Source organism: Nocardia aurantiaca (genome assembly GCF_009708175.1).
Lineage (GTDB): Bacteria > Actinomycetota > Actinomycetes > Mycobacteriales > Mycobacteriaceae > Nocardia > Nocardia aurantiaca.
On the sequence record NZ_WMBB01000005.1, the window covers coordinates 228,654 to 286,324 of the forward strand.

At 69.4% G+C, this 57,671-nt stretch carries 32 protein-coding genes and 6 pseudogenes (2 of these 38 cut by a window edge); 20 read left to right on the forward strand and 18 right to left on the reverse strand.

Annotated elements, in window-relative coordinates; all coding sequences use genetic code 11:
- Positions 1–957 carry the 3' portion of a GlxA family transcriptional regulator gene (locus GLP40_RS12220; RefSeq protein WP_154787987.1) on the forward strand. The gene continues 51 nt to the left of window position 1, outside the view, so only the last 957 of its 1,008 coding nucleotides appear in the window; its start codon lies beyond the left edge, outside the window; it ends in the stop codon at positions 955–957.
- Positions 958–1,250: 293 nt separating this feature from the next.
- Here GLP40_RS12220 and GLP40_RS12225 read toward each other — a convergent pair whose 3' ends face one another.
- Positions 1,251–2,624, reverse strand: coding sequence for a DUF349 domain-containing protein (locus GLP40_RS12225; RefSeq protein ID WP_154788230.1), 1,374 nt, complete (start codon positions 2,622–2,624; stop codon positions 1,251–1,253).
- A 246-nt stretch (positions 2,625–2,870) separates the two neighbouring features.
- Between GLP40_RS12225 and GLP40_RS12230 the strand changes: the two genes are divergently transcribed.
- From GLP40_RS12230 to dapF, 4 genes are read left to right on the forward strand one after another with little or no spacing between them, the layout of a single operon-like run.
- On the forward strand, positions 2,871–3,659 hold the full coding sequence (locus tag GLP40_RS12230; protein WP_328290046.1) for a class III extradiol ring-cleavage dioxygenase family protein: 789 nt from the start codon (positions 2,871–2,873) through the stop codon (positions 3,657–3,659).
- Positions 3,656–4,588: a tRNA (adenosine(37)-N6)-dimethylallyltransferase MiaA gene (miaA, locus tag GLP40_RS12235; protein WP_328290047.1), complete on the forward strand. Its 933-nt coding sequence runs from the start codon at positions 3,656–3,658 to the stop codon at positions 4,586–4,588. The genes GLP40_RS12230 and miaA overlap by 4 nt, the downstream gene beginning before the upstream one ends.
- Entirely contained in the window at positions 4,585–5,400 is an 816-nt protein-coding gene (locus tag GLP40_RS12240; protein WP_328290048.1) for a TrmH family RNA methyltransferase, read from the forward strand. Before miaA ends, GLP40_RS12240 begins: the two co-directional genes overlap by 4 nt.
- A gap of 32 nt (positions 5,401–5,432) precedes the next feature.
- Positions 5,433–6,326, forward strand: coding sequence for a diaminopimelate epimerase (gene dapF, locus GLP40_RS12245; RefSeq protein WP_328290103.1), 894 nt, complete (start codon positions 5,433–5,435; stop codon positions 6,324–6,326).
- An 8-nt stretch (positions 6,327–6,334) separates the two neighbouring features.
- Here the strand turns inward: dapF and GLP40_RS34440 are convergent, their stop codons facing one another.
- On the reverse strand, positions 6,335–6,457 hold the full coding sequence (locus GLP40_RS34440) for a hypothetical protein (RefSeq protein WP_268867105.1): 123 nt from the start codon (positions 6,455–6,457) through the stop codon (positions 6,335–6,337).
- A 268-nt stretch (positions 6,458–6,725) separates the two neighbouring features.
- On the opposite strand from GLP40_RS34440, the pseudogene hflX reads away from it, so the two are divergent.
- A pseudogene (hflX, locus tag GLP40_RS12250) lies at positions 6,726–8,144 on the forward strand (GTPase HflX); the annotation flags it as partial.
- Positions 8,145–8,329: 185 nt separating this feature from the next.
- Here hflX and GLP40_RS12255 read toward each other — a convergent pair.
- Positions 8,330–9,178 carry a helix-turn-helix transcriptional regulator gene (locus GLP40_RS12255; RefSeq protein WP_230329534.1) on the reverse strand — a complete coding sequence of 283 codons (849 nt, stop codon included), beginning with the start codon at positions 9,176–9,178 and terminating at the stop codon, positions 8,330–8,332.
- A gap of 127 nt (positions 9,179–9,305) precedes the next feature.
- Here GLP40_RS12255 and GLP40_RS12260 point away from each other — a divergent pair, with 127 nt between their 5' ends.
- Positions 9,306–10,094, forward strand: coding sequence for an alpha/beta fold hydrolase (locus GLP40_RS12260; RefSeq protein ID WP_230329489.1), 789 nt, complete (start codon positions 9,306–9,308; stop codon positions 10,092–10,094).
- Positions 10,095–10,124: 30 nt separating this feature from the next.
- On the opposite strand, the gene GLP40_RS12265 is transcribed toward GLP40_RS12260, so the two are convergent.
- Positions 10,125–11,330: an erythromycin esterase family protein gene (locus GLP40_RS12265; RefSeq protein ID WP_154787989.1), complete on the reverse strand. Its 1,206-nt coding sequence runs from the start codon at positions 11,328–11,330 to the stop codon at positions 10,125–10,127.
- A gap of 111 nt (positions 11,331–11,441) precedes the next feature.
- Here GLP40_RS12265 and GLP40_RS12270 point away from each other — a divergent pair, with 111 nt between their 5' ends.
- Positions 11,442–12,137: a TioE family transcriptional regulator gene (locus GLP40_RS12270; protein ID WP_154787990.1), complete on the forward strand. Its 696-nt coding sequence runs from the start codon at positions 11,442–11,444 to the stop codon at positions 12,135–12,137.
- Positions 12,138–12,312: 175 nt separating this feature from the next.
- The gene (locus GLP40_RS12275) at positions 12,313–12,726 is read left to right on the forward strand and encodes a hypothetical protein (protein ID WP_154787991.1); all 414 of its coding nucleotides are present in this window, start codon (positions 12,313–12,315) and stop codon (positions 12,724–12,726) included.
- Between the two features lie 81 nt (positions 12,727–12,807).
- Here the strand turns inward: GLP40_RS12275 and GLP40_RS12280 are convergent, their stop codons facing one another.
- A complete protein-coding gene (locus GLP40_RS12280; RefSeq protein WP_154787992.1) occupies positions 12,808–13,665 on the reverse strand; it encodes an aldo/keto reductase in 858 nt (285 codons plus the stop codon).
- Between the two features lie 325 nt (positions 13,666–13,990).
- Between GLP40_RS12280 and GLP40_RS12285 the strand changes: the two genes are divergently transcribed.
- The 3 genes from GLP40_RS12285 to GLP40_RS12295 all read left to right on the forward strand — a co-directional run bounded on the left by GLP40_RS12285 (position 13,991) and on the right by GLP40_RS12295 (position 17,926).
- On the forward strand, positions 13,991–15,652 hold the full coding sequence (locus GLP40_RS12285; RefSeq protein ID WP_407671583.1) for an AMP-binding protein: 1,662 nt from the start codon (positions 13,991–13,993) through the stop codon (positions 15,650–15,652).
- Between the two features lie 71 nt (positions 15,653–15,723).
- Positions 15,724–16,602 carry a lysophospholipid acyltransferase family protein gene (locus GLP40_RS12290; protein WP_230329490.1) on the forward strand — a complete coding sequence of 293 codons (879 nt, stop codon included), beginning with the start codon at positions 15,724–15,726 and terminating at the stop codon, positions 16,600–16,602.
- Positions 16,603–16,780: 178 nt separating this feature from the next.
- Entirely contained in the window at positions 16,781–17,926 is a 1,146-nt protein-coding gene (locus GLP40_RS12295) for an acyl-CoA dehydrogenase family protein (protein ID WP_328290049.1), read from the forward strand.
- A gap of 19 nt (positions 17,927–17,945) precedes the next feature.
- Here the strand turns inward: GLP40_RS12295 and GLP40_RS33750 are convergent, their stop codons facing one another.
- The 3 genes and pseudogenes from GLP40_RS33750 to GLP40_RS12305 all read right to left on the reverse strand — a co-directional run bounded on the left by GLP40_RS33750 (position 17,946) and on the right by GLP40_RS12305 (position 20,286).
- Positions 17,946–18,383, reverse strand: coding sequence for a tyrosine-type recombinase/integrase (locus GLP40_RS33750; protein ID WP_328290104.1), 438 nt, complete (start codon positions 18,381–18,383; stop codon positions 17,946–17,948).
- Positions 18,384–18,716: pseudogene (locus GLP40_RS33755) on the reverse strand (transposase); the annotation flags it as partial. It abuts the gene before it with no gap.
- Between the two features lie 100 nt (positions 18,717–18,816).
- Positions 18,817–20,286, reverse strand: coding sequence for an ISL3 family transposase (locus GLP40_RS12305; RefSeq protein WP_230329536.1), 1,470 nt, complete (start codon positions 20,284–20,286; stop codon positions 18,817–18,819).
- A gap of 338 nt (positions 20,287–20,624) precedes the next feature.
- On the opposite strand from GLP40_RS12305, the pseudogene GLP40_RS33760 reads away from it, so the two are divergent.
- A pseudogene (locus GLP40_RS33760) lies at positions 20,625–20,943 on the forward strand (DUF3349 domain-containing protein).
- A 733-nt stretch (positions 20,944–21,676) separates the two neighbouring features.
- Here the strand turns inward: GLP40_RS33760 and GLP40_RS12315 are convergent.
- The 3 genes from GLP40_RS12315 to GLP40_RS12325 all read right to left on the reverse strand — a co-directional run bounded on the left by GLP40_RS12315 (position 21,677) and on the right by GLP40_RS12325 (position 24,973).
- Entirely contained in the window at positions 21,677–22,213 is a 537-nt protein-coding gene (locus GLP40_RS12315) for a CYTH domain-containing protein (RefSeq protein ID WP_154787996.1), read from the reverse strand.
- A gap of 168 nt (positions 22,214–22,381) precedes the next feature.
- Positions 22,382–23,761 carry an NtaA/DmoA family FMN-dependent monooxygenase gene (locus GLP40_RS12320; protein ID WP_154787997.1) on the reverse strand — a complete coding sequence of 460 codons (1,380 nt, stop codon included), beginning with the start codon at positions 23,759–23,761 and terminating at the stop codon, positions 22,382–22,384.
- Positions 23,762–23,773: 12 nt separating this feature from the next.
- The gene (locus tag GLP40_RS12325) at positions 23,774–24,973 is read right to left on the reverse strand and encodes an LLM class flavin-dependent oxidoreductase (protein WP_154787998.1); all 1,200 of its coding nucleotides are present in this window, start codon (positions 24,971–24,973) and stop codon (positions 23,774–23,776) included.
- Positions 24,974–25,388: 415 nt separating this feature from the next.
- Here GLP40_RS12325 and GLP40_RS12330 point away from each other — a divergent pair.
- Both GLP40_RS12330 and GLP40_RS12335 read left to right on the forward strand, forming a co-directional pair.
- Positions 25,389–26,050 (forward strand): annotated as a pseudogene (locus GLP40_RS12330) (nitroreductase family protein).
- A gap of 73 nt (positions 26,051–26,123) precedes the next feature.
- On the forward strand, positions 26,124–26,921 hold the full coding sequence (locus tag GLP40_RS12335) for an SDR family NAD(P)-dependent oxidoreductase (RefSeq protein ID WP_328290050.1): 798 nt from the start codon (positions 26,124–26,126) through the stop codon (positions 26,919–26,921).
- Positions 26,922–27,051: 130 nt separating this feature from the next.
- Here GLP40_RS12335 and GLP40_RS12340 read toward each other — a convergent pair.
- A pseudogene (locus GLP40_RS12340) lies at positions 27,052–27,237 on the reverse strand (aminotransferase class V-fold PLP-dependent enzyme); the annotation flags it as partial.
- A gap of 40 nt (positions 27,238–27,277) precedes the next feature.
- Between GLP40_RS12340 and GLP40_RS12345 the strand changes: the two are divergent.
- On the forward strand, positions 27,278–27,859 hold the full coding sequence (locus GLP40_RS12345; RefSeq protein WP_196054638.1) for an ABC transporter transmembrane domain-containing protein: 582 nt from the start codon (positions 27,278–27,280) through the stop codon (positions 27,857–27,859).
- Positions 27,860–27,943: 84 nt separating this feature from the next.
- Here GLP40_RS12345 and GLP40_RS12350 read toward each other — a convergent pair whose 3' ends face one another.
- Positions 27,944–28,909 carry a TauD/TfdA dioxygenase family protein gene (locus GLP40_RS12350; protein WP_154788001.1) on the reverse strand — a complete coding sequence of 322 codons (966 nt, stop codon included), beginning with the start codon at positions 28,907–28,909 and terminating at the stop codon, positions 27,944–27,946.
- A gap of 22 nt (positions 28,910–28,931) precedes the next feature.
- Complete coding sequence (locus tag GLP40_RS12355) at positions 28,932–30,122, reverse strand: acyl-CoA dehydrogenase family protein (protein ID WP_154788002.1); 1,191 nt, start codon at positions 30,120–30,122, stop codon at positions 28,932–28,934.
- A 186-nt stretch (positions 30,123–30,308) separates the two neighbouring features.
- On the opposite strand from GLP40_RS12355, the gene GLP40_RS12360 reads away from it, so the two are divergent.
- On the forward strand, positions 30,309–31,154 hold the full coding sequence (locus GLP40_RS12360; RefSeq protein WP_407671577.1) for a hypothetical protein: 846 nt from the start codon (positions 30,309–30,311) through the stop codon (positions 31,152–31,154).
- A 75-nt stretch (positions 31,155–31,229) separates the two neighbouring features.
- On the opposite strand, the gene GLP40_RS12365 is transcribed toward GLP40_RS12360, so the two are convergent.
- Positions 31,230–32,111, reverse strand: coding sequence for a LysR family transcriptional regulator (locus tag GLP40_RS12365; protein WP_154788003.1), 882 nt, complete (start codon positions 32,109–32,111; stop codon positions 31,230–31,232).
- 357 nt (positions 32,112–32,468) lie between these two features.
- Between GLP40_RS12365 and GLP40_RS12370 the strand changes: the two genes are divergently transcribed.
- The 3 genes and pseudogenes from GLP40_RS12370 (at position 32,469) to GLP40_RS12380 (ending at position 54,771) form a co-directional block, all read left to right on the forward strand.
- Positions 32,469–40,115, forward strand: coding sequence for a type I polyketide synthase (locus tag GLP40_RS12370; RefSeq protein WP_154788004.1), 7,647 nt, complete (start codon positions 32,469–32,471; stop codon positions 40,113–40,115).
- Positions 40,116–40,165: 50 nt separating this feature from the next.
- Positions 40,166–48,319, forward strand: a pseudogene (locus tag GLP40_RS12375) (SDR family NAD(P)-dependent oxidoreductase); the annotation flags it as partial.
- A gap of 242 nt (positions 48,320–48,561) precedes the next feature.
- Entirely contained in the window at positions 48,562–54,771 is a 6,210-nt protein-coding gene (locus tag GLP40_RS12380; protein WP_196054639.1) for a type I polyketide synthase, read from the forward strand.
- A gap of 69 nt (positions 54,772–54,840) precedes the next feature.
- Here the strand turns inward: GLP40_RS12380 and GLP40_RS12385 are convergent, their stop codons facing one another.
- The 3 genes in view from GLP40_RS12385 to GLP40_RS12395 are tightly spaced (at most 50 nt apart) and all read right to left on the reverse strand, a layout consistent with a single transcriptional unit that may run on beyond the window.
- Positions 54,841–55,266 carry an ester cyclase gene (locus tag GLP40_RS12385; RefSeq protein ID WP_154788006.1) on the reverse strand — a complete coding sequence of 142 codons (426 nt, stop codon included), beginning with the start codon at positions 55,264–55,266 and terminating at the stop codon, positions 54,841–54,843.
- A gap of 50 nt (positions 55,267–55,316) precedes the next feature.
- The gene (locus GLP40_RS12390; protein WP_154788007.1) at positions 55,317–56,084 is read right to left on the reverse strand and encodes an SDR family NAD(P)-dependent oxidoreductase; all 768 of its coding nucleotides are present in this window, start codon (positions 56,082–56,084) and stop codon (positions 55,317–55,319) included.
- Positions 56,081–57,671, reverse strand: the 3' portion of a protein-coding gene (locus GLP40_RS12395; protein WP_154788008.1) for a dipeptide ABC transporter ATP-binding protein. 233 nt of this gene lie beyond the right edge of the window; the window shows 1,591 of its 1,824 coding nt (coding positions 234–1,824); the start codon falls outside the window, past its right edge; the stop codon is at positions 56,081–56,083. Before GLP40_RS12395 ends, GLP40_RS12390 begins: the two co-directional genes overlap by 4 nt.

Genomic DNA, 57,671 nt, shown 5'->3' on the forward strand with positions numbered 1-57,671 from the left:
CCCATCTTCGAGGTGGCCATCCCCTATCAGGTCTTCTACGAGCCGCCCCTCGGAGTCGACCCCGCCACCTGGTACGACTTCCGGCTCTGCGGCCCCCGCGCCACCCGGCACGCCACCCTGCGAGATCCGTTCGTGGCCTTGACCGATCACGACTACGACGACCTCATTCGAGCCGACACCGTGATCGTCCCCTCCACCCCGAACGTCCGCGAGGATCCGCCCGCCGACCTGGTCGACGCCGTCCACGCCGCCTACGAGCGCGGCGCCCGCATCGCCTCCCTGTGCACCGGCGCCTTCGTCCTGGCCGCCGCGGGTCTGCTCGACGGCCGCCGCATGACCACCCACTGGCGTCACATCGCCGCCCTCCGCGACCGCCACCCCCACCTCGACATCGACCCCGGCGTCCTCTACATCGACGACGGCCGCATCCTCACCAGCGCCGGCACCATGGCCGGCATGGACCTGTGCATCCACCTGATCCGCAAGGACCTCGGCGCCCAGGCCGCCAATGCCGCCGCCCGCTACCTGGTCGTCTCACCCCACCGCGCCGGCGGCCAGGCCCAATACCTGCAATCCCCGGTCCCCGCCCACCCCGCCGACTCCGGCCTGGCCGCCACCCTCGAATGGGCCCTCACCAATCTCGAATGCGCCCTGACAGTTTCGGACCTGGCCGCCCACGCCAACCTCAGCGAACGCACCCTCGCCCGTCGCTTCCACGCCGAACTCGGCGGTACCCCCCTGCGATGGCTCCTCACCCAACGCCTCATCCGCGCCCGAGAACTCCTGGAACGCACCGACCTCCCCGTCGACGTCGTAGCCGCCCGCTGCGGGCTCGGCACCGCAGCCAACCTTCGCATCCACTTCAACCGCGAGGTAGGCCTCTCCCCGAGCGAATACCGCCGCTCCCACCGCCCCACCCGCCACGAGGTCATCACCGACCCGGCCCGACTCTCCTGACAGGTAGCGGTCCGGCAGCCTCGATCGAGACCTGTTTCCTGAAGGGCGGAAATTGGATTCGGACGCCACGGAATTCGGCGTTCTGGCCGATGCCGTGGGAGGCTGCAACGCCCTGTCCGCCAATGACTCTCCAGCCAAGGCGGGGGCGAGATCGTTCTCCGGGGGCGCGACCTGACCGGCCACGCCGGTCGCGATCGGCTCTTCTCGATTCGGCGCCATACACCGAGCCGGATCACCGACCGCACACCCGAGACGGTAATCGCCTGGGCCGCAGGGGAACCCAGGCGATCGGCTCAGCGCTGGCTGACGGCGCCCTCGGCGGCCTCGGCCCATTCGCGCCACTGTTTGGCCTGTTCCAGGGCTTTCTCGGCGTCGCGGGTCTTGCCCGCGGCCTGGGCCTTGGCGGCCTGCTCCTCGAATTGGGCGACGCGCTCGCGGAATTGGGCGGCGCGCGCCATGGCCTCCGGATCGGTGCGGCGCCACTGGGCGTCGGCGGCCTCGCGGACCCTCTTCTCGATGGCGCGCAGGCGCGATTCCAGGTCGTGCATGCGCTCGCGCGGGACCTTGCCGATGGCGTCCCATTTCTCCTGCAGTTCACGCAGGGCGGAGCGGGCGGCGTCGAGGCCGGCGTCGGGGTTGATGTGCTCGTAGGCGTGCAGCAGTTCTTCCTTGGCCGTCGCGTTCTGCTCGAACTCCTGGTCCCGTTCGTTGGCGGCGGCATTGCGCGCGGCGAAGAAGACGTCCTGGGCGGCCTTGAAGCGGCGCCACAACTGCTCGTCGGCCTCGCGCGGCGCGCGGCCGGCGGCCTTCCATTCGGCCAGCAGGTCTCGGAAGGTGGCGGCGGTGCCGGACCAGTCGGTCGAGCCGGACAGCTCTTCGGCGCGCAGGCAGAGTTCTTCCTTACGGCCCTTGGCGGCGGCCCGCTCCCGGTCGAGTTCGGCGAAGTGGGCGCCGCGGCGGCGGTTGAAGGCCTCGCGGGCCTTGGAGAAGCGCCGCCACAGCGCGTCGTCGACCTTGCGGTCCACACCGCGAATGGTCTTCCACTCGTCCAGGATCTCTCGCAGCCGGTCGCCGGCGGCCTTCCACTGGGTGGAATCGGCGGCGATCTGCTCGGCCTCGGCGGCCAGGGCCTCTTTGCGCTCGGTTTGCTCGTGCCGGGTGCGCTCCTTCTCCTCCTTGGCGTGCAGGGCCGCCTCGTCGGAGTGTTCGATGATGGCCTGCAGCCGGGCCGCCAAACCGTCGATATCGCCGATGACCGAGGCGGTCGGCAACGTTTCGGCAAGCGCGGTGGCGGCGGCTTTGGTCTTGCGCGCGTCGGTTCCGGCGGCGAGCCGGGCTTCCAGCAGCGCGACCTCGGTGGCCAGATCGTCGTAGCGGCGGCCGAAGTGGGCCAGGCCCTCGGCGGCGTCGCCGGCCTGCCAGGAACCGATGACGCGTTCGCCCTCGGCGGTCTTGACCCAGGCGGTGCCGTCGTCGTCGACCCGTCCCCACTGGCTGGGGTCGCTCACGCTCGGCACGACCACCGGATGCGGATGCTGAGCCGCCGGGCCGGGCGTGGGCTTGACGGCATGGGGTTTGGGCGATTCGGGTTTGCGGCGCGGGCCCCCAGGACGGGGTGCGGCGGCGGCCGCGGGTGATGGCGTGGCGCTCTCGCTCGGGGTGGGCATCGGCGCGCCGGGCTTGGGCGTCGGGGTCGACTCCGGGTGGGTAGCCTTCTCGTTTCCTTTGTTGTCGGTCATTGCTCCTCGTCCCTGCCGCGCGTCACGGCTGCCTGGTTACGCCCTAGCTCATCGGTCTAGCTCATCCCATTCAACCAGGCTGAGATGGGAAATGCTGTCTTTGAGCCCGCTTCGGCGGCGCGGCGATCGGCCGGGGTGGGGCTGGTGAGGTGCGTTAGCGCTACGGTTGTCGGCGTGTTCTGTGTTGCGTCACTGATCCCCTCCCCGCCCGTGCTGGTGCCCGAACTCGAGGGTGCTGCCGGTACGGCCACCGAGGGGGCGGTCGCGGCGTTGCGAGCTGCGATGTTGCGGGCCGCGGGGGAATTGGCCGCTCGCGCGTCGCGGTGGATCGTCGTCGGCGTGGCGGAGTCGGCGGAGGTCGTCGGCGGGGGCGTTTCCGCCGGCGTGATCGGTTCGGATGCGGTGGGCACGTTCCGGGGATACGGCGTGGATGTTCGCGTCGGCTTGTCTGGGGTGGTTGCCGAGCGTGTCGCGGATCCGATGCTGCCGCTGCCGGCCTTGATCGCGGGCTGGCTGCGCGAGCGGGTCGCGCCGGAGATCACCGCCGAATGCCGCCTGATCTCGGCCGACGCGTCGGCCGACGAGAGCCTGGTCTTCGGGCGGTATCTGCGGGCCGAACTCGACGCCGAGACCGAATCGGTCGCTGTTCTGGTCGTGGGCGACGGTGCGGCAACCCTTTCGCTGAAGGCGCCGCGCTATCTCGACGAGCGCGCCGAGGGCGTGCAGGGGGCCATCGACCGCGCGCTGAGCGCGGGGGACCGGCAGGCCATCGCGGCCCTGGACACGGGGCTGTGCGCCGAGGTCGAGGTGGAGGGCCGCCCCGCCTACCAGGTGCTGGCCGGCCTCTTCGCCGTCGATCCGGCCGACCCGGATGTCGAAACCCTTTACGCCGCAGCCCCTTTCGGTGTGTCCTACCATGTGAGCGTATGGCGTCCGCGTGAGCTCGGTGGAGCCGCCACGTGACCCGGCCCATCGCCGTCATCGGCCCCACCGCCACCGGAAAATCCGAACTGGCCCTGGATCTGGCGCAGCGTCTGAACGGCGAAATCGTCAATGTCGACGCCATGCAGCTCTACCGCGGCATGGACATCGGCACCGCCAAACTGCCGGTGGCCGAACGCCGTGGCATCCCGCACCACCAGCTCGACGTCCTCGACATCACCGAGACCGCCACCGTCGCCTCGTATCAGGCCGCCGCCCGCGCCGATGTCGAGGCCATCATGGCGCGCGGGCACACGCCGATCATCGTCGGCGGCTCCATGATGTACGTCCAAGCGCTGCTGGACGATTGGGATTTCCCCGCCACCGATCCGGCGATCCGCGCCAAATGGGAAACGGTGCTGGCCGATCGCGGCACCGTCGCCGTGCACGAGGCGCTCAAACAGGCCGATCCCGTGGCCGCGCAGACGATTCTGCCCACCGACGGCCGCCGCATGGTGCGCGCGCTGGAGGTGGTGGAGCTGACCGGCAAGCCGTTCGCCGCCTCGGCGCCCCGGATCGGTGAACCACGTTGGGGGACGGTCATCGTCGGTGTCGATCGGGACACCTCCGCATTGGATGCCCGCATCGAGCTGCGCACGGCGACCATGTTCGAGTCCGGTCTCGTCGAGGAGGTCGAGGGCCTCATCGCGCAGGGGCTGCGCCATGGCCAAACCGCCCGGCGCGCCATCGGCTACGCCCAAGTCCTCGATTTCCTGGACAACGAATACGACCTGAACGAAGCTCAGGAGCGCACCTTCATCGGCACCCGGCGCTACGTCCGGCGCCAACGTTCGTGGTTCCGCCGAGACCAGCGGGTGCGATGGGTGGACGGCGCGGATCCCGCCTTGGCGGACGCCGTGCTGGCCCTCGTCAACTCCTCACCGATGAGGGATGAACAGGAACCCCAGTGACGCGTCGCGCGAATACTCGCACCGCCGCGGTCCAGGTGTGGCAGGCCTACCTGACCACCCGGGCCGCCCGTATCCGGGACAGCCGATTCCTGGTGCAGGGCGTGCGGCCCATCAGCCGTGCACTCGAATGCCGTTGGCCGCTGGAGACTCTCGTCTATCGGCTGCCCGAGCCCTCGCCGTGGGCGCGGCAGGTACTCGATTACAGCGGCGTGCCCAGCGTCGGACTGGTGCCGGAGGTGATGGCCGGGTTGGCCGAACCGGGTGAGGCGGTGCCGGAACTGGTGGCGGTGGCCGTGACGCGGCGGTCCGAGCTCGAGGATTTCGCGCCGGGCACGCCGGCGGACCCGGCCACCGTGGTGGTCATCGACCGGCCGGCCTCGGCGATCCGGCTGGGTGCGCTGATCCGCTCGGCGGTGGCGTTCGGGGCGGGCGGGGTGATCGTGACCGGTTCCGGCGTCGACCATTACGACCCGCAGAGCGTGCGCGCCTCCGACGGCGCGCTCTTCGCCGTCCCCGTGCTGCGCGCGTCGGGTTCGGCTCAGGTCGCCGCGTTCCGCGACCGGCAGCGGGCACGCGGCGTCCCTACCCGCATCGTCGGCAGCGACGACCGCGGTGGCCTCGCCCTCGACGACGCGGCGTTCGACGGCGGCACGGTCCTGGTGCTCGGCGACGAGAACGCGTCCCTCGCCCCCGGCTGGCGGCAGGTGTGCGACGAACTGATCCGCATTCCGACCGACGGCACCCTCGGCGCGCCGGCGGCGGCCGCGGTGGCCCTCTATGAAATATCCCGGCAGCGCCGGGCGCTACGGTGAGGACCATGACGAGCGACAACATCGCCGCTGACATCGAATTCAGCAAGGGCCACGGCACCGAGAACGATTTCGTGGTGCTGCCCGACCCCGACGTGTGGCTGGAGCTCACCGAATCCCGGATCTCCGCGCTGTGCGACCGGCAGCGCGGGCTCGGCGCGGACGGGGTGCTGCGGGTGGCCCGCGCGGGCGCGCTCATCTCGTCCGGCGTGCTGGCGCAGCTGCCCGAGGGCGTCAGCGCGGAGGACTGGTTCATGGACTACCGCAATGCGGACGGGTCCATCGCCGAGATGTGCGGCAATGGGGTGCGGGTGTTCGCGCACTATCTGGTCGCGACCGGGATGGAGACGCGCGAGGAATTCGTCGTCGGCTCCCGCGCGGGCGCGCGCCCGGTGGTGGTGCATCACGCCGATCCCGTCCATGGCGAGGTGACCGTCGCGATGGGCACGGTGAAGACGCTGGGCACCTCGACGGCGACGCTGGGCGGCCGCGAATTCACCGGTGTCGGAATCGATGTGGGCAATCCGCACCTGGCCTGCGTGGATCCGGAGCTGACCCCGGCATCACTTTCCGAGCTCGACTTGGAACACCTGCCGGGCTTCGACCACACCATGTTCCCGCACGGTGTGAATGTCGAGATCCTCACCGCGCTGAGCGTCGGCTCGGACGGCGAGAAGGGTGTGGACATGCGCGTGTACGAGCGCGGTGTCGGCGAAACCCGCTCCTGCGGAACGGGAACCGTCGCGGCGGCGGCCGCCGCCCTGGTCCGTGACGGCTTCGACCTGACCTCGGATGTCGGGCACGTGAAGGTCCGCATTCCCGGCGGCGTGGTGACGGTCGGCATGGAGAACGGGGCGGCCTGGCTGCGCGGTCCGTCAGTGCTGGTGGCGACGGGCCGCATTGCGGCCAAGTGGTGGCAGGACGCCTGACCCGCTGATCACGCCGCCGCAGTGGTGCTCCGCGCCGCGTCGGCAACGCCGATGAACGCGCCACTCCCGACCTCGTCGACGAAGTGCGCGCCGAACGCGACCGCACCACCACCGACCTTCTGCGCTCCCACGGGTCCTCGACGAGGTCGTCTCCCGGGCGGGTGAGCGCTCAGCGGCGCACTGATCGCGTCGGTCTCCTAGTCTCGGTCCTTCGGGTCCCGGGGGCCTGATCGCCGGTTTCCTCCGGTGGGGTAGGGGGTGCTTGTCCCGACCCGGCCGCGGTAGGGCTTCGCCGCGAAATAACCGAATGCGTCCATACGTTGAGAGATGGGATTATGGAGGTGTATGAGTAAGTCAGAAACATATGAGTTCACTCCCGCCGAAGACCTCGACGAGGAGATGAACGACGCTACCGAGACCGGCCGCAACGGCTGGTCGGCGGCCGCGCCGACGGTCGGCGAGCTTCAGCTCGAGGATCGCAGCGCACTGCGCCGCGTCGCGGGTCTGTCCACCGAACTCACCGACGTCACCGAGGTCGAGTACCGGCAGCTGCGCTTGGAGCGTGTGGTGCTCGTCGGCGTGTGGACCGAGGGCACGGCCACCCAGGCCGAGGCCAGCATGTCCGAGCTGGCCGCACTCGCCGAGACCGCGGGTTCGGAGGTGCTCGACGCGTTGATCCAGCGCCGCGACCGCCCCGACAAGTCCACCTACATCGGCTCCGGCAAGGCCGAGGAGCTGCGCGCCATCGTCCTCGAGACCGGCGCCGACACCGTCATCTGCGACGGTGAACTGACCCCCGCGCAGCTGACCGCGCTGGAGAAGGTCGTCAAGGTGAAGGTCATCGACCGCACCGCGCTGATCCTGGACATCTTCGCTCAGCACGCCACCTCGCGGGAGGGCAAGGCGCAGGTCTCGCTCGCGCAGATGGAGTACATGCTCCCGCGTCTGCGCGGTTGGGGTGAGTCCATGTCCCGGCAGGCCGGTGGCCGCGCCGGCAGCAATGGCGGTGTGGGTCTGCGTGGTCCCGGTGAGACCAAGATCGAGACCGATCGTCGCCGCATTCGTGAGCGAATGGCCAAGCTGCGCCGCGAGATTCGCGAGATGAAGACCGCCCGTGACACCAAGCGCGCCAAGCGCTCGGCCAGCGGCATCCCGCAGGTGGCCATTGTCGGCTACACCAACGCGGGCAAGTCCTCGCTGATGAACGCGCTGACCGACGCCGGAATCCTGGTGCAGGACGCCCTGTTCGCCACCCTGGATCCGACGACGCGTCGCGCCGCCCTCGAGGACGGCCGCGAGGTCGTGTTCACCGACACCGTCGGTTTCGTCCGCCACCTGCCCACCCAGCTGGTCGAGGCGTTCCGCTCCACCCTGGAAGAGGTGACGGGCGCGGACCTGCTGTTGCATGTGGTCGACGGTTCGGACCCGCTACCGGATCAGCAGATCAAGGCCGTCCGCGAGGTCATCAGCGACGTCCTGCGGGAATCGAACACTCCGGCCCCGCCGGAGTTCCTGGTGGTCAACAAGATCGACGCCCTCGACCCCCTGGAGTTGACCCAGCTCCGCGGCTGGCTTCCCGACGCGGCCTTCGTGTCGGCCCGCACCGGCGAGGGCCTCGATCAACTCCGCGACCGCCTCGGCCAGATCCTCGGCGGCCTGGATGTCGAGGTCAGCGTCCTGCTGCCCTACACCCGTGGTGATCTTCTCGCCCGCATCCATGCCGACGGCAAGATCATCAGCTCCGAGCATGAGGAATCCGGCACCCGGGTCCGCGCCAGAGTCCCCAACGCCCTCGCCGGCCAGCTGACCGAGTTCGCTTACGCGGGCGGTTCGAACGGCAAGGCCGACCCGAACGGCATCACCTTGTCCACCGGCGCCGTCTCGACGAACGGCGTCGCGTCGGACGTCGGCGCGTCTCTGGACGCTTCGCAGGTCTGAGCCGCCCGGTCGGAGGCATCCGAACGTCCCTGTCGCACGGGGTATTCCGTCCGCGCGGGCATTCCTCAGCGGTGACTGCGGTGGGCGGTCTCGGGGCCGATGAGGCGGAGGCGGTCGAGGGCCTCGATGCTCGTGGATCCGGGCGGCGGCGTGAAGAGGCGGAGGCGCTGATCCGCCGCCTGGGTCTGGAGCATTTCGAAGTCGAATTCGATGAGGCCGATGGCGGGATGCATGACGCGCAGCCGGCTGTCTCGGCGAATGGCGACCTCATGCCGCTGCCAGAGCGCGGCGAATTCCGGACTGGCCGCCTCGAGCCGGTCGATGAGGGCGGTCGAGGGGAGGTCATAGCCGCGACGTGTCGCGGCGGCCCGCAGGTCCGCGACGTGCAGGCGGCCGAGATGATCGTGTGCCTCGACAGGGTAGGGCTCGCGCACCAGCGGGTCGGTGAACCAGCGCCACAGGATGTTCCGGTCCGGCTCCTCGATCGTGCACACGCACCCGAACAGGGCCTCGGCCATGGCGTTCTGGGCGAGGAGGTCGCCGAGATCGGTGAGGAGCTGGGCCGGTGTGTCGCCGAGCCGGTCGAGCAGGTAGAGCAGGCTGGGGCGGACGTGGTTTCCGGCGCGGGCCCCCTCGGGCGGGCGATGACCCGCCAGCAGATGCAGGTGGTCCCGTTCGTCCTCGGTCAGCCGCAACGCCTGAGCGAGCGCGGCGAGCAGTTGGGTCGACGGCTGCGAGCTGCGGGCCTGTTCGAGCCGCATCACGTAATCGGCCGACACCCCGGCCAGTTGGGCCAGTTCCTCGCGGCGCAGTCCGGGCGTGCGGCGACGCGGTCCGGCGGCGAGCCCGACCTCCTCCGGCCGGAGCCGCTCACGTGAACGGCGAAGGAAGTCCGCCAGTTTGGCGCGGTCCATCTTCATGTCATCCATCCTCGCGTCCTCGGCCCAGCCCCTGCCACGCACGCTAGGAGAGCCGATCCTAGGGAAACCGCTCCCCTCCTCTTCGCCATCCGCCGCTGGCAATGTCGCTGGCATGCAGCCGATGAAGACAGAGACAGACATGCGAGAGCTCACCGTGGGCGCCGCGACCGTGCCGTATCGGGTGATGGGTGCGGGCCGCCCACTCGTCCTGGTGCACGGGGGCGGTCCGGGCGCGAAGGCCTGGGACGGCGTGGCCGGGGCGTTCGCGGACGCCAATACGATTGCGCTTCCGAATCTTTCGGGAAGCGATTTGGCGCGTGACGATGACCGTGAGCTCACGGTCGAACTGCTCGCCGAACAGGTAGCCGCCGTGATCACCGATCTCGGGGCGGGACCCGCCGACGTGGTGGGTCACTCGCTCGGCGCGGTGGTGGTCGCCGCGCTCGCCGCCCTCCGGCCCGATCTGGTCCGCCGTGCTGTCCTGGTCGCGGGCTTCGCCGGGCCCGGCGACGATTACACCCGGCACGCCATGACCGCCTGGCGTGATCTGCTCGATGACGCGGACACTTTCGCGCGATTCTCGATGCTGCTCGCCTTCAGTCGCGCCCATCTGGGGTCGATCGGGCGCGCGGCCGTGGACGAGCTCGCCAGGGCCTTCCGGTCGACTCCGGGCCGCCGCCGGCAGATCGAACTCGCCCTGCGCCTGGACATCCGCGACCTGCTGCCCCGCATCCAAGCGCCGACGCTGGTGATCGGAGGCACCTACGATGGGCTGGCCGCCGTCGAGAATTCCCGCGAGGTGGCCGCCCTCGTTCCGAGAGCGGCGTACCGAGAACTGGACAGCGGTCACGTCGTGATGGCCGAGCGCCCACAGGAATTCGTGCGACTCGTCCGCGACTTCATTCAGTGATCCCTCGGGGTGGACGGCGGCGCGGCGGGCTCAGGAAGTCCAGTACTGCACTTGCTTTCCGTCGGTGTCGGCGATGAACACGACCGCGTCGGCGTCGTTCACATCCGCCGGGGTGAGCGGGATGTGGCCGCGCACGATCGGTGCGCTCGTGCCGATGGACGGCGGCAGGGCGGCGCGCAGGGCCGGTGCCGGGAACAGGGTGCGGCGGGTGGTGGATTCGGCCAGCAGCCGCTGGAGAGTGTCCGGATCACTGTCAGGGGCGGCATCGGCGGCCAGGACCAGATAGCGGTCGCCGAGGGCGAGGCCGACGAGCGCACCGGCGTTCGGCCACGCGTCGCCATTCGGTCTGTGGCGCAACAGATGCGCGTTGTGCGCGAACACCAGGCTCGGCCCTCGGTGCTGCTCCTGAGCGACGATCGCGAGCAGGTTCTCGGCCATCATCTCGGCGCGCAGGCTGAGCAGGGTCGCGATGCGATCGCGGGCGGGACGGGCCATGGCGGCGTGATACCGCAGCAGGCCCTGGGCGGTGCGCGCGTGGGCGAGGGCGAGGTCGCACCCGGCCGGATCGATGGGACGCAGGCCGGGAGCCGCGCGGTGCAGCGCGCTGGCGAGGTCGTCGGCGACGAGGCGCAGGGCGCGAGCGCGGTCGGAGTCGCCGACGGATGCGGCCGGATCGTACATGGCCACCGGGTTCGACCAGTCCGCGTCCTCACCGACCAGCGCGTCGAGGTCACGGACCGATTCGGGCCGCAGCGCGGTGGGCAGATAGTCGCTGACCCGGGTCAGCGCGCGTCGGGGACTCGGTGCGCCGGAATACTCCACCGGCGCGTCGAATCCGTGGATACGCACCCGATCCCGCGGCGCGCGCCCCGCATTGTGCGCGCGCAACCATTCGACGAGTTCGCGGTTGCCCGGCACCGCCCCGAACTCGTGGCTCAACCCGGTCGCGAGCACCGTGTCGATATCGGCCGTTGCCCCGGCCACGTAGTCGTCGACGATGGATGCGGCGAAGAAGTCGGTCTCCAGCACGATCGACCGGTACCCCCGGCCGACCAAGTGCGCGAGAAACTCGTTGCGCAGCAACGGGAAAGCCTCGATGCCGTGCGTCGGTTCGCCGAGGCCGAACAGGGCCGGCGGTTCGATCCGCGCGGCCAGCAGTTCGTCGAGGGCTCGGCCCAGACTCGCCGGGTCGTCGAGTCGGCGGCCGATTTCACGCAGTGCGGTGGCTATGGACATGAGTACCCCTTTCGGAAGAAACTCCCTTCGAGACTATCGTTGAAGATTCGGTTGAAACTTCTTCGAGGAATGCCTCGGTATGCCGCGTAAAGCCTCAACGGGAGGTACGAGCTGCGACCCATCGACCTCGCCCGGGAGCACGGATTGTCCGCCCAGGCGATCCGCAACTACGACGATGCGGGCATCCTCCCGCCCGCCGAGCGCAGCGCGACCGGCTACCGGATCTACACACCTCTGCACGCGCAGGCCCTGCGCGCCTTTCTGGCATTGCGCGGCGGCCACGGACATCGGCGCGCCGTGGAGATCATGCGCGCGACCAACAGCGGCGACACCGAGTCCGCCTACCGGCTCATCGATGCCACGCATGCCGCGTTGCGGACCGAACGCGACACCCGCGCCGAGGTCGCGACGGCCCTGGGGGCGCTGTCCACCACGCTGCCGATCCCAGCGCACGGCAGACCTGTCACCGTGGGCGAGCTCGCGCATCGGCTCGGTGTGCACCCGGCGACGCTGCGCACCTGGGAGACCGAGGGAATCCTGCACCCCGACCGTGACCGGGCGACGGGATACCGCCTCTACGGCCCGGATTGCGTCCGCGACGCCGAGATCGCCCGGCAGCTCCGCCGCGGCGGCTACCTGCTGTCCCAGATCGCGCAGTTCCTCGAGGCTCTGCGTGAGGCGGGCGGCGCGGAAGCGTTGCGCACTTTCCTCGGCTCCTGGCAGGACCGGCTGACCATGCGCAGCCGCCACCTGCTCGCCGGTGCCGCCCAGCTCGACGCCTACCTCACCCTGCGCGACCAGACCTAGCGCGTGTCAGCGGACGTGTCGGGCCGGTGTCAGGTCGGCATCAGCGATGTCCGCGAGAGTAATTCGCATGAACAGCACGGCGATCGCAGCCTCCGTGGAGCGAAAGCTACACGCGGACAACGGTATCCAGCTGTTCGAACGAATGAATTCCGCAACGGATCGCAAGGAGTGCACCATGACCATCACCCTGACCGACCAGGACACGCTCACCCTGCGCACCGCCGCCTACGGCGCGGTCTCGCTGATCTCCGCCGCTGACGCCGCGGGTGGCTCGCCGCACAAGGCCGCCACCCAGGGCAGCATCGCTCTCGGCTCGGCGACCGGACTGGTCGGGCACGTCCTCGCCGAGAAGGCGACCGGGGTCAGCCTGAAGAGCAAGTCCGTCGCCGAGCTGGCGGACCAGGTGCTGCCCGCTCTGACCGCGGCCATGGGCCTGCTCGGCAAGCAGGATCCGGCCGAGGCCGACAACTTCCGTAGCACCGTCCTCGTCGCTGTCGAGGCGGCCGCTCGGAGCCACGAAGGCCGGCCGGGCCCCACCGTGGCCGACATGACGAGCAAGATCATCGCGGCTCTCGACGCCGCGTGCTGAGTGGCGCAGGCGCGTCACGGCGTCCGCCTTCCGGATGCCGTGACGCGTGCGGTGCGCCGAACCAACCGGCGCGGGGGAATGTCAGACGTCCAGCCCCGCGGTGAAGACGGCCGGGTCAGGGCCGATTCGATTGCCCTGATCGAGGCCGTCGATGCGCTGCATCTGGTCCGCGGTCAGCTCGAAGGAGAACACGTCGAAGTTCTCCCGAATGCGGGACGGCGTGACCGACTTCGGGATCACCACATTGCCGAGCTGGAGATGCCAGCGAATGATCACCTGGGCCGGGGTCCGGCCGGTCTCGCCGGCGATATCGACGACGACCGGGTCCTTCAGACCCGCACCCTGGCCGAGCGGACTCCAGGCCTCGGTCGCGATGCCGTGCTCGGCGTGGAAGGCCCGGAGCTCGGCCTGAGCCAGGTGCGGATGCAGTTCGATCTGGTTCACCACCGGGGTTTCGCCGGTCTCGGCGATCACGCGCTCGAGGTGGTCGCGGTTGAAGTTCGAGACGCCGATCGACCTGATCCGGCCCTGGGATTTCAGTTCCTGGAAGGCGCGGAAGGTGTCGACGAAACGACCGGCCCGCGCCACCGGCCAGTGAATGAGGTACAGGTCCAGATAGTCCATGCCCAGCCGTTTCATGCTGGCGTCGAAGGCGCGCAGGGTGGAGTCGTAGCCCTGCTCGGAGTTCCACAGCTTGGTGGTCAGGTAGACCTCCTCGCGCGGCAGGCCGAATTCGCGGATGGCGCGGCCCACTTCGACCTCGTTGCCGTAGATCGCGGCGGTATCGATGCTGCGGTAACCGGTTTCCAGTGCGGTGGTGACGGCGTCGAACGCTTCCGCGTCGGCGATCTGGAACACTCCGAAACCAAGCGTCGGAATCGCGTTTCCGTCGTTCAGGACGTGCGATGGCACTGCGCTGGTCTCACTTCGAAAGGTCATGCCAATCGACTATAGAAGCCGAGTCCGCACCAAGATCGAGCGGTTGGCTGGGGTCGGACGGTGAGGCTCTGCTGGGCATAGTCGACGGGGCCGCGGACGTCGGTCTTCTGTCGGCTGTCGCCATGGCCGGTCGACGCGAACGGCCTGATCGTCGGCGAGGACTCCTATCATTCGGGCCCGGTGGAGATCCGCACGCTGTCCTTCGACGAACTGTCCGGGAATTACGTCGAACTCGTGCACCAGGGGGTGTGGCAGCGGTGAGACTCGGCATATGGAAGGCGAATCGGACATGACGGACCTATCGGTGGCACCCCCGGCCGGGTCGATGGAGAACCCACCCGTGCGGCGCGCGGATATCGCGACCCTGCTGCTGGACCGCCTCGGCGACGAGTGGTTGGGCCTGCGCACCCGTGAACGGGATTGGACCTGGGACGCGGTGGTGCGGGAGTCGGCGGCGCGCGCCGAACTGGCTCGGGACCTGCGGCGCGACGGGCCCTTTCACATCGGGGTGCTGCTGGACAATGTGCCCGATTTCGTCTTCTGGCTGGGCGCCGCCGCGCTGGCGGGCGCGACCCTCGTCGGCATCAACCCGACGCGCGGAAAGGCCCAGCTGGAGGCCGACATTCGCTATGTCGACTGCCAGCTGATCGTGACCGACGCGGCGGGGATGGCCCGCCTGCGCGAGCTGGATCTGGGGCTGGAACCCGAGCGGTTCCTGCTGGTCGACGATCCGGCCTACGCCGAGTCGGTCCAGGCGCACCGGGTGGAGCCCGCCGCCCATGCGGGCCCGGAAGCTCTGCTGCTGTTGCTGTTCACCTCCGGCACCACCGGCACCTCCAAGGCGGTCAAGTGCACGCAGCGCCGCCTGGCGATGATCGCGTACGCGGCCACCGACAAGTTCGGGCACGTGCGCGAGGACGTCGACTACTGCTGTATGCCGCTGTTCCATGGCAACGCCATCATGGCGCTGTGGGCTCCCGCGCTGGCCAACGGCGCGACCGTGTGCCTCACCCCGAAGTTCTCGGCCTCCGGATTCCTCTCGGACGTGCGGTATTTCGGTGCGACGTTCTTCACCTACGTGGGCAAGGCCCTGGGTTATCTGCTGGCCACCCCGGCGACGCCGGAGGATGCCGACAACAGCCTGGTGCGGGGTTTCGGCACCGAGGCGTCGGTGGCCGACCAGGCCGAATTCCACCGCCGTTTCGGGGCCGAGCTGTTCGAGGGCTATGGCTCCAGCGAGGGCCCGGCGCTGGCCGCGCTCGACCCGAGGGCGCCCGCCTCGGCGCTCGGGCGTCCGGCCCATCCGGGTGTCGCCGTGGTGAATCCGGAGACCCTCGCCGATTGCGCGCGAGCGGTATTGGATGAATACGGCCGTGTGTTGAATCCCGACGAATCGGTTGGCGAGATGATCGACAAGGCGGGCGCACTCGTCTTCGAGGGCTATTACAAAAACGAAGCCGCGGATGCTGAACGTTTGCGGAACGGTTGGTATTGGACCGGCGACCTGGGATATATCGACGAAGCCGGATTCCTGTATTTCGCCGGACGAAAAGGCGACTGGCTGCGCGTCGACGGCGAGAACACCTCGACACTGTTGATCGAACAGGTGATCCGCCGGCATCCCGCGGTCATCGCGGCCGCGGTGTACGGGGTGCCCGATCCGCGTTCGGGTGACCAGGTGATGGCGGCTATCGAGGTGGCCGACCCGGCGGCCTTCGATGTCGCCGAGTTCGCCGAATTCCTCGCCGCCCAGGACGATCTCGGCAGCAAGGGTGCGCCCCGGCTGCTGCGTGTCTCGGGCAACCTCCCGGTGACCGGCTCGAACAAGGTGCTCAAACGCGAACTCCAGGAACAGCGTTGGCACACCGCTGAGCTGATCTATCGCTGGATCGGTCGCGGCAGGCCGGAGTACGCCCCTTTCACCGATTCGGACAAATTGGAACTCGAGGCCGAGTTCGCCTCATTCGGGCGCTCGAACCTGTTCTAACCCTGACTCTATGACTCGCGCGGACTTTCGTTACGATGCGATTATCGAAGGCTCTGCAGGGAGGGTTTGTCTTGTCTCGCCATGACGATCGATTGTCCGAAGCCGATACGCCGAGGGGGCTGACCGACGGCGCACCGCTGCACATCGATCTCACCGATACCGATCGCCGCATTATCGACCTGCTGGTCGCTCCCTCGCGGGCCTGGTTCAGCCCGCGCTTCTACGGCATGGAGAACTTCCCGGAGCAGGGCCCGGTGCTGCTCGTCGGCAACCACAGCCTGGCGGGCGGCACCGACGCCCCGCTGCTCGCGCATGAGATTCTGGTGCAGCACGGTCGGCTGGTGCGGGGGCTCGCCGAAAATGTGCTCATCGATGTGCCTGGACTACGAGATGTGTTGCACCGCTGGGGAATTGTCCGCGGCAACCGCCACAACTGCACCACCCTGCTGGAGCAGGGCGAGGCCGTGGCGGTCTTTCCGGGCGGCGGCCGTGAGGCAATGCGCGGCAAGGGGCAGAAGTACAAGCTGCTCTGGGAGGGGCGCACCGGCTTCGCCAAGATGGCGATCCGGGCCGGCGCGCCCATTGTCCCCATCGCCATGGTCGGCGGCGACGACATCTACGACATCGTCTTCGACGGCGACCACCCGGTCATGCTGCCGTTGCGCAAGACCGTCGAGGGGCTGGGCCTGCGCTCGACCCTGACGCCCCCGCTCATCCGCGGCCTCGGCCCCACCCTGGTGCCCAAGCCGGAGCGTTTCTACTACTCCCTCGGCACCCCGATCGACACCAGCCCGTGGCGTGACGTCGAGGATCTCGAGGCCGCCGCCGGTGAGCTGCAGGCCGTGGTGAAGAAGGCGCTGGAAGGCGAACTGGACTTCCTGCTGGCCGAGCGCGACCGTGACCGGGGTCGCAGTCTGCTGGGTCGCACGCTGACCCGCTTCGGCCTCTGAGCGCACTCCGAGCTGCCCGTAGGTTTACCGGGGTTCAGCAGCTCCGTTCCGCGACGTCAAAGGCGACCGTCGCAGTTCGGACCACTTTCTCCGCCCGTGAAGTTAACCTCCGTTCGACTTTCGAGTACCGTATTGAGCACAGGCGATGGTGCCGATGTGGTCACTGTAGGAGGTTGGCGTGGAGCGCACCCTTTTCGAACCCGAACATGAGCTGTTCCGGGAGTCGTTCCGTAAGTTTCTCGATCAGCATGTGGCTTCCCGGCATGAGCAGTGGGAGCACGATGGCATCGTCGATCGCTCGGTCTGGCTGGAGGCCGGCAAGCAGGGGTTCCTCGGCATGGCCGTGCCGGAGCAGTACGGCGGCGGAGGCGTGCAGGATTTCCGCTACAACGCCATCGTGACCGAGGAGGTCACCAAGGGCTTCTACTCCGGCCTGGGTTTCGGTCTGCACAATGACGTGATCGCGCCCTACCTGCTGGAGCTGGCCAACGAGGAGCAGAAGCAGCGCTGGCTGCCGGGCTTCTGTTCCGGCGAGATCATCACCGCCATCGCCATGACCGAGCCCGGCACCGGCTCGGATCTGCAGGGCATCAAGACCCGCGCGGTCCGCGACGGCGACGACTGGATTCTCAACGGCGCCAAGACCTTCATCACCAATGGCATCAATGCCGACATCGTGATCGTGGTCGCCCAGACCGATCCGTCGAAGGGCGCGATGGGCTTCTCGCTGCTCGTGGTCGAGCGCGGCATGCCCGGCTTCGAGCGCGGCCGCAACCTGGACAAGATCGGCCTCAAGGCGCAGGACACCGCCGAGCTGTCCTTCACCGATGTCCGCGTCCCCGGCAAGAACCTGCTGGGCACCGAGGGGCAGGGCTTCATCCACCTGATGCAGAACCTGCCGCAGGAGCGCCTGTCCATCGCCGTCATGGCCGCCGCCGCCATGGAGGCCTGCCTGGACCTGACCTGCCAGTACGTGCGCGATCGCAAGGCGTTCGGCAAGCCCATCGGCGCCCAGCAGAACACCCGTTTCGTGCTGGCCGAGCTGGCCACCAAGACCACCGCCGTGCGCGTGTTCGTGGATCGCTGCATCGAACTGCTGAACCAGAGCAAGCTGACCGTCGAGGAAGCCGCCATGGCCAAGTGGTGGTCCAGCGAGGAGCAGGTCGACCTCATCACCAGGTGCCTGCAGCTGCACGGCGGCTACGGCTACATGCGTGAGTACCCGATCGCCAAGGCGTACATGGACGCGCGCGTCCAGACCATCTACGGCGGCACCACCGAGATCATGAAGGAGATCATCGGGCGCAGCTTGAAGCTTGCCTGATCAGAGGCGTTTCCTCGACTCAGGAGGCGGCCGGTGTCCCGTCTGCGTCCCGTCTCAGCTCTGAAATTTGTTCGTTTCGAACGGGGTACTCAGTGGGGGTATCCCCTTCGGGGCGGGTGAAGACGGACTCGATCGCGGCGCGCGTGTGCGCGTCCTGATCGGGCCACAGATGCGTGCAGACCCTCAATGTGGTTTCGGCGTCGGCGTGCCCCAACCGGACCTGAACGGTCTTGACCGACGCACCGTTCTGGATGAGCGCTGAGGCGTAGAAATGCCGCAGATCGTGCCAGGTGAAGCAGCTGGGCACCTTCGGTTGCTTGGCTGCCGCGCGAAAGCGTTCACCCATCCCGTCCGCGCACCACGGATTCCCTGCCTTGGTGCTGAAGACGAGGTCATGCCGCTCGCGCTCCACACAGGACAGAAAACCACTGAGCGCTTCGTGTGCGTCCGCCGGCACGCGCTTCTCGACGATCTTGGGTTCGAACGAGGAGCTCGTGTCACGAGGGACATCGATCTCGACGGGCCCAATCTCGGTGACGACGGTTTTCGATCGAGTTCCGTTGCGGGAGTTGCCAGTTCCGCGTCCGGCTGGGTCGTGCTTCTCATAGCCGATGTGCTCGGTCATCTCCGCCTCGAGGGCGGTTTCGAGCACGGTCTTGGTGAGCTGGTTGAGTAACCCGCCCGGCCCGACCAGATCGATGCCCTGGGATTTGGCCTGGGCCAGCAGCTGTTCGGCCAGTTTCTTGGTCTCCACCGCGTCGTTCGCCACGGCGGCCAGTGTCTCCGACATCAGTCGGTCCTTCCCGCCGAACCGTCAGGTTCGGCCGATCGGACCGAGATCAAGATCCGCCGTTATCCCGGCTCTGTCGCACTTCCGGTGGTGATCGACGCTAGCCCAGAAGGATGCGGTGGCGAAGTAGCTGGAAGCTGGCCCGGCCATACATTTGTCGTTTGATCAGTTTGGTTTTGGTGTTGACGCCTTCGATTGGCCCGTTGCTGTAGGACAGGGTGAGGCCGGCGACCGCAGCGGCGTGGTCCTTTTCAAGGCCGCGCAGGAAAGGATCGAGCTCTGCGAGTCCTGCTTCACGGACCTGCTTGATCCATGCGTCGAGGTCGCTGCCGCGCCGTTCGGTCATGATCGCAGCGAATTCGCCGACGAGCCTGGCCAGGTCGGTCATCTCCGGGCAGGCGGCCAGGAGTTCGTCGAGGTGGGTGCGCCGCCCGGCGGGCAGATCGGCAGGCTTGCTCAGGATCCAGGAGGTGAGCCGCCTCGGTGAGGGCATCAGCCGGTCGCCCTCGGCGCGGCCCTGGTTGAGGTATTTGTGCAGTAGATTGATGCCGCCGGTATAGCCGAGAGCTTTAATCTCGCCGAACAGGTGCAGCACCGGGACACCTGGCTCGGCTTCGCGGCGCCTGCGCAGATGGTCGCGGTAAGGATCCACCAGGCAGGCACGATATTGCGGCGGGCGACGCAGCTGATTCGGTTCGGCCGCGCGAGCGTAGCGCTTGACGGTGTTGAGCGCCAAGCCCAGACGCCGGGCGCAGTCCAGCAGTCCGACACCGTTGTCGAGCAGATTGTGAACCGCATGCCAGCGCTCCAAAGTCGTTGTCTCGCGGGTCAATGTCTGGCGTTTCGGCCCGGCCGCCGCCCAGCATCGAGCGTGCGCGGCGACAGCGGTCTCGACCGCTCCGGCCAAGCCGTGCCACAGGTGCCAGCGATCGCTGGCCTGCACCGCCGCAGGCAAAGACCGTCGGATCGCTTCGGCGTAAGCGGCCGAACCGTCCCGGACGACGATCTCGACACCCGAGTGTTCGCGCAGCCATGCCTCGAGCGTTTCGGACCGACGATCCGGCAGCACATCGACCCTTTGATGGGTGACGGCATCGATAAGCACTGTGCCATAATGGTTTCCACGGCGAATTGCGAAATCGTCCACGCTCGCCACCCGAGGAACCGGCCGTTGCGGCACCGGGATGCGCAGCAACACCCGCACTGCGGTGTCGCGGGACATGCGAATCGGCAAGGCCGCGAGCACGCGGACCGCGGCTCGCCCGGCCAGTTCCCGCACGACCGCCCGCACCTGGCCGGTCAGGCGGGCGGTGCGGCGCTGGTAGCGCTCGAGCACGCCCGGAACCTGTTCGCGAAACGTCTTGCAGCACTGCGGCGTCGAGCACATCAGTCGCCGGACGCGCACCCGCACGAACACCAGCCGACCGTCCAGCGGCAGGTCCGCGACTGTCCGGTCGTGGTAGCTGTGCACCCGCGCCGACTCGGCACCACACCGTGAGCACACAGCCGGGTACGAGGCCGTCCTGGCTCTCACGACAACCCGCTCACCCTCTACCGCCACACCCTCCATGACCAGCGGCGACAGCCCCGAAAATGCCAGTCGGACACCACTATTCACCTCAACCACCGAGGCATCATGCCGTCAACCCGCCCCAAATCACCACCGGAAGTGCGACAGAGCCGTTATCCCGACACTCCCAATCCGAAGGACTGACCAGCGGATGTCGCGTCGGTCGTTCGGCTCGATGCGGGCGCGGAAGATGTGACAGCGCCGTGAGGTCGGCGGTGACGAACCACAGGGCGGTGTGGGTCATTGCACGCGGATGTTGTTTTTCTGGCTGGTACCTCTGGTTGAGGTTATGGTCATCGACGTGTTGGACGCTGGGTGTTCGCGCGAGGCGAGGCGAAGTGTCATGGTCTGGTCTGGTGACCCGGATTGTGGAGTGGTTGCGGGCGGGGTATTCCGACGGTGTGCCCGAGCGTGATTACGTGCCGTTGTTCGCGTTGCTGGCCCGGCGCTTGTCCGAGGACGACGTGCGGTTGGTGGGTCGACGCGCTCGTCGAGCGCGGGGCGCTGCCCGCGGGCAAGGTCGACGTGGGTGTCTTGATCACCAGGCTGACACACGACATGCCGCGGGAGTCCGACCTGGAACGGGTACGCGCCCAGTTGCGTAGGGGCGGTTTGCTTATCGATGAGCGCTGGCTCGAACCTGGGTCGGCGTCGTGAGAATGGTGACCTGCACCGCGGGCCGCTTCGAACCGTCCCGCTCGCGGCAATGCACCGCGTTTGTCGGTACTGTCGCGCGGTGGGGAACGAATGTCTGATCTGTGAAAAGCATCGTGGCGTGGGGCGCTTGATCGGCCCGGTCATCTGATCCGATGGCTTGGTGGTGGTGACGCACCGTCCGCTCTCCGAGGGCGTACCGATGCCTGGCTACCTCTTCGTCGAAACAGTCCGTCACGCAGCGACTTTGGCTGACTTGACCGACGCCGAGGGTGCTGCCATCGGATGGGCGGTGCAGCGCGCGGCTTGCGCGCTGCGCACCGATCCGCGATTACGGGCCGCAGCGTCGCGCACTTCCACCGACATGTGTTCGTCCGGCCCGCAGGCACTCCCGACACCGTGAGCTGGTTCGCGTCCTGGAGCGATGGACCGCGCATCGATGAAGCCATGCTGGCTGCGCGAACGGCTCGCTGCATCTTTCACGAAAAACGACGCACGGTTCCAACTCCTCGCCAACCCGGGCGGCTCCTCGGATCCGCCGTGAGCGGTATCGTGCCCCTGCAGGTCAGCAGTACACTGATGTTTTCCTTGGCGGTAGTCGACCGGACCGCGTCCCCGAGCACGTCGAAGCAGCTGCCACCTCTCGGTCTGCGAAACCGGAACCAATGGTCGTCTGGATGCCTCGCTCGCCGCGTCGGTGCACACGGTGATCAGAGGTCGACTGCGGCGCGCGGCGTCAGAATGCCAGAACTGATGCTTTCTGGTCGGAGGTCGCATGGGCGAGGTATCCACCGGTGAATCGCTCATCCTCGGTGACCTCCTTGCCGATTGGTGCCGGAAGGGACAGGTCGTAGGGGCCCTCGGGCAGCTCGATCTCGGCCAGGATCAGACCGGTTAGGTCGCCGTGGAACTCGTCGACGACGAAGGTGTGGTGGCCGACCTGCCAGACGTGGCGTGTTTTGCGCAATGTTGCGGCGGGTAGCAGGCAGAGGGTTTCGTACTCGGCCTCGTCGAGGTAGATGTTGGTGATCGCAGCTGTGGATGGTGTGTTCTCGTCCGGGCGAACCTTTTGACAGAACTTGTAGACGACCTGCGAGCCGACCTCGACGCGGCGCAATCTGAGCCGGGTACTGAGGATATAGCGATCCTCGATGACCCGAGGGGCCGAGGCTTGGGTCGGCAAACTTCTGAGCAGGAAACGTCTCTCGCTTTCGATCTTGGCGTATTTTCCCAGGCCGGGCCGTCTCAGCCAGTTCATCACATCATCGTTCACGCTCGCGAGGCTATCGGGCTTCGCGCACGGTCGGATCTGTGGTGGTGGCGCCGGATCATCCACCACCACAACACACACGCGAGTCCTGCGGCGGTGCTGCCGCAGTCCGGGGACCTGGCGGCGGGATGTCGTCGACTGGCTGGCGCGCGAGGCGAGCACGGACAGGGTTCACCTCGCGGTGCCGGCGTGCCGGCGATCGGAGGTTCCGGAACGGACCGGTGGCAGTCCGAGGTTGTCGCGCAGCGTGGTTCCGGTGTAGTCGGCACGCAGTACGCCGCGGTCCTGGAGCAATGGGACCACTCGATCGACGAACTCGTCGAGACCCCATGGCACCAGGTGGGATCCGAGGATGAAGCCGTCGGAACCGTCGTCGTTCACGAATTCGTCGATGTGCCGCGCCACCTGGGCCGGGGTGCCGACCAGGGGACCGCGTTCGAACTGGTCGATGACCACCTCGCGCAGGCTCAGCTTCTTGGTCTCGGCGACCTCGCGCAGGCGTCGTGCGGTGGCGAAGCGGTCCTGGTGAACGAAGGCGCGGCCCTGGATGATCGGCGCGGCATCGGGATCCGGATCGATGGTCGGCACGGGGCCGTCGGGGTCGTAGCCGGACAGGTCGCGGTTCCAGATCTGCTCCAGCAGAATCAGCGCGGTCTGGCCTGTGACCTGTTCGTTTCTGATGGCGTGATACTTCTCGACCGCCTCGGCTTCGGTGTCTCCGAGTACGAAGCTCGCCGACGGCAGAATCTTGATCTCGTCGGCTGAGCGACCCGCCGCCACCGCGCGCGTCTTGACGTCGCGGTAGAACTCGGCCGCCTCGGGCAGCTTGCCGTAGGGAGAGAAGATGGCATCGGCGTTCGCGGCGGCGAAGGCGCGGCCCTGCGGCGAGACGCCCGCCTGCAAGATCACCGGCCGCCCCTGTGGGCTGCGCGGCACGGTGAATCGGCCGGCGATGTCGAATTGGGTGCCGTGGAAGGCGAATTTCCCGGCGTCGGCGCGGGCCAGGAAGCGGCCGGAGCTCTGGTCCGCCACCAGATCGTCGTCGTTCCACGAATCCCACAGCGCGTGTACGGCATTCAGGGTTTCCTCGGCGCGGGCATAGCGGTCGGCCGGGTCGAGGTAGCCGCCGCGGCGGAAGTTCTGCCCGGTGAACGCGTCGAAGGAGGTGACCACATTCCACGCGGCGCGCCCACCGGAGAGGTGATCGAGGCTGGCGAACTGGCGGGCGAGTTCGTAGGGCTCGTTGAAGGTGGTGTTGATGGTGCCCGCCAACCCGAGGTGCTCGGTGACCGCCGCGATCGAGGCCAGCACGGTGAGGGTGTCGGGGCGGCCGATGATGTCCTGATCGAAGATCTGCCCGGCGCGCTCGCGCAGGATGAGTCCTTCCGCGAGGAAGAAGAAGTCGAACCTGCCGCGTTCGGCGGTGCGTGCGGTGTGCTCGAAGGTGGCGAAGTCGATCTGGCTGCCGGCCCGCGGATGCCACCAGGCGGTGTGATGGTTCACCCCACCGAGGTAGGCGCCGAGGATTACCTGCTTACGGGATGTGCTCATGGGTGACCTCGCTCAGGCGTTCGCGTATCGATTGGGGACGACGGTGGGCAGGCCGAGCAGGCCCCGCAGGGTGGTCTCGGCATAGCCGGTCCGGAACCGGCCGCGGCGTTGCAGGACCGGCACCAGGACCTCGGCGATGGCGCTCAGATCATCGACGGCCACCCCGGGCCGCAGGCGCACGCCGTCCACACCGGCGTCGTGCCATGCGATGAGCAGATCGGCCAGTGCTTCGGCGCTGCCCGCGAAGACCGCTGCGTCGGAACGGAATTCGCTGCCGGTGAGAGTGTCGAGGCGAACGAGTCGTTGCGGACCGGTGGCGTCGGCGGTGTCGAGGAATACCACCAGGTCGGCGTAGACGCGCAGCGGTTCACCGAGCCGCCCGACGCGTTCGGCGGCCGCCGCGACTTGACGCAGCAGCGGAGCGGGCCCCTCGTCGAGGGTCGGGGTGACGAATACCAGATCCGCACCGCGGGCGGCGAATTCGTAGATCAGTGGCGCGTGCGCCAGTGCGGTCACCACCGGCTGACCTTGCGGCGGGCGCGGTGTGATGGAGGGGCCGCGCACGCTGAAGAAGCGCCCCTGGAAGTCGACGTAGTGCAGTTTGCCGCGGTCGATGAAGCGCCGGGTGGCGACATCGCGGATCTCGGCGTCGTCCTCCCAGCTGTCCCACAATCGGCGCGCCACCTCGACTGCGTCGGCTGCCTCGTCGAACAATTCGCTCACTGCGGGCGGGAACCGGCCTGAGGCGACCGCCTCGGCCAGCTCGGCGGTGCTCAGGTCCTCGATGTCGCGCCGACCGAAATGGCCTGCTTCCGCGGCGGTTCCGGACACCCGGACCTGCCATCCGGCCCTGCCGCGCGAGGTGTAGTCGAGTGTGGCGATCGCCTTGGAGACGTGGAACGGTTCGGTGTGGGTGGTGGTGACCACCGGGACGAGCCCGAGATGACCGGTCACCGGCGCGAGGCGGGCGGCGATCAGTTCGGCATCGAGGCGGGCACGGACCCGGTCGACCGCGCCGTCGGGCGCCGGTGGCACGGTCAGGGTGTCCTCGATGGTCACGAAATCCAGGAGTCCGCCTTCGGCGGTGGCGACGAGGTCGGTCCAGTAGCGTGCGCCGAACAAATCGGCGGGCCGGGAGTTCGGTTCTCGCCAGGCCGCCGGATGCCAGCCCGCGCCGTCGAGCGCCGCGCCCAGGTGCAATGGTGTCGCCATAGTTCTCGGTTTCCGTTCTCGTGCCTCGCGCCACGCCGGACCGGCGTGCGCCCCCGTCACGACCCTGGCCTGGGGCCGTCGGGCGGTCAATGTTTGAGATCGGGCTGATCGTGTGGAAATACCCTGGCGTACAGTGGAATTGACGATGTGAGGGGTACCTCGTCGCGAATCGTTCAGTTTTCCGCGACGGTTGGTGGTGTTCGGCTCGAGCTGCGGTCAATGCCGGACTCGGGCGACGGCGGCGGCCACGATACGCGGCACATGACTCAGATCGCCTTTTCCCCGGATCAGCTGGTGGCGCAACGCTATCGCGACCTCGATCCGACCTCACCCCCAGAATGGAACCCGGCTGCTGCGGGTGCTGCACGAGCATCGCTCGATACGCCGCTACCTCCCCGATCCAGTGCCGGACGAGGTGCTGCGCCTGATCGTCTCGGCCGCCCCGTATGCGCCGACCTCGTCCAATCTGCAGGTGTGGAGCGTGATCACGAACGCAAGGCACGGCTGGCCGCCCTGGCCGGTGATCAGGAACACATCCGGCAGGCCCCGGTGCTGCTGGTCTGGACGGCGGATCTGGCCCGGCTGCGCGGGCTGGCCGCCCAGCGCGGGGCCCAACTGGACGGAGCCGACTTCCTGGAGTCGAGCTTCGTGGCGTTCCTCGACGCGGGGCTGGCCGCGCAGAATGCGGTCACGGCAGCCGAATCCCTGGGCCTGGGCACCGTCTACATCGGTGCGATTCGCAACAACCCCGAGCAGGTGACAGCCGAATTATCGCTACCGCCCGGGGTTTTCGCGGTGGTCGGCCTCGTCGTCAGGATCCCGGACCCGAGTGAGGACGCGCGCGTCAAACCGCGGCTGCCGCAGGCCGTCGTGCTGCACGAGGAGACCTACGACGCGACCGGTGAGGCCGAGCACATCGGCGAGTACGAGACGCGCGTCGCCGCGTTCTACGCCGAGCAGACCCTGGCGCATTCCTGGATCGGCCGGGTGCTGGACCGGCTGGGCTCCTCCGCCGCGCTAGAGGGTCGCGATCGGTTGCGCGACCACCTTACGGCCCAGGGCTTCCCGCTGCGCTGAAGCCGAGCGGGATTCGGATCAGCCCGAGCGGGATCGGTGCCGATCCGGGAGCCCACTGATTACCGTTGGACCGGTGAATCTGGATCTCGAGGGTAAACGCGCGATCGTCACCGGCGGCAGCCGCGGCATCGGATTGGCGGTGGCGCGCGGGTTGGCGGCCGAGGGCGCGGATGTGGTGATCGCCGCCCGCACCGCCGAAACGCTGGAGACCGCCGCACGTGCCGTGGCCGCGGAATCGGGCCGGCGCGTGATCGCGGTGCCGACCGACACCGGTGACGACGAGCAGGTACGGGAATTGGTCCGGCGCACCGTGTCCGAGCTGGGCGGCGTCGACATCCTGGTCAACGCGGCCGCGACGCCGTGGAGCGCGGGCGCGCCCGCCGACCTGGCAGCCACCGGCGACGACGTCGTCCGCCGTGAGGTGGAGATCAAGGTGCTCGGGTATCTGCGCACCGCCCGCGCCGTCGCCCCGCACCTGGTGGCGCAGGGCTGGGGCCGGATCATCAATATCAGCGGACTCGGTGCCCGCCAGGCCAATTCGATCGCCCAGACCATCCGCAATGTCGGTGTCTCGGCACTGACCAAGAACCTAGCCGACGAACTGGGGCCGCACGGCGTCAACGTCACCGTGGTGCATCCCGGCCTCACCCGGACCGAGCGGCTCACCGAGCGCTTGGGACAGGAATCCGCTCGCACCGGCCGGCCGGTGGCCGAGCTGGAGCAAGAGGCGGCACGAAACTCCTTGCGGCGCATCATCGACGCCGAAGAGCTCGCGCACGTGGTGACGTTCCTGGCGTCACCCCGTGCGGTGGCCATTACCGGCGATGCCATCGCCGCGGGCGGCGGTGTGCCGGGTCCGGTCTACTACTGACCACGGCTCTACTACTGGCCATGGTGGCCGGGTACTGCCCGGCCACCATGGTTCACCCGCGTATGCGGGAGTTCACCGGCGCGCGCGGGCGAGTTGCTCGACGGCGGTGATCATGCGGTCGATCTCCTCGTTCGGCGATATTGCCGGTGCCTGCCTCGAATCGGCCGGGCGGGGTCTGGAACAGCGATCGTTCCACGGTCACGTCGCTGATCACGTTCCCGCCGCCTTGCCGGGTCGGAAGGTCCTGGAGCACTCCGGATTTGCCGTAGACCGCACCGATTCCCGTCGGGCCGAACAGCTTGTGGCCGGAGAACACGCGGTATCTGCTGCGGCGCTGTGCGCGTCATCGCACGACCGTGATCGTGGTGTGTGCGGGCGCGCTGGTGTCCAACCTGCTCACCGCGGCGCTGTCGATGCTGGTCCGCCACATTGTCGACACCCTCACCGCGACAGCTGATTCGGTGCTGCCGTGGGTGGCGGCGCTGCTCACGCTCGGGATCGTCCGCTTCGCCGCCGGATACGGGCGGCGGGTCGGGGCCTCGCGGCTGTCGCTGGACGTCCAGCACGATCTGCGGCGCGACCTGTTCGCGGCGCTGCTGCGGCTGGACGGGCGGCAGCGAGCGGGTCTCTATACCGGGCAGGTGGTCAGCCGCACCATCACCGATGTGACGCTGATTCAGATGTTCCTGCAACTGCTTCCGCTGGTCGCGGGCAGTGTGGTGCTTCTGGTGGCCTCGCTGGCGCTGATACCGGACGGGTTGTGGATGCCGGTCCCGCGACAGGGGTTCTCGACGTCCCGAGCCACGACTACACCCGTCGGCTGTTGTCGGCGGTGCCGGGACCGCCGGTGGCGAAGGCGGATCTGGTCCGCGCTGTCTGAGAGTGGATTCACCGCACCCATCGACGAAGACATCACGTGTGCTTCACGGCTCCGGTGAGCAGATGGTCAGCGCCGCAAGGGCGGTCCTCTCGGCCAGGATCCAGGGTCCTGGCCGAGAGGGTGGGCTAGGGTAGGGGGCAGGTCAGGCCGCGAAGAAGTCGAGGCGCGAAGCGGACTGGATTTCGCTGTAGTGGGAGGCGTCGCCTTCGATGACCTGGCTGGGGTTGCCGTTGACGTCGACGGGGATGTCGCCGGCGAGGGTGATGCGGTGCAGTTTGCGTTGCTGGTCGCCGAAGTCGGCGATTCCGTAGTGCTGGGTGGCGCGATTGTCCCAGATCGCGACGTCACCGAGTCGCCAATTCCAGCGGAATGTATTCTCCAGTTTGGTGATTCGTGCTTGCAGCAGGTTGTAGAGGCTGTGGAACTCGGGCGTGGCCAGGTCGCGGAAGCTCTTGGCGAAGTGGCCGAGTAGCAGCGAGCGTTCACCGGTTTCCGGGTGCACCCGGACGACGGGGTGCAGGGTCTTGTATTCGGTGCTGGTGAATTCCTCGTACTGTTTGCCGATGTTGGACTGGCCGGACTGGGCGACGTAGTCGTAGAGGTTGCTGTGGGTGGCCCACAGCTGCTCGGTCAACGCGCGCAGCGATGTCGGCAGCTGTTCGTAGGCAGCGACGGTCGATGCCCACGTGGTGGCTCCACCATAGCTGGGGAGGGTTACCGAGCGCAGGATCGACGCTTTGGGGATGCGGTCGACGAAGGTGACGTCGGTGTGCCAGCTGTTGGCGGCGCCTTCGATGGTCAGCAGCTTGGTGCCGAGGGAGGTGAGGGTCGGATGCGGTTCGGTCGGAGTGCCCAGCAGCTGGGCGAATTCGTACTGCGATTCGTCGTCGAGGTGTTGCTGTTCGGTGAACACGATGACCTTGTGGATCGCCAGCGCCAGCCGGATCGCTTCCACCTGCTCGGCGGGGATGCCACCGTCGAGCCGCGGGCCGGTGATCCGTGCGCCGATGTGCTCGCCCAGCTTGTCCACGGTGATTCCCGCCTGAGCGAAAGTGGCCGCGGCGTCGGCCTCCCGGGCCGCTCGGTCGTCGATGTGTGCCAATGTCATTGCCTGTACTCCTTTTCCGGATTCACTCGCCGAGCAGGAAGTTGCCGATGTACTCGCGGACGCTGTCGCTGCTGGGCGGATGGATGCTTCCCGCCCGCACATCGCGGTAGAGCCGCTCCAATTCGTTGCGGCGGTGGATCGATCCGCCACCGCCGATCTCGAGCGCGATATCGACGACGGTGCGTGCGGTGCGGGTGCCGTTTTCCTTCACCGCGAACAGCGCCAGCAGCAACCGATCCCCGAGGTCGTCACCGCGGGCGAGCACCTCGGTGATGTGATCGAGGTGCGCAGTGGCCGCCTCCAGCGCCAATTCGGCCTCGGCCGCGTGATACTGCACGAACGGCTTGCCCGCGACGGGCCGGTTGCCGAGGCTCAGTACATTGCGTGTCCGGGCGGATTCGAGCGCGACATCGACTGCGCGGCGGGCGATTCCGAGATAAACGTTCACCAGCGCCGGGATCGCCCACGGCAGGATCGAGGAGATGAACGGTCCGGGCTCCGCGCCCCGCTCGTGGACCTCGGCCACGTGTTCCTGAGCGACGAACACATCGGTGAGCACGGTGTCGTGGCTGGCCGTCGCGCGTACGCCGAGGGTGTCCCACGTCTCCACGGTGCGGACGCCCGCACTGTCACGGGGTACGAAAGCATGGATGATGCGTGGATGCTCCGGATCGCTGTCGTCGCGAGCGTGGATGCCCAGCCAGGCCCACGCCGGGGACAGCGAGGTGAAGATCTTGTGCCCGTTGACGAGATAGCCGCCGTCGACCGGCACCGCGCTGGTGGTGGAATCGTCGATGGCCAGGTCGTTGCCGCGCTCACCATGCCCGGCCGCGATGACCTTCCCGGCCGAGACCTCACGCGCGAGCCACTCCAGTGTGGTGTCCCCGGCGGCGATTCGGTCGGCCAGCGGACCTGTCCAGTACAGGTGCATGTTCACACCGAGCGCGGTGGCGGGCGCCCAATACGCGAGGGCGCGCTGAGCGCGGTTGAAGTCGGTGAGCGTCCAGCCGAGTCCACCGTGGCTGACCGGGATCGCCGCCCTCAGATATCCGATCTCCCGCAGTTCGTCGAGATCCTCTGCGAAGAAACGATTGTCGCGATCGTATTCCGCGGCGCGACCGTGGAAACGATGGAGCAGTGCTTCGGGCAGGACGCCGGGCGTCAGTACCTCCGGAGCGGGTGAATCAGTGGGTTCCACGGCGAGATCTGTCATGGCGCAACTGCTTTCGGGGAGATGGCGATGGCCTTGCCGCACCCGGAAGCGGGCGACGGCGGCGAGGCCGACGCTAGGACGGGGCGAGTGCCGGTGGAAGCAAACCATTCACGAAGAGTCAAATGATGGGGGACTCTCGGCGGTCGATGTATTCGATCGCCGGTGGGTCGGCTGCTTCTGCTATTCATGATCGGATTCGCCGATAAGAATCGAATCGAAGAGTCGATCTATTTTGTTGATCAACCTGATTCTTATTCTCCGTTGCCACCGGTGCGTGGCCAATGCTTGCTGCTGTCCGCATATTCGACAGTAGAAAGCAGGACGCAACACATGCGCATCAAGAAATTCGCCGGCACTGCGGTACTGGCCAGTGCCGCGCTGGCCGCGGGGACCGGCATCGCCGGGGCCGCACCTGGTCAAGCCGACGAAGGCGCCGTCGCCTACAACGCGACGGTGACCGACGAGAGCACGACCATCGTGACCGATTCGGGTTCGCTGGTGGTCGAGAACGGCGTCTTCAAGGTGAAGGCGGCGAATGGCGCCACCTTGGCGGGAACCGAATTGTCTTTCCGGGTGGATGATTACGTCTTCCCGATCGCCGCTGAAATCAAGGACCGAACCGCGACCCTCACCCCGCAATTCGATCTCGCGCACGCGGTGTATCGGCCAGTGGCCCTGCCCTATGAGGATCAGGCGCCTTTCAAGACCCAGTACGACCGGGAACAGGCGGCCTGGAACCGGCTGGTCACCACGATCGGCACCGGTGCGACGATCGGCACCGCCGTCGGCGGCCTGGCCGGCGCCGCGATCGGCTGCGTCATCGGCGGAGTGGTAGGCGGAACTCTCACCGGTGCGCTGACCGCCCTGTTCGGCGGGCTGCCCGGAGCGGTCGGCGGCTGCATCGGCGGAGTGGCCGTGGTCGGGTTCCTCGGCACGGTGATCGGGCAATTGTTCATTACCGCACCGATCACGATTCTCGCTGCGGCACAGTACTTCACGACCATCAACGCACCGTTCACGCCGGTCAAGTAGGCCACCTGTCTCGCCCGGTCACGAACGCTCGCGGTCCGTCCTGCTCTGGCACGGGCGGGTCGCGGGGTGCGCGGTTCAGGCCACGCCGCGAAGGCCGTCGCGCGAGATCGATCGATAGTGCTCGGTGATGGCTTCGACCGCGACGGCCTCGATATGGTCTTCGAGTCCACGCCGGGTGACCAGGCGGACATCGATTGCTCCCACCTGCGGCAGCTGGCTGATCTCGGCCAGGTCGCAAGGCCCGGCGGACAGAAACGGCAACAGTGCGACCCCGAGTCCCGCCTTCGCGGCCGACAGCAGACCGTCGAGATTGCCGGACTCCGCCGTCACCGACACCTCATAGCCGAGCTCACCGAGAGCGTGGACGGCCCGGCGGCGCAGGCCGCACGGTTCGGCGAAGGCGACGAGGGAAATCGGTCCCGGCGCGGGCGGCAGCTGCCAGTTCTGGGCGGCGAACCATTGCAGGTCCAGCAGTCCCACCTCGGTTCCGACCGGCTCGGCGGTATTGCCGCCCAGGACGACCACCAGGTCCAGGACGCCCTTGATCACGGCATCGGTGAGTGCGGTGGAGCGATCGATCCGGAAGTGCAGGCTCGCCTCGGGGTAGGTGGTGGTCAGCACGCCGAGGAGATCGGTCAGCAGGCCGTCGGCCGCGTGCTCGGTCGAACCGATATTGATCTGCGGACGCGGAGATTCGGCGAAGCGCTCCAACACCCGGTCCTGGGCGGCCAGCAGCCGTCTGGCCTCCGACACCAGGAGCTCCCCTTCTGGCGTGAAACGTGAAGTGCGACCGTCTTTTTCGACCAGTGTGCACTTCAGCCTACGTTCCAGCATGCGGATGTGCTGGCTGACGGTGGGCTGGCTCAGATGTAACGCGTCGGCCGCGCGCCGGAAGCCGCCTGTGTCGGCGATGGTCACGAGCGTGCGCAGGTGCAGCAAATCCAGCGGATCAGGCATACCGTACAGTCACCTTCGGGTCGGTCGACGCTGAAGGACCATCCAACCCTGGATCGAATCAGATTGCCTCCCTTTGAATCTCCGAGATTGCAATGAATTCGAGCGGGCGGCTCGCATGCTCGGTCGTACCTTCTGTAATCGAATCGATCGGAATTCTGGATGGTGTCATATCAGCGATCGCGATTGCGCGACGAAAATGACTGGTGCACAGCAAGATTCGTGATATTGATGCAGGTGTGACCTCTGACACCTCCGGTTGGTGGTTCGTTGATATCGCTCGCACAATGGCTGCACGGGGCATTCCGGGCGGGGGTGGTGCTCGAATTCTCTCCGGCTCAAAAGGAGATCTGATCTGCTGTGAATGAAATTCGATATGCGGGTGACTCCCGTGCGGTTGCCGTGGTGGGTGTCTCGTGCCGACTTCCGGGCGCGGACAATCCCGCCGAATTCTGGAATCTGCTGAAGAGCGGCAAGAATGCGATCGGCGCGCCCGGTCCGATTCGATCCGGCGCCGGAGGCGAGGTTGCGGGCCTGGTCGGCGGCTTTCTCGGTCAGGTGGACCGCTTCGACGCCGCGTTCTTCGGGATCTCGCCCGCCGAGGCTCGGCTGATGGACCCGCAGCAGCGGCTGCTGCTCGAATTGTCCTGGGAGGCGGCCGAAGACGCCAACATTCCGATCGCTGGGCTGCAGGACGGCGCGACCGGGGTGTTCGCCGGGGCGATGGCCTCGGACTACGCCGCGCTGGTGGGTGAACGCGGTGCGGAGGCGATCACCCGGCATACGTTGACGGGCTCGAGTCGCGGTACGCTCGCCAACCGCGTCTCCTTCGCCTTCGGCCTGCGCGGACCGAGCTTCACCGTCGATTCCGGCCAGTCTTCGGGCCTCACCGCGGTTCATCTCGCCTGCGCGAGTCTCGCTGCGGGCGAATCGGATTCGGCCTTTGCCGCCGCGGTGAACCTGAACCTGACCCGGGACGGCGCATTGGTGGCGGAACGATTCGGCGGCGTCTCGGCGAGCGGGAGGGCCTCGCTGTTCGACGCGGACCGGGACGGTTACGTCCGCGGCGAAGGGGCGGTGGTGCTCCTGCTGCGAACCGTGGAACGTGCTGTCGCGGAGGGTGATCGGGTCCTCGCGGTGATCCGGTCCACCGCGCTGTCCAACGACGGCGGCGGGCGGTCGTTCACGGTGCCGACCGCTGCCGGGCAGTCGGCGGCCATCCGGCGTGCCCTGGAGCTGGCGGGGATCGGCCCGGGGGATGTGCAGTATGTGGAACTGCACGGGACCGGGACCCGAGCCGGGGATCCGGTGGAGGCGACCGCGCTGGGCGACACGCTCGGCCGGGACCGGGCCGCGGCGGATCCGCTGCTGGTCGGATCCGTCAAGCCCACGATCGGCCATCTCGAAGGCGCGGCCGGGCTGGCGGGATTGCTGAAGACGGTGCTCAGCCTGCGTCACCGTGAACTGCCCCCGACTCTCGGACACGAAAAGCCGGATCCGGCACTGGATCTGGAGGCATCCCACCTGCGCGTGGTGACCGCCGCGCGGCCGTGGCCGCACCCGGACCGCACTCTGATCGCCGGGGTGAGTTCCTTCGGGATGGGGGGTACCAATGCGCATGTGATCGTCGAGCAGGCCCCGGCCGGCGCCGATGATTGGCGACAGTTTCTCGCTGCCGAGGGACGCGAGGAGTCCGGTATCACCGCGGTTGTGCCGTTCGTGGTGTCGGGGGCTTCCGGCCCGGCGCTGCGCGATCAGGGTGCTCGGCTGGCCGAGTTCGCGGCCGTCGACGCGCCCGTCCTGGCCGGGCTCGCCTCGGGACTGGTGCGTGATCGAGTCGAGTTCGACACGCGTGCGGTGATCCTCGCAGCGGATCGAGACAGTCTGGTGACGCGTCTGCGGGCACTGTCGGAAGGGCGCTCGGCGGCCGGGATGGTCACCGGTTCCGGTGCGCAGGGCAGTGTCGGCGTGGTGTTCGGCGGGCAGGGCAGCCAGCGCGCCGGAGCCGGGCGAGATCTATACGAGCGGTTCCCGGCGTTCCGCGCGTCTTTCGATGCTTCGGCCGAGCTGCTCGACCGGTACCTCGGCGCGGCCGTGCGGTTTTCGGTCCGCGAGGTGGCCTTCGGCGCACCGGGCACCGAAGGGCTGATCGACCGGACGGTCTACACCCAGCCGGTGATCTTCGCCGTCGAGGTCGCGCTGTACCGGCTGCTGGAATCCTGGGGTGTCGAGGTCGCGGCGGTGGCCGGGCATTCGATCGGCGGGGTGGTCGCCGCGCATGTAGCCGGTGCCCTGTCGCATGCGGACGCCGCGCGTCTGGTGGCCGCACGCGGCCGCCTCATGGGCGCATTGCCCACCGGTGGGGCGATGGTGGCGGTGGAGGCCACCGAGGCCGAGGTCGAGTCGGCGATCACCGCGGCCGGTCTGCGCGGCATCGTCGCGGTGGCCGCGGTGAACGGTCCCCGCGCAGTGGTGATTTCGGGACCCGAAGCCGAGGTCTCCGCGATCTCCGGCACATTGTCGGAATCTGGTCGCAGGGTGAAGCGCCTGACGGTGTCGCATGCCTTCCACTCCGCCGCGATGGATCCGGTGCTCGCGGAGTTCGAGGCGGAGATCACCGAGTTGTCCTGGAGCGCACCGCAACTGGTGTTCGTTTCGGACGCGACGGGTGTTCGGATCAGCACGGCGCAGGAACTCGGCCCGCGGTACTGGTCCGGTCACCTGCGTGGGACAGTACGCTTCGCCGACACCGTGCGGGCCCTGCGGGCCGCGGGAGTGGGCACCTTCGTGGAGCTCGGTGCCGATGCCGTTCTCACGCCCTTGGTGGCGGCCGCGCTGGCCGATCCCGAGGGTGTCGTCGCGACCGCGGCACTGCGACGCGACCGCGACGAGGTGACCGGTCTGCTGACCGCGGCGGCCGTCGTCCACGTCAACGGCAATCGGGTCAACTGGACGGCGATCATTCCACCTGCGGCGCGAATCGAGCTGCCCACCTATGCCTTCCAGCGCGAACGGTATTGGCTCGACACGCCTGCGGAGCGCACGCCGCGGGGTGAATCCGCATCCTCCGCGGTCACGCCCGCACCGCAGCCCGATCCTCACCCCGCACCGCCAGGCGGGCAGCGGGCCGTTCCGGTCGAGGGCATCGTCCGAGCGGCCACCGCCGCGGTGCTGGGCCACGGTGACCCGCAGCAGATCGAATTCGCAAGCGCCTACCGGGAACTGGGCCTGGACTCCTTGGGTGCGGCCGAACTGGCGACCCTGCTGACCCGCGACCTCGGCATCACCGTGACCGCCACCGCCGTCTACGACTATCCGACCCCGCGCGCGCTCACCGCGCATCTCGATGATCGTCTGCGCACCGTGTCTGCTCGGAGCACGCGGGTGGAAAGCGGTGCGGATACCGACAGTCGCGCAGCGGGCTCGAGCCGCACCGGCACCACGGCGGAGCCCATCGCCATCGTGGCGGTGAGTGGCCGATTCCCCGGCTGCCACGGGTCGCCCGAGGCGCTCTGGGATCTGCTCGCAGCCGGCGGTGAGGCGATAGCGGAGCTGCCCGCGGACCGGGACTGGGACCTCGCCGTCCTCTCCGATGTGCTGGGCGGATCGGGCGCGCGCGGCGGATTCCTCGACGGTGCGGCCGATTTCGACGCCGACTTCTTCGGCATCTCACCGCGCGAGGCCGTCGCGATGGATCCCCAGCAGCGGCTGGTCCTGGAATCGGTGTGGGAGCTGTTCGAGCGCGCGGGCATCGTCCCGGAATCACTCGGCGGCACCCGGACCGCGGTCTATCTCGGCGCGAGCCCCTCCGAATACGGGCCGAGGCTGCACGAGATCACCGGCACGGCAGCCGGATTCGGTCTCACCGGCACCTCGCCGAGCGTCTTGTCGGGCCGGGTGTCCTACACGTTCGGGCTGGCCGGACCCGCCCTGACCGTGGACACGGCCTGCTCCTCATCGCTGGTCGCGCTGCATCTGGCGGTGCGCGCCCTGCGGACGGGGGAAACGGATCTCGCGATCGCCGGAGGCGTGACGGTGATGGCCGGGCCCGGCATGTTCACCGAATTCGCGCGGCAGGGCGGCCTGGCGGCGGACGGCCGGTGCAAGGCGTTCGGCGCCGACGCGGACGGCACCGGCTGGTCGGAGGCGGTGAGTGTGGTGCTGGTGGAAAGACTCTCCGACGCGCGACGGCTCGGGCATGAGGTGCTGGCCCTCGTGCGCGGCAGCGCGGTGAACCAGGACGGCGCGTCCAACGGCCTGACCGCTCCCAACGGTCCTGCGCAGCAGCGGGTCATCCGCGCGGCGCTCGCCGACGCGGGACTGGCTGCGACCGAGGTGGATCTGATCGAGGCGCACGGCACCGGGACCGCGCTCGGCGATCCGATCGAGGCTCAGGCGCTACAGGAGGTATACGGACGAGATCGCGCCGAGCCGGTCTGGCTGGGCTCGCTGAAATCGAACATCGGTCACACGCAGGCTGCCGCGGGTACCGCGGGAATCACGAAAGCCGTGCTCGCGCTGCGAAATCAGATCATCCCCGCCACCCTGCACGCACAACCGGCTTCCCCGTTCGTCGATTGGCAGGCGGGAGCGCTGCGGCTGGTGAGCCAACCTCGGCCGTGGCCGCGCGGCGCGCGACCCCGGCGGGCGGCGATCTCGTCCTTCGGCATCAGCGGCACCAACGCGCACGTGATCGTGGAGGAAGCGCCCGGCAGTGCGGTCACCGCGCCGTCCGCGGCGACGACCGAGCCCCTGCCGTTCGTGCTGTCGGGCCGGACCCCGGACGCGCTGCGGGCACAGGCGGATCGGCTCGCCGCCCACGATCCCGGTGCGGGAGTGCTGGCCACCGCGGATATCGCCGCCGCGTTGATCCGGCACAGAACAGTTTTCACGGCCCGTGCGGTGGTGATCGCCGACGGTGACGTGTCCTTGCGCTCGGGCCTGAAAGCCCTCGCGGGCGAGTCCACCGCAGCACAGGTCGTCACCGGCCCGGGCAGCTCACGTGGTGCGGTCGGCGTCGTTTTCGGGGGACAGGGCAGTCAGCGAGCCGGTACCGGACGGCAGTTGTCCGCGCGGTTCCCGGTCTTCCGGGAAGCTTTCGAAAACACCGTGGCGCTGCTCGATCGGCATCTCAGTGCTGCCGTCGAGTTCCCGCTGCGGGCGGTGGCCTTCGGCGAGCCCGGTACCGAAGGGCTCATCGATCGCACCGTGTACACCCAATCGGTGGTGTTCGCCGTCGAGGTCGCGCTCTATCGGCTCTGGGAATCCTGGGGCGTTGAAGTGGCCGCGGTGGCGGGGCATTCGATCGGCGGGGTGGTCGCCGCGCATGTCGGGGGCGTGCTGTCGCTCGAGGACGCGACTCGCCTGGTGGCGACCCGCGCCCGTCTGATGGACGCACTGCCCGCGGGTGGCGCGATGGTCGCGGTGGAGGCCGGAGAGTCCGACGTGCTGGCCGCGATCAGCGGCTCCGCGACGGCGGACGCGGTATCGATCGCCGCGGTCAACGGACCTCGGGCAGTGGTGATCTCCGGGCCGGACGCACCGGTGTCCCGGGTCGCGGGCGAGCTGAAGGCAGCGGGCCGGAGGGCGAAGCGGCTGGCGGTCTCGCACGCTTTCCATTCCGCCGCCATGGACCCTGTCCTCGACGAATTCCGTGCCGTGGTAGCGGATTTGACGTTCGGCGAGGTTACCGGCCCGCGCATCGTCTCCGACCACACAGGCCGTGAGAGCACCGCCGCCGAACTCGCCGATCCCGAATACTGGGTGCGGCACCTGCGCGGCACGGTGCGCTTCGCCGACGCCGCTCGGACCCTGGCCGATATCGGTGTCGGGGTGATCGTCGAGCTGGGCGCGGACGCCGTGCTGGCCCCGGCCCTGTCGAGCGCACTCGAGGACATCACCGTGGTCTCGGCGGTCCGCCGCGACCGCGACGAGGTCACCGGCCTGCTGCACGCCGCCGCCACCCTGTTCACCCACGGCCAGCACGTGGACTGGTCGGCGGTCGTGCCCGAATCCGGCCGGGTCGCGCTGCCCACCTACGCGTTTCAACGACAGCGCTACTGGACCGGGCCCGCCCGCGCTCTCCCCGATCGATTCCCCGGTGAGTGGGTCCACCGCATCGCATGGGAGCCGGTCGCGCTCACTGCGCCGGCACCGGACGACGCCCGAACCTGGGCGCTGGTCGTCCCCGACGACGGCCTCGCCGACGATTGGGCCCGATCGCTGCGGGCGGCGCTGGGCACCGCACGGGTCTCGACGCTTCGTGTGAACCCCTCGACCGCAACGAGATCCGCGTTGACAGTGGCGCTCGAGGAAACCGCGGGGGAGACCCTCACGGTGATCTCGCTGCTGCCCTTGGCGGCCGGTGATTCGGGATTCGACCTCGACCGCGTCGCCGCCACGACGGCCCTGACCCAATCCGCCGCCGCCACACCGCGAGTCACCGCTTTCGCGATTCTCACCGAGGCGGGGGTGGTCCTCGACGACGCAGGCGCATCGGTCGCCGGGATCGATCCGGCCGGGGCGTGGCACGCGGGTTTCACCGCCGCAGCGGCGACCGAGGGCGGCCTGGGCGCGGGTGTCGTCATCGATGTGCCCGCCACACCTGACAGTCACAGCGCCGAGCAGGTCGTGCGGGCGCTCGCGAACGCCGAGGGCGAACGTGAATTCGCGATTCGCGCCGATCGAGCCTGGGTGAAACGGTTGCGTCCGGGCAGCCTGCGCGGCAGCGGCCGGTGGCGGCCGACCGGGACCGTCCTGATCACCGGCGGCACCGGTGCGCTGGGCGCGCAGCTGGCAAGGCGGCTGGTCCGGAACGGGGCCACCGATCTGCTCCTGGTGAGCAGGCAGGGGCCGCAGGCGCCGGGCGCGGCAGAGCTGGTCGCCGAATTGTCCGCTGCCGGAGCGCGTCCGGTGGTGGCGGCCTGTGATGTCGGCGATCGGTCCGCGCTGGCGGCACTGCTGGCCGGCATCCCGGCCGACCGGCAGCTCACCGACGTGGTGCACGCCGCCGCCGTGCTCGACGACGGACTGGTGGACGATCTCGATCGCGAGCGCATCGAACGCGTGCATCGGGTCAAAGTGGGCGCGGCACTGCATCTGCACGAGCTGACCTGTGATCTCGGGCTTTCGTCCTTCGTGCTGTTCGCGTCGGTCACCGGCGTGATTCCGGCACCGGGACAGGCGAATTACGCACCGGGCAACGCGGTGCTCGAGGCGCTGGCCGCGCACCGCCGGGGCCTCGGACTGCCCGCCACCGCCATCGCGTGGGGTCACTGGGCGGGCGCGGGGATCGCCGGCGCGGCCGCGGGTCAATTGCGCCGAGGTGGATTGCGGGCGATGCCACCGGCCCAGGCGCTCACCGCACTGGAGCAGGCCGTGACAGCGGGCGAGTCCGACATCGTCATCGCCGATGTCGATTGGGCGGCGGCCGATCCGCTGCATGCCCGCCTGCTCGCCGAACTGCGTCCCGCGGCCGAGCCCGCGTCCCCGGCGGGGCTTGCGCAGCAGCTCGCCGCCCTCGACGACGCCGAACGGCAGCGGCGCGTCCACGCCCTCGTCCAGGAGGAGACCGCCGCGGCGCTGGGCCACTCCGATCCGCACGCCGTCGACGCGGACCGTGGACTCCGCGATCAAGGCTTCACCTCGCTGTCATCAGTGGAGCTGCGCAACCGGCTGCGGCAGCGCACCGGCATCGATCTGCCCGCGACCCTGGTCTTCGACCATCCGACGGTCTCGGCTCTGACCGCGTTCATCGTCGATGCCGTGGTCCCCGCGCGTCCGGCCCTGCTGGACGTCCTGCTCACCGACCTGGAGCGGATCGCCGCCGGATTGGCCGACACCGGGCTCACGGCCGCCGATCGCGCGGCCGCGCTCGACCGGCTGCGGCGGCTGGCAGGCGAGTCCGGCGGCGCAGCAACCGAACTCGAAACCACCTCCGCCCTGTCCGAGTCCGCCACCGACGCCGATCTCATCGACTTCATCGGCTCCGAGCTCGGCATCTCCTGATCTCCCCGCGAATCGTGAAAGGCTCCGCTGTGAACGCTGTTGACGACGCCCCCGGCGACGACAAGATCCGGCATCTGCTGCGCCGGGTGAGCGAGGAACTGTACAAGACCCGTCGGCAACTGCAGGAGGTCACCGCCGCGCAGCAGGAGCCGATCGCCATCGTCTCGATGGGCTGCCGGTTCCCCGGCGGAGCCGATACCCCGGAGCGGTTCTGGGAGCTGCTCACCGACGGGCGCGACGCGCTGACCGAATTCCCCGGCGACCGCGGCTGGGATCTGGCCAACCTGTACCACCCGGATCCCGACCATCCCGGCACCGCCTACACCCGTCACGGTGGATTCCTCGACGGCGCGGCCGATTTCGATCCCGGATTCTTCGGCATCTCCCGCCGTGAGGCGCTGGCCATGGACCCGCAGCAGCGGCTGCTGTTGCACACCACCTGGGAGGCGTTCGAGCGAGCGGGCATCGATCCGCGCACCCTGCGCGGCAGCCGCACCGGCGTGTACGTCGGAACCAACGGCCAGGACTACGTCACCGGCACCGGTAAGGTGCCCGCCGCCGTGGAGGGCTACCTGGTCACCGGCACGGCCGCCAGTGTGCTGTCGGGGCGCATCGCCTACACCCTCGGATTCGAGGGTCCGGCGCTGACCGTCGACACTGCGTGCTCGTCGTCGCTGGTTGCTCTGCACCTGGCGGTGCGCGCCCTGCGGGCGGGCGAGGTGGACTTCGCCGTCGCGGGTGGCGCGACGATCATGGCGACCCCGGCGATCTTCGTCGAATTCTCCCGCCAGCGGGGCCTCTCGGTGGACGGCCGGTGCAAGGCGTTCGCCGACGGGGCGGACGGCACCGGCTGGGGTGAGGGCGCCGGAGTGGTGCTGGTGGAACGGCTTTCGGATGCGCGACGGCTCGGCCACGAGGTGCTCGCGGTGATCCGCGGCACCGCGGTGAACCAGGACGGCGCGTCCAACGGCCTGACCGCCCCCAACGGACCGGCGCAGCAGCAGGTGATCCGGGACGCGCTCGCCGACGCCGGGGTGAGCGCCGCGGAGGTGGACGCGGTCGAGGCGCACGGCACCGGTACCGAACTCGGTGATCCGATCGAGGCGCAGGCGCTGTTGGCGACCTACGGGCGGCACCGGTCCGAGCCGCTGTTGCTGGGGGCGGTGAAATCGAATATCGGGCACACCCAGGCCGCCGCCGGGGTAGCCGGAGTCATCAAGATGGTGCTGGCACTGCGTCACGGGCTGCTGCCGGCCACCCTGCACGTGGAAAAGCCTTCCGCCCTGGTGGATTGGGCTGCCGGTGCGGTCGAACTGGTCACCCGGGCACGGACATGGCGGCATACGGACCGACCCTTGCGCGCCGGTGTCTCCGCCTTCGGTGTGTCGGGTACCAACGCGCACGTGATCCTCGAACAGGCCGAGGCCGTCGATGCCACGACGGACCCGGTACCGCAACCGACCGCCGATTCGGTTGCGGCGCAATCCGAGCCGTCCGGCGGTGTGCTGCCTTTCGTGCTCTCGGGGACGTCCGAGGACGCCGTGCGCGCTCAGGCCGCGGCACTGGCGCACCATGTATCGACCGTCGGCGACGTCGATCTCTCCTCGATCGCGTCCGCGCTCATCCGCGACCGGGTGACCTTCGGTACGCGCGCTGTCGTCACCGCCGCCGATCGTCGTGGCCTGCTCACCGCTCTGACCGGATTGGCGGAGGGCTCTCCCGGACCCGGGGTGACGGTCGCGACCGAGGCGGCGGGCACCGTCGGGGTGGTGTTCGGCGGTCAGGGCAGTCAGCGCGCCGGTGCGGGAGCTGTTCTCTACGAGAGCTTTCCGGTGTTCCGCGCGGCGTTCGACGAATCGGTGGCGCTGCTCGACGAACACCTCGGCGCGGCGGTGGAGTTCTCGATCAAGGATGTCGCCTTCGGCGCGAAGGGCACCGCGGGCCTCATCGACGACACCACCTATACCCAGCCGGTCATCTTCGCCGTCGAGGTCGCGTGGTTCCGGCTGCTGGAATCCTGGGGCGTCGAGATCGCCGCGGTAGCGGGACATTCCATCGGCGGCGTGGTGGCCGCGCATGTGGCGGGCGCGCTGTCGCTGGCGGATGCCGCCCGGCTCGTGGCGGCGCGCGGCCGGCTGATGGGCGCGCTGCCGCGCGGGGGAGCGATGGTCGCCGTCGAAGCCGGCGAGGACGAGATCCGCGCGGAGATCGAGCGGGCGGGTGCGCACGAGACGGTCTCGCTGGCGGCGGTCAACGGCCCGCGCGCCGTGGTGATCTCCGGCACGGAGCAGGCGGTGCTCGAGCTGTCCGCCACGCTCGCCGCGTCGGGGCGGCGGGTGAAGCGCCTAGTGGTGTCGCATGCCTTCCATTCGGCGGCAATGGAACCCGTGCTCGAGGAGTTCGGGCGGGTGGTCGCCGAGCTGAAGCTCTCCGAGTCGTTGACGCGCACGCTGATCTCGGACTCGACGGGTGCGCCCATCACGACGGCCGAACTGTCGGATCCGGGCTACTGGGTGCGTCACCTGCGCGGCACGGTCCGATTCGCCGATGCGGTCGCCGGGCTCCGCGCCGAGGGTGTCGGAGTATTCGTCGAGCTCGGCGCGGAGGCCGTCCTCACCCCGATGGTGTCGGCGTCGCTGGCCGACGATCCGGATCCCTGGACCGCGGTGGCCGTGCGCCGCACGGGCCGGGACGAGATCGCCACGGTACTCGCGGCGGCGGCCACCGTGCACGTCGCCGGCCGGCCGGTGGACTGGGCGGCCGTCGTCGCGCCGCGACCGCGGATCGCGTTGCCTACCTATGCATTCCGATACGAGCGGTTCTGGGCTACGACGACGGCGGTGACCGAAGCGGCCCGGGGCGAGCATCCGCTGCTGGCCACCATGGTGCGGCTGGCCTCCGGCGACGGCGTCGTCGCGACCGGGCGGCTGTCGATCACGGGTCAGCCCTGGCTGGCCGACCACGTCGTATCGGGCCGCGTGTACGTGCCCGGGACCGCGCTCGCGGAATTGGCGCTGCACGTGGCCGACGCGGTGGGAACCGAGGCGGTCGACGAGCTCGTCATCGAGACCCCGTTGGTCCTGAATCCGGAGTCGGACACAGAAGTGCAGGTGAGCGCACAGCGCGCGGACGACCACCACACCGTGGAGATCCACTCGCGCCCCGGCGGCGACCCGCAGGCGCCGTGGACCCGGCACGCCGTCGGCAGGCTCAGCGGCTCCGCGGCGACATCGGTGGTGGCGCTCCCGGATTCGTGGCCGCCGGCCGGAGCCGAACCCGTCGACCTTACCGACGCCTATGCGCGGCTTCAGGCCACGGGCCTGGACTACGGGCCCAGCTTCCAGGGCGTGCGGGCAATCTGGCAGCGTGGTCGCACCCGGTACGCCGAGATCGTGCTTCCCGAGACCGGATCGGTGGATCCGGTGGGCTATCTGGTGCATCCGGCTCTGTTCGATGCCGCCTTGCACCCGGTTGCGCTCACCGGGGCCGATGTCGGCGCACCGCGGATTCCGTTTCTGTGGAACGACTTCCGGGCATACTCCACCGGGGCAACCGCGTTGCGGGTGAGCTTCACTCTCACGGCCGACGGCCTGAGCGATCTGATCGCCACCGACGGGTCCGGGCAACCGGTGCTCACCGTGGGCACTCTGGTGCTGCGCGCCGCGCGAGCCGAGCGGGCCTCGGCCCGGGACGGACTCTACGAACCCGTATGGGTGGAATATCCGCTGCCCGAGCCCTCGCCCGGCGGTGAACGTGGCGTATGGGATTCGGCGGAGGCGGGTTCATCGGTGCACACCGCGCTGGAGGTGGTCCGCTCGACGGAATCTAATGAGCGAATTCTGCTGACACACAATGCCGTTGCCGTCATCGAGGGTGATCGTCCGGAGCTCGGCCGTGCTCCGGTATGGGGGCTGGCGCGGGTAGCGGCCACCGAGCGCGCGGGCGCGATTGCCATCGTCGACACCGACGATTCGGCGGCCTCCACGGCGGTGCTGCCCCGGGCGTTCGCGGCGGCCGGGGAGGAACCGCAACTCGCGGTGCGCGCGGGCCGCGCCTACGTGCCCCGGTTGGCGTATTCCAGTGAGGCCATCGAATCCCGGGCATGGGATCCGCAAAGCACGGTGCTGGTGACCGGCGGGACCGGCGGACTGGGAGCACTGCTGGCGCGACATCTCGTGCGCCGCCATGGAATCCGGCATCTGGTCCTGGCCAGCCGGCGCGGGGCCGGTGCGCCCGGGGCCGCCGAGCTGGCCGCCGAGTTGCGCCACCTCGGCGTGCGGGTCCTGGTGGTGTCCGCGGACCTGACCGATCGCGATACCGTCGCGCGAGTGCTGGCCGCCGTCAACCCCGCGCACCCGCTGACCGCGGTCGTGCACACCGCCGGGATCGTGGACGACGGAATACTGGACACGCTCACCCCGCAGCGGTTCGACGCCGTGCTCGCCCCGAAATTCGGTGCGGCACAGCTGCTGGACGAGTTGACGCGCGAGCTCGATCTCGCCGGGTTCGTGCTGTACTCCTCGATCGCCGGACTGCTGGGCACGGCCGGGCAGGCCGCCTACGCCGCCGCCAACACCGGCCTGGACGCGCTGGCCGCCCGCCGTCGCGCCGATGGACTGCCCGCGGTATCGCTGGCCTGGGGGCTGTGGGCCGAAACCAGCGGTGTGACAGCTCATCTCACGGACGTGGATCGAGCTCGGCTGGCCCGCCAGGGGGTGCGGGCGCTGTCTGCCGAACACGGACTCGACCTGTTCGACGCCGCCGTGTTCCACCGCGACCAGCCGGTGCTGGCTCCCGCGCCGCTGGACCTGTCGGCCTTCACCAGGCCCGGCACCGTGGTGCCGCCGCTGCTGCGCGGTCTGGTCCGGGCACCGCGCAGACGAGCGGAATCGGCTGCCCAGCAGCAGGACTCCGGCCTGGCTGCCGCATTGGCCGGGCGGTCCGTCGCGGAGCAGCAGTCGCTGTTGCTCGACCTGGTACGCCGCGAGGCCGCCGTCGCCCTCGATCATCCGGACGCCACCGGCATTCGCGGCGATCGCGCGCTGACCGAACTCGGCCTGGATTCGATGACCGCCGTGGAGCTGCGCAACCGGCTGGCGGCGGCGACCGGACTGCGGCTGCCGGCCACGCTCACCTTCGACCACCCGACCCCGCAGGGCATCGCAGAACTGTTGCGCGCCAAGCTCACCGGCGCGGCGGACACCGGAACGGTCGCCGCGCGCACCGGAGCCTCGGCCGACGAGGATCCGATCGTGATCGTGGGCATGGCGTTGCGCCTGCCCGGCGGCATCGAGACCCCCGACGCGCTGTGGCGGCTGCTCGACAGCGGCGGGGACGCCATCGGTGAGTTCCCCGCCGACCGCGGCTGGGACCTGGAGACCCTCTTCGACGCCGACCCGGAGCGTCCCGGCACCTCCTACACCCGCCACGGCGGTTTCCTGGTGGACGCGGCCGATTTCGATGCTGGACTCTTCGGCATCTCCCCGCGCGAGGCGCTGGCCACCGATCCGCAGCAGCGACTGCTGCTCGAGACCAGCTGGGAGGCGCTGGAGCGGGCCGGGATCGACCCGACCTCGTTGCGCGGCAGCCGGACCGGGGTGTTCGCGGGCACCATGTATCACGACTACGCCCCGCACATCCAGGACGCTCCCGCGGAGCTGGAGGGCTATCTGGTCAACGGCAGCGCGGGCAGTGTCGCCAGCGGCCGCATCGCCTACACCTTCGGATTCGAGGGGCCCGCGCTCAGCGTCGATACCGCCTGCTCCTCCTCGCTGGTCGCGTTGCACCTGGCGGCGCAGTCGCTGCGCTCGGGGGAGAGCGACCTGGCGCTGGCCGGTGGGGTGGCGATCATGGCCAGCCCGGCCACGTTCGTGGAGTTCTCCCGGCAGCGCGCCCTGGCCGCCGACGGCCGCTGCAAGGCCTTCGCCGCGGCCGCGGACGGGACCGGCTGGGCCGAGGGCGTCAGCATGCTGGTGCTCGAAAGGCTCTCGGACGCAGGGCGGTCCGGTCATCCGGTGCTGGCGGTGGTACGTGGTTCCGCGGTCAACCAGGACGGCGCGTCCAGCGGGCTCACCGCACCCAACGGTCCTGCCCAGCAGCGTGTGATCCGGCAGGCGCTGGCCAACGCCGGCCTGAGCGCGTCGGAGGTCGACGCGGTCGAGGCGCACGGCACCGGCACCCGGCTGGGCGATCCGATCGAAGCCGAGGCGATCATCGCCACCTACGGCGCGGAACACACACCCGACCGACCGCTGTGGCTGGGTTCGCTGAAGTCGAACGTGGGCCACACCCAGGCTGCGGCCGGTGGCGCGGGGATCATCAAAATGATTCTGGCACTGCGCAATCGGCGACTGCCCCGGACGCTACACATCGACGAGCCGACACCGCACGTGGACTGGTCAGCCGGAACGGTGGCACTGCTGGGCGAGGCCCGGCCGTGGGAGCAGCGGGATGTCCCGCGCCGGGCGGGCATCTCCTCCTTCGGCGTGAGCGGCACCAACGCGCACGTCATCATCGAGGAGCCGCCCGCGCTCCTCGCGGCTGCCACCGCACCGCAGGATGGGCAGTCCCCGCTGGTGTGGGCGCTTTCCGGGCACGACGCGGCCGCGCTGCGCGGGCAGGCGGTGGCGCTGGCGACCTACCTGAGCGCGCGACCCGAAGTGGCCGCCGCCGATATCGCACGCACCCTGTGGGATTCGCGCGCCGCACTCGGCGAGCGGGCGCTGATCGCCGGGGACCCGAGCGAACTCCGCGCGGGTCTCGAGGCCCTCGCCTCGGGGGCGGCGCTGCCCGCCCATGTCGTCACCGGCACCGCCGACGTGACCGGCCGGACCGTGTTCGTCTTCCCCGGCCAGGGCGGTCAGTGGCCGGGCATGGCGGCCGAGCTGTACCGCACCACACCGGTTTTCGCGCACCGGCTCGAGGAATGCGCGTCGGCACTGACGCCTTTTGTCGACTGGCCGGTGCTGGAGGTCCTGCTCGGGCGCTCCGATATCGACGCCGACCGGGTCGACGTGGTGCAACCGGCGCTGTGGGCGGTCATGGTCGCTCTGGCCGAGCTGTGGACCGCGCACGGGGTGCGCCCGGACGCGGTGGTCGGCCACTCGCAGGGCGAGATCGCCGCCGCCGTGGTCGCCGGGGCGCTCTCGCTCGAGGACGGCGCGCGGGTGGTCGCGCTGCGCAGCAGAGCGATCGCCGCCCACGCGGGACACGGTGCGATGGCGGCCGTCTCGTTGTCGGCGACGGCCGCAAGGGAACTGGTCGCCGAGTACGGTGACCGGATCTCGGTGGCGGTGGTGAATTCGCCCACCTCCGTGGTGCTCTCGGGTGCGGTGGAGGCCATCGAAGAGGTGCTCGCCCGGCTGGAGGCCGAGGGCGTGCGCAATCGGCGGGTCGCGGTCGACTACGCCTCGCACTCCGCTCAGATGCTGGTACTGCGCGACGCGCTGCACGAACCGCTGGCCCCGGTGCGGCCCACCGCCGCGGAGGTGCCCATCCTGTCGACGGTGTCGGCGGACTGGCTCAGCGGCCCGGAGCTGACCGGCGAGTACTGGTTCGAGAACCTCAGCAGCACAGTGCGGTTCGAGGAGGTCACCAGGTCGCTACTGGACGGCGGGTATCGGGCTTTCATCGAGATCGGACCACACCCCGTGCTGTCGTCGGTGCTCGAGGAGACGATCGCCGACTCGGGCGTCACCGCCACCGCCGTGGTGGGCACACTGCGGCGGGACGAGGGCGGCCCGCAGCGCTTCGCGCTGTCGGTGGCCACCGCGTCCGGGCGCGGCGTGAGCGTGGACGGCGAGGTGCTGCTCGGCGGGCGCGGTGAGCGCATCGAGTTGCCCACCTATGCCTTCCAGCGCAGCCGGTACTGGATCGACGCGGATCGCTCGGCGTCGCGGCGTGACGAACGATCCGGGCGTGCGGTGAGCGTCGTCCTGGAACCCACGAATCCCGTGGTCCTGGACCGCTTCTCCGGCCTCGGCGAGATCGAGCGGCGCGGCGCGGTGCTCGAACTGGTGCGCGCCGAGACCGCCGCGGTGCTCAAACACGGCAGCGCCGCCGACGTCCCGCCCACGCGTGCCTTCCGCGAACTGGGTCTGGACTCGCTCACGGCGGTGGACCTGCGCAACCGGTTGCGCAGCGCGACCGGACTGCCATTGCCAGCCACGCTGATCTTCGACCACCCCGCTCCCGAAGCGGTCGCCGACTATATCGCCACCGCGCTACCCCGCGGCGGCGACGGTGCCGAGCGCAGCGGCGCGATCGGTGCCGACGACGCCCTGCGGACGCTCGAGGAACTGCTCACCGGCGGCGAGCCCGGGACCGACGCGCTCGCCGAACGCCTGCGTGCGCTCGTCGACCGGCTCGCAGCGCCCGCAGCGGATTTCGATCTCGACGGCGCCTCCGATGACGAACTATTCGACCTGGTAGACAGGAACTGACCGAGATGGCCACCGAAGAGAAACTTCGCGAATACCTCAAGCGCTCCATCGCCAAGGAGCAGCGGCTGCAGCAGCGCCTCGACGAGATCGAGGCCCGCTCCCGCGAGCCGATCGCCATCGTGAGCACGGCGTGCCTGCTGCCGGGTGGGGTCTCCTCACCCGAGCAACTCTGGGACCTCGTCGCGCACGGTCGCGACGCGGTCGGCGACTTCCCCGCCGATCGCGGCTGGGATCTCGAGGCGCTCTACGATCCGGACCCCGACGTGCCGGGCACCTCCTATGCCAGGCAGGGCGGATTCCTCACCGGCGCTGCCGAATTCGATCCGGACTTCTTCGGCATCTCACACCGCGAGGCGCTGTCGATGGATCCACAGCAGCGGCTGCTGCTGCGGGTGACGTGGGAGGCCTTCGAGCGTGCAGGTCTGAACCCACACGCGTTCAAGGGCTCTCGCACGGGGGTGTATGCGGGACTAGCCGGACACGATTACGGTTCGCGTCTGGATCCGGTGCCCGAGGAGCTCGAAGGCTACCTGGCGATCAACAACCTCGGCAGCGTGGTGTCCGGGCGCATCGCGTACACGTTCGGATTCGCCGGACCGGCGGTCACCGTCGATACGGCCTGCTCGTCGTCGCTGGTGGCGCTGCATCTGGCGGTGCGGGCGTTGCGGGCCGGGGAAGTCGATCTCGCTGTCGCGGGCGGGGCGTCGGTGATGTCGACCCCGATCGGATTCACCGAGTTCTCCCGGCAGCGCGGGCTCGCGGCCGACGGCCGATGCAAGGCGTTCTCCGACGCCGCCGATGGCACCGGCTGGTCGGAGGGTGTGGGAATCGTCCTGCTGGAACGGCTTTCCGACGCCCGCCGCCTCGGTCACCGGGTGCTGGCGGTGGTGCGCGGCAGCGCGATCAACCAGGACGGCGCGTCCAACGGCCTGACCGCACCCAACGGGCCCGCCCAGCAGCGGGTGATCCGCGAGGCGCTCGCCGACGCGGGACTGGGCGTGGGTGAGGTGGACGCGGTCGAGGCGCACGGCACCGGCACCGTGCTCGGCGACCCGATCGAGGCACAGGCCATTCTGGCGACGTACGGTTCGCGCACCGAGGGCGAACCGCTGTGGCTGGGTTCCCTCAAATCCAATATCGGCCACGCGCAGGCCGCCGCCGGAGTGGCGGGCGTGATCAAGCTCGTCGAGGCCATCCGGCACGGGCGGCTGCCCGAAACCCTGCATCTGGGCACACCGTCCACGCTGGTGGACTGGGATTCCGGGCGAGTGGAACTGCTCGCGCGGGCACGCGACTGGCCCGAGACCGGCCGCGCCCGCCGCGCCGGGGTGTCCGCGTTCGGCGTCTCGGGTACCAACGCGCACGTCATCATCGAGCAGGCAGCCGACGACGGCGAGGCCGTCACTGGTCTCGGCGCTCCGGAAAATGATGTCGCGGGGCCCTTTCCGTTCGTGGTGTCGGGTAACGGTCCCGACGGGCTGCGCACTCAAGCCGGACAGCTCGCCGAATTCGTCACGGCCGGTGCGATCGCTCCCGTGTCGATCGCGTCGGCACTGATCCGCGACCGGGTCCCGCACGACACGCGAGCGGTGATCGTGGCGTCCGAGCGTGCGGAACTGGCCACCGCGCTGGAGGCGGTGGCGCGGGGGCGTGCCAACCCCGCTGCGGCACTCGCGGGCAGCGCCGTCGGCGGCACGGTCGCCGTGGTGTTCGCGGGGCAGGGCAGCCAGCGCGCCGGAGCCGGAGCCGAACTCTACGAACGGTTCCCGGTGTTCGCGACGGCTTTCGACGCGGCGAGTTCGGCGCTGGACCGCTATCTGGGTGCGGCCGTGCGGCATTCGGTGCGCGATGTCGCCTTCGGCGCACCGGGGACCGCGGACCTCATCGATTCCACCGTCTACACCCAGCCGGTGATCTTCGCGTTCGAGACCGCGCTGTACCGACTGCTGATCTCGTGGGGCATCGAGATCACCGCTGTCGCAGGCCATTCCATCGGTGGAATCGTGGCCGCGCACGCTGCGGGCGTGCTGTCGTTGGAAGACGCCGCCCGGCTGGTGGCCGCCCGTGCACGGTTGATGGGGGCGCTGCCTGCGGGCGGTGCCATGGTGGCCATCGAGGCCACCGAGGCGGAGGTTCGGGAGGTCATCGACCGGGTGACCGCGCGCCTTTGCAGCGTGGCGCAACTCGGCGAGGGCACCGGTGTGGCCCTGGAGAACGCACCGGCCGTATCGATCGCAGCGGTCAATGCGCCGCGGGCAGTGGTGGTCTCCGGGGACGAGGACGCGGTGGTGGAAGTAGCCGCCGAACTCACCGGGTCGGGCCGACGAGTGAAACGGCTCAGTGTCTCGCACGCCTTCCACTCGCCGCTGATGGAACCGGTCCTCGCCGAATTCGCCAGTGTGGTAGCCGAACTCGACTTCACCGAACCCCAGGGCGTCACCGTGGTGTCGGACAGGACCGGCGCGGTGGTCGGCCGGGCGGAGCTGGCCGATCCCGAATACTGGGTCCGGCACCTGCGCGGCACCGTTCGTTTCGCTGACGCGGTCCGCACCCTGCGCGCGCAGGGGGTAGGCGTCTTTCTAGAGGTCGGAGCCGAGGCCGTACTGGCACCCATGATCTCGGCGACGATGGCCGAGCAGGAGATCGCGGTGACGCCGCTGGTGCGCGGCGGTCGTCCCGAGACCGCCACGGCGCTGACCGCGGCCGGTGTCGTCTTCGCTCACGGCCACCGGGTCGACTGGACCTCGATCGTGCCGGTGGCGGAACGTATCGCGCTGCCCACCTATGCTTTCCAGCGGCAGCGTTTCTGGGCCGCACCCGTCGCGTCCACCCGCACGGCCGCGGCTCCCGGTGTGCAAACGGTCGACCATCCCCTGCTGTCGGCGGTGATCACCGCGGCCGAGGGAGGCCTGTCGCTGCTCACCGGACAGCTGTCACTGCGCACTCATCCGTGGCTGGCCGACCACGCCGTGCTGGGCACGGTCATCGTGCCCGGCACGGCGCTGCTCGAATTGGCGGCCCGCGCCGGGCAGGAGGCCGGACTGCCGACGGTCGAGGAACTGATCGTGGAATCCCCGCTGCTGCTCGGCGCCGACGTCGTCGATGTGCAGGTCGAGGTGAGCCCCAATGGCGACGGAACGTCCTCGGTCGTGATCCACTCGCGGGCCGCGGGTGGTGCGGCCGACAGGTGGATCAGGCACGCGACCGCCGTACTCGGTCCGGAAAGTGCCTCCACGGCACCGGGTCTCACCGCGTGGCCGCCGCCGGGAGCCGAGCCGGTCGACGTCAGCGGTATCTACCCCACGCTGCTGGAAACAGGGCTGGCCTACGGTCCCGCCTTCCAGGGCCTGCGACACGCCTGGGAACGCGCGGATGAACTATTCGTGGAGATCGAACTGCCCGAGGCACAACGCATCCACGCCGGCGCGTTCGCCGTGCATCCGGCGCTGCTCGACGCCGCCGTGCATCTACCCGCGCTGCGGGCGCTGGCCGACGTACCGCCCGGCCAGAATCGCCTGCCCTTCGCCTGGAACGACGTTCGGGTGCACGCGGCCGGTGCGGCGGCCCTGCGGGTCCGCATCGCAGCCAACGGGCCGGACACTGTCACCCTCGAGGCCGTCGATCCATCCGGGGCGCCGGTATTGAGCATCGGCGGACTCGTCGCCCGACGAGTATCCACCGCCCAATTGCGCTCGGCCCGGGCCGAATTGCGGGACGCGCTGTTCGAGGTGGTCTGGACCGAGCAGGCGATCTCCGTCGAACCGGCCCAATGGCTCGTCCTCGGAGCAGGCACCGCGACCGACACGACGCTCGATGCGTTGCGGCTGGGCGGCCATCGCGCCGAGCGCGCGGCCGACGATGCCGCTACGGCAGCGGGTTTCACTCCCTCCGCCGCGGTGGTGGCCGCCGACGCTATCGACTCGTTGCTGCCGCTGCTGCGTGGATGGCTCACCGATCCCGAACGCGAGGGCGTGCCGCTGGTCGTGCTCACCCGCCGGGCGGTCGGGACCGAAGACGCCGAGGTGTCCGATCCCGCCGCTGCCGCGGTGTGGGGTCTGGTCCGGTCGGTGCAGGCTGAACAGCCGGATCGCCTGCTGCTCAGCGATATCGACGATGCGCCCGAATCCTGGTCCGCCCTGGGTGGTGTCCTCACCCTGGCGGGCGGTGGTGATACCCAGACCGCAGTGCGGGACGGTCGCGTCTCGGTGCCCAGGCTGCGGCGCTGGGATCCGCCTACCGCCGAGGAGGCTCCGGCCTGGAATTCCACCGGTACCACCTTGATCACCGGTGGTCTCGGCGGTCTCGGCGCGGAGGTGGCACGCCACCTGGTCACGGTGCACGGGGTGCGGTCGCTGGTGCTGGCAGGTCGGCGCGGCGCGGCCACCGACGGTGCGACGGAACTCGTCGGCGAGCTCGAATCCGCCGGTGCGGCCGTTACTCTAGCCGCCGTCGATGTCGCCGATCGGGCCGCCCTGGCGCGGGTGTTGGCCGATATCCCGCCGGATCGGCCGTTGACCACCGTCGTCCACGCCGCGGGAGTGGTCGACGACGGGCTGTTCGACACGATCACCGCCGAGCGGATCGCCGCGGTCGCCGCGTCCAAGAGCGGAGGAGCCCGCGCGCTCGACGAGCTGACGGCCACCCTGCCGTCCGTGACGCGGTTCGTGCTGTTCTCCTCGGTGTCGGCGCAACTGGGCGGTCCGGGACAGACCGCCTACACCGCCGCCAACGCCGAGCTGGATGCACTAGCCGCGCAACGGCATTCGCGTGGACTACCCGCCGTCTCGATCTCCTGGGGGCTGTGGGAACGCGCGAGCGGCACCACGGCCGCATTGTCGGTGGCCGATCGCGCCCGCATCGCCCGCAACGGTCTGCGCGCTCTGCCCACCGCCACCGCCCTGGCTTTGCTCGATGCCGCTGCCGTCGGCGGGCCGGTCGTCGTCGCGGCCGGTTTCGACGGGCGGGCACTGGCGCGCCGCAGCGACGAATTGCCGCCGGTGCTGCGATCACTGGTGCCCGCGCGCCGACGCGCCGCAGGCGGCTCCGGCGACACCGGATCGGCGCTGCGCGAGATCGCCGGGCTCGACGGCGATGCCCGCCGGCGCGCGCTGCTCGACCTCGTGCGCGCCGAAGTCGGTGTGGCACTCGCGCATCCGTCTCCAGAGGACATCGCCGCCGATCGAGCGCTGATCGAACTCGGGCTCGATTCGCTCAGCGCCGTCGAACTGCGCAACGGCCTGGGCCGGGTGACCGGTCTGCGCTTGCCCGCCACCCTCACCTTCGACCATCCCACGCCGGGAGCCATCGCGGAATTCCTCGGCACACAGATCGGGAGCACCGCCGCACCCACGGCCGCCGCTCCCGCCACGGGACTGTCGGCCATCCATCGCCGCATGCACGACGCGGGAAAGCATTTCGAAGCAGCACAGTTGCTCATCGCCGCCTCGCACGCGCGCACCACGTTCGACGTGGACGAGCGCCACCGGCACGCGCTCGCGCCGATCCGGCTGGCGCAGGGACCGGGGGAGACCGTGGTGGTCGCCTTCCCCGCCGTCAGCGCGATCTCCGGACCGCACGAATACTCGCGCATGGCACAGGAACTGCGTGGCGAGCGCGATGTGTTCGTCGTCCCCGCACCCGGATTCACCGCGGGCAGTGACGACCTCCCGGATTCCGTGGACACTCTGGTACGGCTGGGCGTCGAGGCGCTGACCGAGGTAGTCGGTGATCGGCCGTTCGTGGTGCTGGGCCGCTCCATGGGCGGCTGCGTGGCGCACGCGGTCGTCGCGGCCCTCGAGTCGGCGGGCCGGCGGCCGCGCGGGCTGCTGCTCATCGACAGCTATCCGGTCGAGGCGGCACTGGAACCCGGAATGGAATGGTGGACCGGGGCCATGATCGGCGGCATGCTCGCCCGCGTCGACCGATTCGATATGGCGGTGCAGGACGAACGGCTCACCGCCATGGGCACCTACAACCGGCTGTTTCTGGACTGGCGGGCCACCCCGGTCGAGACGCCCATCCAATTGCTGCGGTCGAACACGCCGCTGTCGGGAACCCGCACCGATGGGCCGCGGGACTGGCGGGCCTTCTGGCCGGTCGCGCACGGCACCGCCGACATTCCCGGCGACCATTTCACGGTGCTCGAGGAGGACGCGACCACTACGGCCGCGGCCGTGCGCGCGTGGATCGACACCCTGGAGCATCCGGTGGACTGACCCCCGCCCTCGGAAACGCGAAGCCCGGCACGGAAATCCGTGTCGGGCTTCGCTCGCCTCGCGGGATGCTCAGTGGGTGAGCTGGGCGATGATGCCGTAGCGGTCGGGCAGCACGCCGTATTCGACGATGCGGCCGTCCTGAAAGCGGATGGTGCTGATGCTGACTCCGGTGAACCGGCGGCCCGCGCCGGTGTCGGGCACCCCGAAGATCTCGCCGCGCTGCACACCGTCGATTGTCCAGTACACGACCACCCGATCGTCCTCGGCGATCAGGTCGTCCACCGTGGCGGTGACGCCCTCGACATTGTCGCGCAGCCAGGTGATGTGCTCGACGAAACCGGCCCGGCCCTTGATGTTCCCGGCCGGCACCGCCGTATCGCGGCCGTCCTCGGCGATGATCTCGTCGAGCACCTCCAGTTTTCCCTGCGAGACCACCTCCTCGTAGAACCGGCGGGCCGCGGCCTTGTTGGCCTCGAGGACGGAGATCGTGGTCATGATCTGCTCCTTCGTGAGTAGTGCGGCACTATCGGAAATTGGGAGAGGGTTCACAAGCTTTGGCCGGGCAACGGCAGGATGCCGAGATTGGCGTCCAGGCCGCCGTCCACGACGAGAGTGGTGCCGGTGATGTAGCCGGCGGCGGGCGAGGCCAGGAACCAGATAGCCTCGGCCTGCTCGACGGGTTCGGCGAAGCGGCCCAGCGGAATCCGGCGCTCGATGGCGGCGAGCAGCCGAGGATCCTGGTGCACGTTGGCGGTGATGCCGGTGCGGGTCAGGCCGGGCGCCAGGGCGTTGACCCTAACTCCCTGCGCCGCATAGTCGATCGCGAACGCCCGCACCAGATTGATCAGCGCGCCCTTGGACGCGTTGTAGGCCCAGTTGCCGGGATCACCGCGCAGCCCGGCCACCGACGCCGTGAAGATCGCCGACCCGCCGGTGGCGCGCAGCGCCGGGATCGCCGCGCGCAGTCCGTGGATTGGGCCGCGCAGGTTCACCCCGAAGATGCGGTCGGCGGCATCGACCGCGCCGGGCGTCTCGAGCGGGGGAGTGCCGCCGGTGCCGGCGTTCAGGACCACCGTGTCGATGCGACCGAACAGATCCAGCGCGGTCTGCACCGCGGCCTGGTTGACCGGTTCGGCGGACACGTCTCCGGCCAGGGTCACCAGATCACCGGCCAGCCCGGCCAGACCGCGCTCGTCGATATCCACGGCCAGGACCCGGTGCCCGCGTTCGGCGAACAGTTCGGCGGTGGCGCGGCCGATGCCGGACGCCGCGCCGGTGACGATCGCGACCCGGCGGTCATCGGTCGAAGTCATGCGATTCCTTTCGAGAGTGAATGTTGCGACAGGGGATCGATGGGTTCGGGGCCGATCGCCGACGGCGGGCGTGGCACGGCCGCGAGCAGCTCCCGGGTGTACTCGTGCTGCGGATCGGCGAAAACCGCTGCCGTGTCCCCGATCTCGACAATGCGGCCGTGTCGGATGACGGCGACCCGCCGGCACAGCCTGCGCACCACCGCGAGATCGTGGGAGATGAACAGCAGCGCGGCCGCTCGCTCGCGCCGCACCCGGTCGAATAGCTCGAGGATCTGGGCCTGGATGGTGATGTCCAGCGCGGAGACCGGCTCGTCGGCCACGATCAGATCGGGTGCGGCCGCCAGCGCCCGCGCGACGGCCACCCGCTGCCGCTGCCCGCCGGAGAGCCGGGCCGGGCGGATGTCGCGTACGCCGTGGGAGAGTCCGACATCGTCGAGCAGTTCATCGACTCGCCTGGCCCGCTCGGCGCGCGATCCGCCGCGCGGCAAGGCCTCCGCGATGATCGACGCCACCGAATAGCGGGGGTCGAACGAACTCAGCGGATCCTGGTCGATGAGCTGCACCCGGTGCCGGTGCGGCCGGCGCTCCCGCTCGCGCAGCCTCGACCAGGGCGCGCCGTCGAAGAGCACCTCGCCGCTGTCGGGCGTCAGATGCGCGAGCGCCAGCCGGGCGAGAGTGCTCTTGCCGGAACCGGATTCGCCGACGATCCCCAGCGAATCCCCGGACCGGAGTGTGAACGAGACCGGCTCCAGGGCCACATTGCGACCACCGCCGGAGAGGCGATAATGCCTGCTGGCGTCCCGGAATTCCAGCAGCGGAACCGAATCCGGTGTCGTGACCGGTTCGGGCGGCACGGTCACGGGCGCGATCGGCACGGTCACCGAGCCGGGGTGCAGACAGCGCACCGTGCGCGCGCCGGGCAGCGCGATCGCATCCGGTAGGCGGGTGCGGCAGTCGTCGTCGGCGAGCGGACAGCGCGGCGCGAAGGGGCAGCCGGTGGCGGCGGGCGCGGCCCAGCGCGGTGCGGCCGAGGCCGCCACCGGGCCATCCAATCGTGGTGCGGCGGCGATCAATTCGGCGGTGTACGGATGCGCGGGTGCGCCAAATACCGCGGCGGCAGGCCCCTGCTCGACCACGACACCGGCGTACATGACCGCGACCGTATCCGCCGTCTCGGCGACCACCGCCAGATCATGGCTGATCAGCAGCACCGCCGTCCCCGCCGCACGCAGTTTCCGCAACAGATCCAGAATCTGCTGCTGCACAACGACATCGAGGGCGGTAGTGGGTTCGTCGGCGATCAGCAGTCGCGGACCGCCGGCGAGCGCGGACGCGATGAGGGCGCGCTGGCGCAGGCCGCCGGAGAGCTCGTGCGGATACTGCCGCCAACGCCGTTCCGGATCGGCGATACCGGCCCGGCGCAGCAGCCCGAACACCGCGTCATCGAGGTCGTCGGCGGTGGCGAGCCGGTGGATCTCGAGTGGCTCGGCCACCTCGTAGCCGATGCGGCGCAGGGGATCGAGCGAGGTCAGCGCATCCTGGAGGACGAGTCCTATACTGCGGCCACGGATCCGGCGCCATCGTCCG

Excerpts from the sequence above, each read along its gene's own strand:
- GLP40_RS12225 (WP_154788230.1), bottom strand. The coding sequence starts at position 2,624 with ATGCCCACCCCGAGCGAGAGCGCCACGCCATCACCCGCGGCCGCCGCC.
- GLP40_RS12255 (WP_230329534.1), bottom strand. The coding sequence starts at position 9,178 with ATGGACCGCGCCAAACTGGCGGACTTCCTTCGCCGTTCACGTGAGCGG.
- GLP40_RS12260 (WP_230329489.1), top strand. The coding sequence starts at position 9,306 with ATGAAGACAGAGACAGACATGCGAGAGCTCACCGTGGGCGCCGCGACC.
- GLP40_RS12265 (WP_154787989.1), bottom strand. The coding sequence starts at position 11,330 with ATGTCCATAGCCACCGCACTGCGTGAAATCGGCCGCCGACTCGACGAC.
- GLP40_RS12275 (WP_154787991.1), top strand. The coding sequence starts at position 12,313 with ATGACCATCACCCTGACCGACCAGGACACGCTCACCCTGCGCACCGCC.
- GLP40_RS12280 (WP_154787992.1), bottom strand. The coding sequence starts at position 13,665 with ATGACCTTTCGAAGTGAGACCAGCGCAGTGCCATCGCACGTCCTGAAC.
- GLP40_RS12285 (WP_407671583.1), top strand. The coding sequence starts at position 13,991 with ATGGAGAACCCACCCGTGCGGCGCGCGGATATCGCGACCCTGCTGCTG.
- GLP40_RS12305 (WP_230329536.1), bottom strand. The coding sequence starts at position 20,286 with ATGGAGGGTGTGGCGGTAGAGGGTGAGCGGGTTGTCGTGAGAGCCAGG.
- GLP40_RS12320 (WP_154787997.1), bottom strand. The coding sequence starts at position 23,761 with ATGAGCACATCCCGTAAGCAGGTAATCCTCGGCGCCTACCTCGGTGGG.
- GLP40_RS12325 (WP_154787998.1), bottom strand. The coding sequence starts at position 24,973 with ATGGCGACACCATTGCACCTGGGCGCGGCGCTCGACGGCGCGGGCTGG.
- GLP40_RS12350 (WP_154788001.1), bottom strand. The coding sequence starts at position 28,909 with ATGACATTGGCACACATCGACGACCGAGCGGCCCGGGAGGCCGACGCC.
- GLP40_RS12355 (WP_154788002.1), bottom strand. The coding sequence starts at position 30,122 with ATGACAGATCTCGCCGTGGAACCCACTGATTCACCCGCTCCGGAGGTA.
- GLP40_RS12360 (WP_407671577.1), top strand. The coding sequence starts at position 30,309 with ATGATCGGATTCGCCGATAAGAATCGAATCGAAGAGTCGATCTATTTT.
- GLP40_RS12365 (WP_154788003.1), bottom strand. The coding sequence starts at position 32,111 with ATGCCTGATCCGCTGGATTTGCTGCACCTGCGCACGCTCGTGACCATC.
- GLP40_RS12380 (WP_196054639.1), top strand. The coding sequence starts at position 48,562 with ATGGCCACCGAAGAGAAACTTCGCGAATACCTCAAGCGCTCCATCGCC.
- GLP40_RS12385 (WP_154788006.1), bottom strand. The coding sequence starts at position 55,266 with ATGACCACGATCTCCGTCCTCGAGGCCAACAAGGCCGCGGCCCGCCGG.
- GLP40_RS12390 (WP_154788007.1), bottom strand. The coding sequence starts at position 56,084 with ATGACTTCGACCGATGACCGCCGGGTCGCGATCGTCACCGGCGCGGCG.